Here is a 56,402-nt window from a genome sequence, read left to right as displayed (position 1 = left end):
GTGGGCACGCGCAACTCCCGTACGCCCTCCTCGAGATCGAGCTCCGCGAGGACGTGGCCCCAGGCGACCCGGGGTATGCGGGGGCAGGCGTGCACGATGCGGGCGCAGGTGTCGACCCGGTCGGGGGCCGAACCGGCGCCCATCGTCCCGTACTTCAGTATCCGTCGTGAAACCGGTGTAACCGGCCCAAGGGGGGCGCGCGCGCCGAGGATGGCGCGGGTGAGGCGGGTGCGTACGGCTCCGGCGCGCATCGGGACGACCAGCGACTCGGCGAGGAGCCGGGAGCTGCCGGTGCTGCACAGCAGGACGGCGACGGCGTGCTCGCGCAGCTTGGGGCGGCGGGAGGCGGACATGATCGTCATACCGCCCATGGAGTGCCCTGCCAGGACTGCCTTCTCGCCGGGGGCGAGGGTCGCGGCGAGGACGGCTTCGAGGTCGTCGGCGAGCGCGTCGGTGGTGTAGCCGTCGCGGGCGGCGGCGGGCGAGGTGCCGTGGCCGCGCTGGTCGTAGGCGATGACGCGGTGGTCGACGGCGAGGTCCCGTATCTGGGCGTCCCAGAAGCTGGTGTTGCAGGTCCAGCCGTGGGAGAGGACGACGGCTGGCGCGCCCTCCTGGCCGTGGATCTCGACGTGTATCCGGGAGCCGTCGGCGGAGACGGCGAGGAGTTCGCGGGCCGCGACGGGGCGGCGGCCCGCGACGGGCAGGGGTCGGCTCATCGGACGGCCTCCTCGGAGACGGTGTCGCCGGACGTGCGCTGGGCGGGGACGGGTGGACGCAGGACCTGGTATTCGGCCAGGTCGACGGTCCGGGTGGCCTTGCGGAACTCGGCGGTGGTGCCGGGCCAGACGGTGGTGTTGCGGCCGTTGGCGTCCAGGTACCAGCTGTTGCAGCCGCCGGTGTTCCAGACGGTGCGCTTCATGCGGTCCTGGACGCGGCGGTTCCAGGTGTTGACGGCGGAGGGGCGGGCGTCGAGGGCCGCCTTGCCGCCGAGGAGGTTCAACTGGCGCAGGTAGTCGGCCATGTAGTTCAGCTGGGACTCGATCATGAGGATCATCGAGGAGTTCCCGAGCCCGGTGTTGGGGCCGATGATCGTCATCCAGTTGGGGAAGCCGGCCGCGCTGGCGCCGCGCAGCGCCTGCATGCCGTCCTTCCAGGACTCGGTGAGCGTGATCCCGTCGGCGCCGACGACGCGTTCGGCGATCGGCATGTCGGTCACGTGGAAGCCGGTGCCGAAGATGATCGCGTCGACCTCGGCCTCCGTACCGTCGGAGGCGACGACCGTGGAGCCGCGGACCTCGGCGAGGCCGGAGGCGACGACGTCGACATTGGGCTGGGCCAGGGCGGGGTAGTACGTGCTCGACAGCAGGATGCGCTTGCAGCCGATGCGGTACGAGGGGGTCAGCTTGGCGCGGAGGGCCGGGTCCTTGATGGCGCGGGCCATGTTGGACTTCGCTATGCGCTCCACCAGGCCGAGCTGGTCGGGGTGCTTGGTGAAGGCGCTGACCTGCAACTCCCTGATGCCCCAGAGGAGTCCGCGGCGGGCGGCGCCGGTGGCGGGCAGGGTGCGGTGGAGCCACTGCTCGGCGCCGCTGATCTTCCGGTCCATGCGGGGCATGACCCAGGGCGGGGTGCGCTGGAAGAGCGTCAGCTTGCCGGCCTTCGGCTGGATCGCGGGGACGATCTGGATGGCGGAGGCGCCGGTGCCGATCATCGCGACGCGCTTGCCGGTGAGGTCGGCGTCGTGGTCCCAGCGGGCGGAGTGGAAGACCGTGCCGGGGAAGTCGGCGAGCCCCGGGATGTCGGGCATCTTCGGGTCGGAGAGCGGCCCGGTCGCGGAGACGACGACGTCCGCGACGACGGTGTTGCCGTTGGCGCTGTCGATGACCCAGTGCAGCTCGTCGTTGTCCCAGCGCATCTGCTTCACCTCGTGGTCGAGGCGCAGGTGGGCGCGGAGCCCGAAGGTGTCGGCGACGTGCTCCAGGTAGGCGCGGATGTGCTCCTGCCCGGAGAAGGTGCGCGGCCACTCGGGGTTGGGGGCGAACGAGAAGGAGTAGAGGTGGGACGGTACGTCGCAGGCGCATCCGGGGTAGCTGTTGTCGCGCCAGGTGCCGCCGACGGAACCGGCCCGTTCCAGGATCACGAAATCGGTGATGCCTTCGCGCCGCAGCCGGACCGCGGCGCCGAGGCCCCCGAATCCGGATCCGATCACCGCCACGCGTACATGCTCGTGCTGGGCCATGCTGCCGCCTCCCGCGGTACGTCACACGACTCTGCCAGCAATCACTGGCATGGTTGGGAGGGTAGAGCAGCGGAGTACCGATGGGTAGGGGGCGGACGGAGGAAAGTTACCGGCGGTACAACTTGCGGCTCGCACGCGTTCTTCTCGCCGGGGAGGCGGATAAGGTGCGGGGGTGGCAGATGGACCCGGGCACCGCGAGTACCGCATGGAGGAGCTGGCCAAGGAGGCCGGCATCCCCGTGCGGACCGTGCGCTTCTACCGTGAGCGCGGCCTGATCTCGCCACCCCGCCGCGAGGGCCGCATCGCCTGGTACGACGACCACCACCTGGCCCGCCTGCGCACCATCACGGGCCTTCTGGAGCGCGGCCACACCCTGACCGGCATCGCCGATCTCGCCCGTACGTTCGAGAGCGGACGCGATGTCGCGGAGGTGCTGGGCCTGGGCGAACCGTCCGAGGAGACCCCGGTCCGCCTGACGCCCGAGCAGCTGGCGGACTACTTCGAGGGCGAGTCCACGCCGGAGAACCTGGCGCTGGCGATGGAGCTGGGCTACCTGGGGACGGACGGCGAGGAGATCGTCCACATCAGCCGCCGCCTGCTGGACGTCTCGGCCGAGCTGGTCCGGGAGGGCGTGCCGCTGTCCGCGGTGCTGTCGACGGGCCGCCAGGTCCGCGCGCACGCGGAGGCGCTGGCGGACCTGTTCGTCTCGGTGCTCCAGGAGCACGGCGCGGAGACGGACCCGGAACCGCCCCAACTGCGGCCCCTGGCACGCGCGGTGATAGACGCGGAGCTGTCCATGGCGCTGGACCGGAGGCTGCGGCGGAAGCCGGAGGAACCGGAGGCGTAGGGGGGGGCGCCGACGGGCCGCCCCCGCCCCGCTCCTACTGCTCGTACACCACCGTCACCGGCGCGTGGTCGCTCCACCGTTCGCCGTGCGTGGCCGCCCGCTCGACCCACGCCTTCACCGCGCGGCCGGCGAGGCCGGGGGTCGCGACCTGGTAGTCGATGCGCCAGCCGGTGTCGTTGTCGAACGCGCGCCCCCGGTACGACCACCACGAGTACGGGCCCTCGACGTCCGGGTGCAGGGCGCGTACGACATCGACGTACGCGGCCTCCGCGAAGACCCGGGTCAGCCACGCGCGCTCCTCGGGGAGGAAGCCGGAGCTCTTGCGGTTGGCGCGCCAGTTCTTGAGGTCGGCTTCCTGGTGGGCGATGTTCCAGTCACCGCAGACGACGACCTCGCGGCCCTCGGCGGCGGCACGCGCCTTCAGCCCGACGAGGTAGGGCAGGAAGGCGGCCATGAAGCGCTCCTTCTCGTCCTGCCGTTCGGTGCCGACCTCACCGGAGGGCAGGTAGAGGCTCGCGACCGTGACGCCGGGCAGGTCGATCTCGACGTACCGCCCGCTCGTGTCGAACTCCTCGCACCCGGCGTGCCCGTGACCGCCGAAGCCGATCTGCACCCGCTCGGGGGCGCGCCGCGAGTAGAGGGAGACCCCGGCCCGGCCCTTGGCGGCGGCCGGCGCGTGGACGGTGTGCCAGCCCTCGGGGTCACGCACGTCCGCGGGCAGCTGCTCGGGCTCGGCGCGCACCTCCTGGAGGCAGATCACGTCGGCGTCGGTCTGCGCCAGCCACTCGACGAAGCCCTTCTTGGCGGCGGCGCGGAGTCCGTTTACATTCACGGAGGTCACGGTGAGCATTCCGGCACGATACCGGTCAATGATGCCGCATACATGTACGATGCATCGCATGAATATCCACACTCGGGCCTTCGACCACCCCGATGCCGTCAAACTCAACGACCGCGTGCAACTGGAGTACGCCGAGCGCTACGGCGATGGGGGCGATGTCACACCGCTGGACCCCACGATGTTCGACCCGCCTCACGGCCTGTACCTGATCGCGTACGACGCGTCGGAGCAGCCCGTCGCCACGGGCGGCTGGCGCTCCCAGGAGCGCAACGACGAGGGGTACTCGGACGGCGACGCCGAGCTGAAGCGGATGTACGTCATACCGGAGGGCCGCGGCCAGGGCCTCGCCCGCCGCATCCTGGCCGCCCTGGAGGCGGACGCCCGCGCCGCCGGCCGCACCCGCATGGTCCTGGAGACCGGCGACCGTCAGCCGGAGGCCATCGCCCTGTACCTCTCCAGCGGCTACACCCCGTGCGAGAAGTTCGGCCACTACCGCACGTACGACAGCAGCCGCTGCTTCGCGAAGCCGCTGCGGGGGAACGGCGCCGCCTGAGGCGGCGTCCCCCTCACCCCGCCTTCGGAAACGCCGTCTTCAGGGCCGTCCCCCGGGTGAGGAACGCGACGCGGATCACCGGCAGCATGCACAGCGTCTGCGTGACCGCGTACCAGGGCGGGCACACGCCCGGGACCAGGTCGACGCCGATGATGGCGATGGGCATGATCACCGCCAGGGTGCTCAGGCGCTCGAAGGCGCGGCGGGACCCCCCGGCGGCCGAGGCCGTGATGCGGAGCAGTACGTACGCGATCACCGGGAGCAGGACCGCGCGGACCCACATGAAGGTGTTCACCGTGTGACCGGTGGCGGCCACCACGACGACCGCGCCGAGGGCGGCGGCGGTGAGCGCGCCGTAGAGCGTGATGCTCCGGCGCGCCGAGGTGAGGGCCCGCAGGGCGTCGGACTGGAGATTCGTGTTCGAGGTCATGGTGACGACGCTAGGAAGCGCCGGTCCGGCACGGTATGCGTCTGGGCGCACAAGGGGGTGGGTCCAGACCCACTCCTCGCCCGGACCGGGCCTCCGCGCACTCCGCGCGGTGCAGAGTGGGTGCATCGGGACGGACGCGGGGAGGCAGCAGGCGATGAGAGTGCTGGGGTCGTGGGCGGCCGGGGCGGGTATCGGGTTCGTACGGGCGTGCGCCGTCGCCGCCGTCACGCTGCTGGTCCCCGCCGTGTGGGCGGGCGCGGTGGCGTGGGGCGTGGGGTGGGGCGCGACGAACCCCTGGTCGTGGGTCGGCCCGTCGGTGCTGGTGTGCGTGGGAACGCTCGCCCTGACGCGCCCCGTGTGCCGGGCGGTCCGCGCGCTGGTCGCCCGCTGGTCCGGGACCGGGATCCCGTCCGGCTACCGGAGCGCCCCGCCGGTGACGCGCATGGCCACGGGCTTCTGGTGGAACGGCTTCGACTACCACCGCACCCGCCGGGACGCCCTCATGGACCAGCGGTGGCGGCTGCGCTGGAAGGACCCGGCCAACTGGCGCGATCTGCGGTTCACGCTGCTCGCCCCGTTCACGGCGGGGATCGTGGCGTGCGTGCCGCTCGCGGGAGTGGTGTGGGGCGCCGTCGGACTGGGTACGGGCAGGCCGGCCCGGCTCCTCGGCCTCCTCGTGGCCGTCGCCTCCTCCCCGTACGCCTGGCGGCCGGTCACCCCGGTCGCGGTCCGTTTCCTGCGGCCGTCCGCGCGGATGGCGCTCGCGGACCGGGTGGACGAACTCACGGGGCAGCGGGCCGATGCGACGGTGGCCCAGGCCGCCGAGATCCGCCGGATCGAACGGGATCTGCACGACGGGGCGCAGGCCCGGCTCGTCGCGCTCGGGATGTCCCTGGCGACGGTGGAGAAACTGATGGAGACCGACCCGGACAGGGCCAGGGCGCTGATGCGCGAGGCGCGGGCGGGCGCCACCGCCTCGCTGACCGAGCTGCGCGACCTGGTGCACGGGATCAACCCGCCCGTGCTCAACGACCGGGGTCTCGTCGACGCCGTACGCGCTCTCGCCCTCGACAGCCCGCTCGAAACGGAGGTCGTCGCGGACGTGCCGGAACGGCTGGACGCGCCCGTCGAGTCGGCCGTCTACTTCGGCATCGCCGAGCTGCTGACCAACGCGGTCAAGCACGCCCGCGCGACGCGGATGCGGATCACCCTCGCCCAGGACGGCACGGGCCTCGTCGTGGAGGCGGAGGACGACGGGCGCGGCGGCGCGGTCGTCCGGGACGGCGGCGGGCTCGCGGGGCTGCGGCGGCGCCTCGCCGTGTTCGACGGCCGCCTCGACCTCACGAGTCCGGCCGGCGGACCGACTCTCGCGAGGATCATGGTGCCATGCGAATCGTTGTAGCGGAGGACCTGTATCTCCTGCGTGACGGCATGGTCCGTCTCATCGAGGCCTACGGCCACGAGGTGGTGGGCACGGCCGCGACCGGGCCGGAGACGCTGGCCGCCCTGCGCGAGTTCCGCCCGGACGTGGCGGTGTTGGACGTCCGCATGCCGCCGACGCAGACGGACGAGGGCCTGCGCGCGGCCCTCGCCGCCCGCGCCGAGATGCCGGGGCTGCCGGTGCTGGTCCTGTCCCAGTACGTGGAGCAGCTGTACGCCCGCGAGTTGCTGGCCGACGGGTCGGGCGGCGTCGGCTACTTCCTGAAGGAGAGCGTGTTCGACGCGGACCAGTTCATCGACGCGCTGGAACGGGTCGCGGCCGGCGGCACGGCCATGGACCCGGCGGTCATCGCGAAGCTCCTGTCCAGCGGCTCGTCCCACCGCCGACTCGACGGACTCACCGAGCGCGAGCACGCCGTCCTGGCACTGATGGCCGAGGGCCTCTCCAACCAGGCCATCGCGGGCCGCCTGTTCCTCAGCGACAGCGCGATCAGCAAGTACACGACCTCGCTGTTCGGCAAGCTGGGCATCACGGACGACGGCTCGAACAACCGCCGGGTGCTGGCGGTGCTGGCGTTCCTGCACCGGGCGTGAGAGGGGCCGTTCCCCGGCGTGCGCGCCCGTACGCCGGCTACCGGCCGTCCTCGCGGGCCAGGAACCCGGTTCCGGTCCACATCGCCGGGTCCGACGGCTCCAGGGGCAGCGGGGGGTGAGGGTAGGCGGTATGGCCGTCGGTGGGGGAACAGGCGGAGAAGGGGCCGGTGTCCGCGTCGAGGAGAGCGCTGAGGTGCGGGTCGCAGTGGTAGAGCCACCAGGTGGACATGCCGAGGTTCTCGTCCAGTCGCAGGTGCTCCCAGGCCCGCCACACGGCGTCCAGGCGCGAGATCGCCTCCGCGTGCTTCCACCAGGCGGGGCACCACGTCAGTGTGGTGCCGTTGATGCGGCGGCGGATCATCTGCGCGAGGTGATCGGTGACGAATGCGTCGAGGGAGGCGAAGACCGGCTCATCGCCGTCCGGCTCCGCGCTCTCCGGCACGTCGGCGTCCATCCAGATGTCGGTCACGGGCGGGCTCCGGGGTCGTATGCGTCGAGCGAGGCGCGTACGTCCTGGGCGTACCGCCCCTCCCACCACGGGATGGTCGCGACCAGGACGGGTGGTGCGCCGGAGGCCAGCACCAGGGCGCGGCCGGGCGGCATCGCACCGAGGTCGGCCACGTCCAGAACGCGTTCCCGGCGCGGGGAGTGGTTGGTCGAGCGGTTGGAGAACAGCCCCGCGCCCGACTGCGCGGGCTGGTAGGAGACCGCCACGGTCTCGGCTTCGAACTCCCCGGCCAGCTGCGAGAGGTCGCCGAGGAAGCGGGTGTCGGAGACACCGCCCCCGTACAGCCGGATGTTCGCCGCCGACCAGAGCTTCTCCATGCCCTTCTCGCCCCAGACCTCGATCCCCTGGGCCCAGGACTGCAGGATCGTCATGAGGATGATGCCGCGTGAGCCGTAGTGGGAGTACAGGTCGGGCAGGTCCGCCCATCGGCAGACGTTGGCCGCCTCGTCGAGCACACCGAGCAGGGGAACGGTCAGCCGGCCGCCGGGCTGCACCGTCGCGGCCTCCTCGGCCGCCTCCACGACGGCGACGGTCAGGGCGGTCACCAGGGGGCCCGCCGAGTCCTTGCCCTCCCGGGAGAGGGAATACAGCGTGCCGGTGCCCTCGGCGACGAAGTCCGCCGGCACGAACTCACGGCGTTTGGCCATGGACCGGCCCTGCGTGATCCAGGGATGGACGGCCGGGTTCACCAGGCAGGAGGCCATCTGCATGGCGGTGCCGTAGATACCGCCGCGCTGCTTCTCCGGCGCGGTCACGACGCCTTCGACGGAATCGGCGGGCAGTTCGTGGCCGTGGGTGCGCAGGATCCGGACGGGGGTGTCGTCCTTCGGCCTGGTCAGCCATTGGTAGACCTGGGTGATGGGGGCCCCGGACTCGGCGGCGGCCAGGAGCAGGTTCGCCAGGAGGTCCTGTCCGGCCGGTTCGAAGAACGCGTCGGTGCTGGCCCCCTGCTCGCGCGAGCCCAGTGCGAAGTGGCCGGCCAGCTTCCGGGCGCGCGAGACGTCCGTGACGTACCCCAAGGGGTTCCACCACCACGAAGGAGGCTCCCCGGCCCGGCCCTGCGGGTCGAAGACCCAGACCTCCCCCTTCGCGCCCCGGGGGCCGCGGGTGGCGTCGACGACGTCGCGCTTGTTGGAGGTGACGAGTACGGAGCCGGGCGCGTCGAGGATCGCGGGGATCGCCCGCCGGGTGGTCTTGCCGGTGCGGGGGCCCCAGATGTCGATGTGCATGTCCTCGAAGGACCCGTACAGCGGGCGGGCGCCGTTCACGGTCCTCCCGATGAACACACCGGGGGTCGCGGACTTCGTTCCCAGGCGGGCCGCGGTGGCGGCGGCGCCCTTCGCGCTGAGCTTGTCGAGGTCCTTCCCCCGGGCCAGGTGGCGGGCCGCGCGGTCGATGGCGGGCCGGGAGTCGCTCTTCAGGCGGGCGCGGAGGACGAGCGCGGCGGCCACGAGGACCGCGACGCCCTCCCCCACCGCGACGATCGTGGCCGACGTCCCGGGCCATCGCGACGTACCGCCGGGCAGCCCGATGACGTAGACGAACGGATTGGCGGCGGGCGCGGGCCCGCCGTCGACCGCGGCCCCCGCCTGGGCGGCGCCCCAGCACCCCAGCACGGCGAGGGCGGCGGTGAACACCACTCCCAGGAAGAGGAAGGGGCCCACCTCCGAGCCGGCCCCCCGCTTCCCCTCGGTGGCCGTCATGTGGAGGCCCACCTGCGGTTCGTGTCGTTGACGGCGAGTTCGGCACGGGTCAGCTCCACCTGGAGCGGGATGCCCGGCCGGCCACCGACCTTGATGAGGAACTTGCCGCGCCCCGGCGGGGGCGCCTCACGGCCGGCGCCCGCGTCCCAGGCGGGCGGCGTCGACCAGCCACTGATCATTTCCTGCTCGACGCCCGACATGGCGACCACCTGGTTCAGCTGGGGCATCTCGGCGCCGGGAAGCCCTCCGCAGATCACCATGCCGGCGCGTTCCACGAAGCCCTTGGCCTTCATCCGGTCCTCCTCCGCGGACAGCGCGAGCAGGTCGGACATGGTGTGGGTGATCATCGCCATGCCGACGCCGCGCTGCCGGTTGAGGCGGGTCAACGCGTCGACCCGGTCGACCAGTCCACGGCCGGCCCGCAGCACCCGCCACAGCTCGTCGAGGATGACGAAGTAGTGGCGCTGGGGTTCGAGACCGGCGTCGGCGAGCGCCTGGGACGCCGCCACGGCACTGAACCCGTACGTCCAGCAGGACAGCAGCGCCGCCGCCTGCAGGAGGACTTCGGAGTCGTCGATGGAGGAGACGTCGAAGCACACGGGCCGGTCCGTGTTCATGGGGACCGAGGTGGGGTGCGCGAACATGTCGCCGAGGCGCCCCTGTCCGAGGAGACCCGTCAGCGAGGACTCCAGCGACTCCGTGATGTCCCGGTAACGCCCGAGGCTGCCCCGGTCCAGGGCGACGGACCTGACGAGCTCCGGCGCCTCGTGCACGACGCGCAGCAGGTCGGCCATGACCGGGCTGCCCTCGTGCCGGTCGTCGAGGACCGTCAGGGCGGCGGCGATGATCGTCTCCTCCCGGTCGCTCGGCGGTTCGCCACGGGAGATCGTCAGCAGCGCGGACACGGCGTTCAGCCGGCGCCCGTGCGCGTCGGCGATGAGCGCGCGCCTCGCCTCGCCGGTCAGCCGGGCGGCGGCGTCCGCGGCGATCGAGGTGTCGAGCGGGTTGAGGTAGCCCCGGCCGCGGCCCATCGTGATGACCTGCCCGCCGAGCGCGTCGACGAGGTCCGCGTAGTCGGGCTTGAGGTCGCCGAAGACCATGGGGTAGGTGCCGTACCCGGCGAGGCCGAGCGCCATGCGGCGTACCACCGTCGACTTGCCCAGCCCCGGCTTCCCGAGCACGAACGCGGACGGGTTGAGCAGCAGATTGGCACGCTGGAACCAGGAGATCGGATCGCAGCACACGGCCGCGCCGGAGATCAGGTCGCGCCCCAGTGGCACGCCGACCATGGGGGTCCCCGACCCGGCCGCGAACGGCCACATGCCGCAGACCTGCACCGTGGTCCCCCGCCACTCGGGGGCGGCCTCCACGTACGCGGCGCTCCCCCCGCCCCTGCCCGGCCAGCCGCGCGAACCGGGGCCCGGGGGCCGTGGCGCGGCCGGGGTCTTCTTCTTTGCCAACGTTCTTCTCCCCTTGCGGCTTACGGCTACATGGCGTCGCGTACGGCTTGGGGTACGCGCAGGTGGTGCGGCACCACGATGCCGATGGGCAGGGCCGCCGCGAACGCGGATGCCTGTGAACCGTGCACCCGGCGCAGTGCGACCCTGGCGGGCGCGGACAGGTTGTCGACGGCCGCCGCCGCGCGCTCCAGGTCCTCCCGGTCCAGGACGGTCGCGGTGACCAGCATCCCGAACCGCACGACGCCGGCGCCGGTCGCCTCCTCCCGGGCCGCCTGCTCGGCGGCGCGGACACCGACGGAGTCCCTGGCGTTCTCGACCTTGGCCTGCTGGGCCTTGAACAGGGCGTCCTTGTGGTCGCGTTCGACCACTCGGGCGGCGGTGGCCGGGTCGTGCGGGCGGTAGAGGAGGGTGACGCGCTTCCGGCTGATGTCGGGGTGGGGCAGCAGCAGCGAGGTCAGTACGGAGGAGAAGACCTCGCCCCGCGGGGCCTCGCTCATCGACCAGGTGATGGAGTGGGCGCCGTCGTGCCGGTAGTGGTCCCAGGACTCCTCCGCCCCGATGGGGCCGGCGTCGTTCCAGGTGATGCCGGTGCCTCCGTTGCCGCGCGCCTCCTCGACCAGGACGGCGACCGAGGGGTCGTACGCCACCCGGACCGCGTCGGTGAGGTCGGCGGCGCTCATCGGGCGTGCCGGTCCTGCCCCGGTCATCGCGAGGTTGGCGGCCAGCCCGGGCAGGCGCAGGCCGATGACCTCGGCCATCCCGGCCGCGTCGCGCCGCTTCTGGCCGGGGCGGGCCGCGCCTGAGTAGGTGAGGGCGATACGGGTGGACAGGGTCGCCGAGCCCGCCGGGTAGGTGCGCATGACCTCGTGCAGGACCTGCTGCGCGAGCGGTGGCGCGGCCGGGTCCATGTTCTCCGTGATCTCGCGTTCGAGGCGGGTGCCCGGGTCGGGGGCGGCCTCGATCGTCACCGAGCAGGCGACGAGACCGGGCTCGTACGCGAGGGAGGCCAGCCACTGGCCCCAGTGCGCCACCCAGGTGTCCACCTGCTCCTCGTCCACGAGGGAGGCGCCGTCGGCGTCGCACTGCAGTACGGCGGTGTGGTGGTTGGTCAGGGGGACGCTCAGCAGGGCGAAGGGGTTCCCGTGGGCGTCGACGCTCTCGGTGAGCGTCGACGTGGCCGCGAGGCCCGGGAGTTGGCACGTTCCGTAGGCGGTGCGGCCCAGCGGGCCCGAGCGGTAGACGTTCTTCCCCGACGACTTCCCGCGCGCGAAAGCGAACCGTGCGGTGACCCGCTGCAGCCCGTTGCGACCGTGCCGGTCGCGCATGAGCAGGGGCGCCAGGGACAGCACGACGACCACCCCGAGCCCGACGGCGAGCCAGACCGAGATGAGCATGGCCAGGACGACCATGATCATGCCGCCGAGCAGCACCATGGTGCCCGCCATGCCGAGGCCGTGGATGCCCGGCGAGGTGGGCTTCCGCCAGTTCCCGTAGGTACGCGGTCCGCTGATCTCACTTGCTGCCATCGGGGCCTCTGTTCGCTGAGTTCTCCACGGCCTTGTTGGCCGCTCCCTTCGCGCTCTTGACCGCGGCCGCGGTGACCGCGACCGCGATGCCGACGGGGCCTCCCGCGGCGGACGCCTTCATGGCCACTCCGCCCGTCGCCTTCGACGCCGTGGTCATGGAGCCGGTCTTGGCGAGGCTGGGCGTGCCCGGCGCGGTGCGCGCCCCCATGGGCGCCTGCGGGCCGTTCGGCGGCGGGGGCCCGGAGGAGGAGTTGCGCATCTGGCCGACCCGCTTGGCGCCACTGGCCACCGCCCGGCCCATGCCCGCCGCGGCCTTGCCCCCGGAGCCACCGGAGCCGGCCGCCTGTACCAGCGGGGTGGTGAAGCGCATCAGGGCGGGCAGGGCGACGAGGGCCAGAATCATCAGCATGATGCCGCAGATCGACATCAGCATGGTGCCGGAGTCTGCCTCGCCGTCGCCGACGATGGCCGTCATCCGGATCGCCGTCGCGTACACGATCGCCGCCGCGGGCTTGTAGAGGATGAAGGCGATCAGCCAGCCCAGCGACTTCCGGAACCACGCCTGCCCGGCAGGGGTCGACGACGCGGCGGCGCTCAGCGGCAGCGTGCCGACGAGCAGCACCAGCATGGCCGTACGCACCATCATGAGGCCCACCTGGGCCACGCAGGCCAGGGTGGCGATCAACGCGAGGATCAGCGCGATGACGGGGCCGTTGAAGCCCACCATCATGGAGAGCCCGAGCCATCCGACGACGGCCTCGCCGAACTCCTTGCCGCCGTACGCCTCCTTGATGATCCACGTGGAGAAGGAGTCCGAAGCCTGGGCGAGGAGATTGAAACCGCCCACGCTCGCCGCTGTGACGACGGTCAGGGTCAGCATCCCCTTGGCCGCTTCGACGGCGGCGTCACCACGCCGGGTGACGGCCATCCTTCCCGCGGCGACGAGCAGGCACAGAACGGCTATCCATGTCGTGATCCACCCCGTATGGAGCCAGATCCATCCGACCGGATCGCCCTTGACGCCGTTCCCGTTGCCTTCGAGGCTGGGCGTGGGGATGCGCACCCACCACGTCATCACGGTCCCGACGAGCTTCCCGAGCCCCTCGGTCAGCCAGTTGACGATGCCCGTGAACGCGCTCGCGCCGACGTCGGACGCCTTGTCGGCGGCGCAGTCCCCCCAGTTCATGGGGTTCCAGCAGCTACCCACGAACGATCACCCCCGGGGAAACATCATGTAGCCGTCGATGGTGTCCTTGGGGGCGGCGAGTTCCGTCTGCCCGCCGTCCGGCGCCATCTTCTGCTTCCAGTCCCCCTGGTGCCAGCGCGCGGTCAGCGGCATCGACAGGACCTTGCCGCCCGGTGTCTGGAAGGCGAGATCCACCACGGCCGTGTCCGCCGAGTAGGAGACCAGCTTGTAGCCGGACAGCTGGGGCAGGCCGAACTCGGGCGGGTAGTCGGAGGTCCAGTCGCTGCGGTTGGCCGCCACCGACTGCTCGTACACCGCCTTGGTCTCGTCCGGGTACACCTGCTGCTCAACGACGTCCCGCCAGCCGGGTCCGTTGGCCGAGCGGACGGAGATGTTCGCGAGTGCGAGCAGTGCTCCGCGCGGGGTGTGGGCGAAGCAGCGGGCGACCTGGCCGTCGGTGACGGCCGGCCCCGACTGCTGCGAGAGGGGGAGGTTGAGCGGGCCGAGCTTCTTCCAGCTCAGCCCGATCGAGCGCAGGTCGGCGATGCCGCCCTCCGAGGTGTCGGTGTCCTTCAGCGCGGGGCAGGACGACGTGGCCGAAGAGGCGGTGGCCTTCGGGGCGGGCGGGGCCGGGGACGCGGGCACGCCGGACGTGGGGGCCGCAGGACGTGCGTCGTCCTCGCTCTTCCCGCCCGGAGTGCTGGTCAGCACGACGACGCCGCCGAGCACCACGATCAGGCCGATTCCCACAGCCGAGGCGATGAAGCCCGGCTTCGCGAATGGGCTCCGCTCCCTCTCCGGTGTCTCCTCGCCCGCCTGCTCGGAACTGCCCACGCCTCTTCCCCCCTGGTCCTGTTGATCACACTCGCGCGAGGCCGCGGGGCCTCAGACCACCAAGGCGTTGACCAGGGCGGACGCGGCGCCGACCAGGATGCACGCGCCCAGGACGTAGGCGAGGCCCGTGGCGTGCTCGCCGCCCTGTCCGCGCTGGTGGGAGATCGCCATCCGGCCCGCGACGACGAGGACGCCCATGACGCACAGTCCCAGGACGATCCAGGCCACCCAGCCCAGGATGGACTTGAGCTTGCTCGCGCCGGGAGGCTCCGCTCCCTGGCCGGGATTGACCACTTCGGCGAGGTGGGCGGGAGCGGCATTCACCGCGTCTCCCGCCGCCATCAAGACGTCATGCAGCATGAAGAGCCCCCGGATTTCCAGCCTCCGCGGATGACATCGCCGAGGCGCGTGCGGCAGAGCGCATCACTCCGCCGGGGCCGATCATAGATGCGAATCGAAAACATGTCCTCCGAACAAAGAACATTCATGAACTAGGCTGCACCCGCACGGCGTTGCCATCGGGAATGTGCTGGGGGGGCTCCGCGAAGGCCGGGCATCCCCCACGGCGCACTCGGTGATCAGGTAGTTCGGACGTACGGGGGCGTCGGTTCGCATGCGGTCGTCGGCAAGTACGGGCATCGGGTGCCTCGCGGGGTTCGTGGCGTGCCTGCTCGGGTCCTTCTTCCTGCTGCCCGTCATCGTGTTCGGCGGCGGGAACCCGAAGGACCAGACGCCGCCCGCTGAGCTCAACTCCGGCGCGGTGCCCGCTCTTTACCTGCAATGGGTGCTCAAGGCGGGTGACATGTGCAAGGAGATCCCCGCGCCCCTGATAGCGGCTCAGATCGAGCAGGAGTCGGGCTGGAACCCGAACGCGGTGAGCCCCGCGGGAGCCCAGGGCATCTCCCAGTTCATGCCCGGCACCTGGCCCTCCTGGGGACGGGACGACGACGGGAACGGCGAGGCCGACCCCTTCGACGCGGGCGACGCGATCATGGCGCAGGGGCGATACGACTGCTCGCACGCCGAACTGATCGCCGGTTACCTGAAGAAGGGCCTGGTCAAGGGGTCGTTGATCGAGCTGGTCCTCGCCGCTTACAACGCGGGGGCGGGGGCGGTGCTGGACGCCGGAGGAGTACCGGACAACGGGGAGACCCCGCACTACGTCGACGTCATCACCGCATTGGTCGCCAAGTACACCAAGGCCCTGAAGGACGGCGGGACCGTACCCGCGGGACAGCGTCTGGCCTCGCCGCTGCGGGAGAAGGCCCTGATCACCTCCCCTTACGGAGGGAAGCGGCCGAGCAGCGCCTACGGCTACCACACCGGGATCGACTTCGGCGTCGGGCTGGGGACCCCCATCCACGCCGCGGGCGACGGCACGGTGACCTTCGCCGGCTGGAACTCCGCCTACGGCAACCGGATCGTCATCCAGCACGCGAAGCGGGGCGGCAAGACCGTGGAGACCACCTACAACCACCTGTTCACGCTGAAGGTCGCCAAGGGCGACACCGTGAGCGTGGGCCAGGTGATCGCGGCATCGGGGAACACCGGCAACTCCACCGGACCGCACCTGCACTTCGAGGTGAAGTACGGCGGAGAATTCACCGACCCCGGCCCCTGGATCGGACTGGACTGACATGCCCCGACTCCGCACGACCGCCGTGGCCCTCGCCCTCGCCGGGACGCTCACCCTGACGCTCGCGGGATGCGCCTCCGGCAAGGACGGCACCCCGGCTCCCACATCGTCGGCCGGCCCTTCGGCACCCGCCGCGAAGGTCCCCGCCGCCTCCTCGCGACCGCTCGACGCGGACGCCCACGTCCCCCGCGTCCGGCGGATCGACGAGCGGGACGCGAGCGCCGTGGCGCTGGCGTGGGCCGAGCTCTCCTACGGATACGACACCGCGTACGACGCGCACCCGCATGCCGCGAGACTGCGCGCCGCCCGGTACCTGACTCCGGAGAAGGCGGCCCTGGCGAAGGCGTACGCCCCCACCTCCGGCCCGGGCGCCCAGTGGAACACCTGGGCCTCCCACCGCGCCTGGACCGAGGCACACGCCGCCCCGGCCGATCCGGACGACGACGCGGAACCGGACACCGGCACCCTGGCGTACCGTGTCGTCTCCGTCGACGGCACGGCGCGCGGACGCGACGGCTGGAAGGGCACGGGCCCCCGTCTGCACGCCTACCTCACGCTCACCCGGACCGGCCCGGAGGCACCTTGGCGCATCCGGGACACCACGGTCGTCGATGCCGTGACCCCGCCGTCGAACCAGTCCTGACGTCCCGCCCGAGACCGACCGAGAAGGAGTTCCCGTGCCCGACACGGACCCACGGCAGATCCCCGGCTGGCCCCTGGTCGACGTCCTGCTCACCCCGGAGGGGACGGCGGCCGTCAGCGGTGCCCCCGTACCGGTTCCGGCCGGACAGGACCCGCGCGCCGCGGCTCTCACCCGGGCCGCCGAGACCGCGGTCCGCCTCGGCCGTCCCGTCCGCACCCGTCTGACGGACGCCGAGGGCGCCGAGTGGCTCCTCGCGGTCTCTCCCGACGGCACCGAGGCGGTCCTGACCGCTCCGCAGCAGAAGCCCCGGTCGCGCAAGGAGAAGCGGCGCGCGAAGGCCGGGCCCCAGGCGGCCCGCGGCGCACCCCGCGCCACCGGGACGGCCCCCGCCCCGCCGACCGCCGTACCGCCCACCGCCGGCCCGCCCATCGCCGTACCACCGACCGCCGGCCCGCCCACCGCCGTACCACCGACCGCCGTAGCGCCCACCGCCGTACCGCCCGCAACCGGGCCGGCGGACGTCCGGAGCCGCATCACCACGGCCGTCGACGCGCTGGACTGGCCCGAGGCGCTGAGGCTGTGCGCCGAACTCGTGCACTCGGCCGCACCGCTGGAGGCCGACTCGGCCCTGGAGATACAGGCGCGGATCACCGGGCTCTCCGGCGACCGCGAGACCTCGTACGCCCGCTTCCGCGACCTTGCCGACCTGCGCCTCGCCGCCCTCGGCCCGACGCACCCGGACACCTCGGCGGCCGCCGAGGCCGCCCAGGAGCAGTGGGCCGGGCTGGCCCCCGACCGGGCCGCCCGCCTAAGCGACGACATCTTCGCCCTGCGGACCCGCGTACCGGGCCCGGACGGCCGGGGAGCGGGACGCGCTCGCCGTCATCTGCTCGGACTCCACGCCCGCCGCACAGGTGGCGGAAGGGGGGCCGGGTGAGGGAGCGACGGCGCCGACGACCTTGCGGGGCAGGCTTGTTCACGCTTAACGATTGGGCGTGATACCGGGCGAAAGGTACGTTGCCGCGAACGATGTTCGAAAAATGGGAACCATCCAGGCCAGTAGGCGTCCTAGGCTGGTGATGGGCGGTCAAGAAGTGTTCAGGATCGGGGGTTTCTGTGCATGAGCAACGAGTCGCACATGCCGCACACGGCGGCGGGCGACCGAGCCGGACCGGTGTCGCCGCCGTCGCGGCGGCGACCGTGGGACTGCTGGGTGCCGGACTGACGGCGTGCTCCGGCTCCGACGGCTCCACCGAGGCCGAGCCGGTCACGAAGTCCCCGGCGCACGCGTCCGCTTCGCCCTCCGCCTCCGCCGAGGACGAGGCGAGGAAACAGGTCACCGAGGTGGTCCGGCGGATGCGCGAGGAGGAGACGAAGGCGCACGCCGACCCGGGCAAGGTCACCGACACGAAGCTCACGGACTACGCCACGGACAAGGCCCTCGCCAGCATCAACAACCAGCTCTTCCAGTACGAGCAGCTCGGCCTGGTCCTCAAGGGGAGCCCCGAGAGCTCCTACACCGTGACGGCGGTCAACCTGGCGGGCAAGCCCAGGAGCGCCACGGTGGAGGAGTGCCTGGACACCACCGGCTGGAAGCCCGTCAAGAAGAGCACCGGCAAGGACGTGTCCACGAAGGGACAGCCCCGGCGGTACGTCATGACGTACCGGGTCGAGATCTTCGGCGCGAAGGCCCGGTGGATGGTCACGGACCTGAGCAGAGACAAGGGGCGGTCATGCTGAACCGATCACGTCTGACACTTCTGTTGTGCGGCACGGCGTTCAGCGGCATGCTCGTCACCGCCGGACCGGCGGCCGCCGATCCCACTCCCGCCCCACGGCCGACCGGCGGCGTCCAGAACTGTGCTCCCGACCTGGACATCTGCGTAGGCGCCGGAACGGGAACGGGTACCGGTGGCGGCCACGAAGGCGGCGGTGGGACCACGGGGGGCTCCCACGGCAACACGAAGCCCACCTGCGAGATCGGCGGCCAGGAAGTCCCGTGTCAGCACCCCGCGTGGGGCACGTTCTCGGGCGGCTGCTACTACAAGCTGGCGGACCCCCAGCCCGAGGCCGGCTCCGAGTACTGGGACGGCCACAAGCCGGGCGACGGCGCCATCTACATGAAGTCGTGCCCGCCCTCGGGCATCGCCAACGGCGCCGCCGGCCCCATCCTCCAGGGACTGGTGTGGATGGAGGACGCGCCGGGCGACCAGGTGGACCCCGCGGTCCTCGCCCAGCAGGCCATGGACCGGATGACCCTGCGCGGCCCCGACATCGGCATCGCGCCCCGGCCGGGCAGCACCGGAGTCGTCGGCATGCCCGTATGGATGTGGACCGAGGTCGGCGCGGAGACCTGGGGGCCGAACAGGGCCAGCGCCTCCGTGCCCGGGCTCACCGTCACCGCCACCGCCCGTGCCGAGAAGATCGTCTGGAACATGGGCGACGGCACGAGCGTGACGTGCACCTCGGCGGGGACCCCGTACACGAAGGCGTACGGCAGGAAGAAGTCGCCGGACTGCGGTCACACGTACCGCACCACCAGCGCACGGCAGAGCGGCCAGAAGTTCGCCGTCACCGCCACCACCACATGGAACGTGCACTGGGAGGGCGGAGGCCAGTCGGGCGATCTCACCGCCACCCGGAGCTCTCGGACGACTGCGCGGATCGGCGAGGTCCAGGTCGTTGGCGACTGACCTCGCGGGCCCTCGTACTTTGCGGAAGGACATATCCACGTGAGCACCACCGGGACCGCACCGGCCGCCGCCCAAGGGGCGTCGTCGGGCCCCACCCCGCCGACGCCACCACGCACGCTGGCGACCCGGCGTCGCAGGCCGGCCCTGATCGGACTGTCCGTCGCGCTGATCGCGGCAGGCGGTCTCGCGGGCGCGTTCACCGTGCTCAACAGCGGTGAGCGCACGCCCGTACTCATGGTCGCCAAGGCAGTCCCCTACGGCACGGTCGTCACCGAGCGGGACCTGACCGTCGTCTCGGTCGGCCTCGACCCGGCACTCAAGCCGGTCAAGGCCGCCGACCGGGACGAGATCATCGGCAAACGGGCCGCCACCGACCTGATCGCGGGCTCCCTCGTGACCGGCGGGTCCGTCACCGACAAACCCCTGCTCACCGAGAACCAGCAGCTGGTGGGGCTCCGCCTGAAGCCCGGGCAGCTCCCCAGCTCCCCGCTCTCGCCCGGCCGCAGTGTCCTCGTCGTCTCCACCCCGGACGCCGCCGCGAACGCGGATCCGGAGGGAAAGAAGGAGGACGAGATACCGAAGACCCTGCCCGCCCAGGTCATCCGGGTCGGTGAGCCGGACACCAACGGCAACCTGACCGTGGACGTCGCCGTCGCGGCGACCGACGGTCCGGTGCTGGCCGCCCGCGCCGCCTCCGGTGACATCGCCGTCGTCGTCCAGCCGAAGAAGGCATCCGACTGATGGCGGTCGTCGCGATAGCCGGGTGCCCCGGGGCACCCGGCGCCACCACCACGGCACTCGCCCTGCTGCTGACCTGGCCGCTCGAACAGGGGCGGCGGGTCATCCTCGCCGAGTGCGATCCCGACGGCGGGGCGGTACTGGCCGGAGCACTGGCCGGGCGCACCCCGGGACCGTACGGACTGCGCAACATCGCCGTGGCCGACCGCCAGGGACAGCTCGGCGAGATGTTCTGGCGGCAGCTGATCGACCTGTCCGACAAGGGCACGGACCGCCTGCTGCTGCCCGGTCTCACGGATCCGGCGCAGGCTCCCAGCCTCGCCTACACCTGGGACCGGCTCGCCGCGATGTTCGCCGGCATCGAGCAGAGCTCGATCTCGCACGACGTCGTGGTCGACCTCGGCCGCAACGGCGCGTTCGGCCCCTCCGCCGTCCTCGCCCGCAAGGCGGACGCGGTCCTCATGGTCGTGCGCCCCACCCTGCGCGGCGTCCACGCGGCGCTGCCGCGGATCACGGCGCTGCGCAACGATCTGCAGGAGTCGGGAACCGGGGCCGACGCGCTCGGCGTCGTCCTCGTCGATTCCGGCCCCTACACCGCGCACGAGGTGTCCAAGCAACTCGGCTCGCCCGTGGTGATGTCACTGCCGCACTCCCCGCAGGCCGCCGCCGTCCTTTCCGACGGACGCGACGGCGGGCGCCGGTTCGCCCGGTCCGACCTGCTGCGGTCCGCGCGCGGCGGGGCGGAACGGATACGGGAGCTGGTCGCCGGGCGGCGTGCCCGCCTGATGCCGGGGGAGCACAGCGATGTACGGTAGACCGCTTCATCCCGACCCGTCGGTCCGCCCCCAGGACCACGCGGTCGCCACGGCCGGCACACCGCCCCGTCAGGTCAGGCCGCCGCAGACCCCGGTGCAACGGCACGGCGTGCCCGTCCCGGGAGCGCCGGAGCCCATGGCGCGGGAGAGCGTCGACTACGCGGTGGCCACGCGGCTGAAGAAGACGGTCGCCGACCGGCTGACCGAGGAGATCAAGCGCTCCCCCGGCATGAGCGTCGCCGCCCAGCAGCAGCGCGGGCGGGCGCTCATCAACGAGACGGTGGCGGTCTGGTCCGACGCCACGGCCGTCGAGCGGGGCATCGCCACCAGCCCCGCCGAGGACCGCAGGCTCGCCGAGGCCGTGTACGACCTGTTGTTCCGTGCGGGACGTCTGCAGAAGTACCTGGACGACCCCAGGATCGAGAACATCCTGGTCAACGGGCACGACCAGGTGTGGGTCGACTACGGCGACGCCCAGCGGGTCGCCGTGCCCCCGGTCGCCGAGTCCGACGAGGACCTGCGCGAGCTGCTGCGCGACCTCGCCCGCCGGAACGGGCAGAGCGAGCGGACCCTGTCCACGTCGAGCCCGTTCCTGGCCCTGCGGCTGGAGGACGGATCGCGGCTCCAGGCGATCACCGAGGTCACGCCGCGCACCTACGTCACCGTGCGGCGCCACCGCGTCCGTGACATCGACCTGATGGGGCTGGTCGGGCTCGGCTCCATCGACACCACCCTCGCGGCGTTCCTCGGTGCGCTGATCCGCGCCAAGAAGAACGTGATGATCGTCGGCACCCAGGGCGTGGGGAAGACCAGTCTGCTGCGGGCGATGGCCCGTGAGATCCCGCCGGACGAGCGCATCGGCACCATGGAGACCGAGTTCGAGCTCTTCCTCCACGAGAACGGGCACCACCGGCAGATCGTGCCGATGGAGTCCCGCGAGGGGAACGGCGAGCGGGTCGACGGGCACAGCGTCGGCGAGATCACCGTCGGCGACCTGATCTACCCCGCCCTGCGCATGACCCTGTCCCGGATGGTCGTCGGAGAGGTCCGCGGCCCCGAAGTCGTCCCCATGCTGCGGGTGATGACCAACGGCGAGGGCGGCTCCCTGTGCACGCTGCACGCGCGCGAACCGCACATGGTCTTCGACCGGATCGCCGAGCTGTACATGGAGTACGGCGGCAACATGACCGAATCGCTCGCCTACAAGCAGGCCGCCAACGGGATCAACTTCATCGTCTTCGTGAAGATGGTCGACGAGACGGCGATCGGCGGCCGGCGCCACCGGTTCGTCTCCCATGTCCAGGAGGTCACGGGCACCGGTGAGAACGGCCGGCCCGCCACCAACACGGTCTTCGGCCCCCGGCCGGAGATGGGCGAACCCCGTGCCGTGCCGCTCATGCACCCCGGCTGCCTGCCCGACCTGATGCGTGTCGGCTTCCCGGCCCAGCTCCTCGACCAGCCGCTCGGTTCGTGGCAGGCGCCGCTGGAACTGAAGGTGATGGCGGTATGACGAACCTGCTGATCGGCCTGTTCGCGGGCCTCGCCCTCAGTGGTGGCCTGGTGGCCCTGATCGCCGGGCTCATCGGCACCTCCGCTCCCCGGACGCCCGGCCCCCTCGGCCGGTGGCGGGCCGCCGCGAACAGCAACCAGGCGGAGGCGCGACTCCGCGCCCGTGCCCGGGCCAGGGCGGCGGTGTCCGCCGCCGTCGGCCTGCTGCTGTGGATCGTCACGGGCTGGTTCGCGCTCTGGCCCCTCACGGTGGCCCTCGTGGTGGGCCTGCCCTGGCTGCTCTCGCCGGCCAAGGCGACCCAGATCCGTATCGAGCAGCTGGACGCGCTGGCGGAGTGGACCCGCAGGCTCTCCGACGTACTGCTCCTGGGGACGGGGCTGGAACAGGCCATCATCACCAGCCGCAAGACCGCTCCGGCCGTGCTGAAGGACGAGATCGCCGAACTGTCCGCGCGGATGCTGTCGGGCTGGCGTCCCGAGGACGCCCTGCGCGCCTTCGCCGACACGCTCGGCGACGCGACCGCCGACAAGATCGCCGCCGCCCTGATCCTCCGCAGCTCGGAACGGGGCCCCGGCCTGGCCGCCTCGCTCACCGACCTCGCCGACTCCGTACGCGAAGAGGTCCGCCAGCGCAGGCAGATCGAGGCGGACCGGGCCAAACCCCGTACGACGGTGCGCTGGATGACGTTCATGACGCTCGGCGTGGCGGGTGTGGGCGCGTTCAGCACCGACTACGTGGCCCCCTACGGCACCTTCCTCGGCCAGATGGTCCTGACGCTGCTGCTGCTCGGATTCGGCGGCACGCTCGCCTGGATGCGCTCCCTGGCCTCGTACCGGCCCACCCCCCGCTTCCTCGAAGCCGACCGGCGCAGCCGGGTTCCCCTGCCGGAGGCGCGATGAACATCTCCCCCCTCGCCGTCATCAGCGGGGCCGCCGTCGGCGGTGGTCTGGCTCTGTTCGTACGGGCCGTGGCCCGCCCTCAGCCCGACCTCGCCGGAACCCTTCAGCGGCTCCACGAGGCGGGGCCGCTGCCCGAGGACCGCGACACGCTGACCCAGGACGAACGCTGGGGCGCCTGGCTGCACCAGAACCTGCTCCGGGTGCCGGGCGTGCGCGTCCCGTACACCGACCTCGCCCTCGTCGGTCAGAGTCCGGCCCGGTTCCTGCTCACCAAGACCGCGCTCGCGATGACCGGGCTGCTGTTGCCCGCCTTCTTCTTCACGGTCTGGGCGGTGCTGGGGCTCACCCCGCCGATTCTCGTTCCCGGCGTGGTGAGCCTGGGGCTGGCCACGCTGTTGTGGTTCGCCCCCGACCTCGCCCTGCGGGACACCGCCCGGCGGGCCCGGGACGAGTTCCGGCAGGCGGTCGCGGCCTACCTGGATCTGGTCGCGCTGGAGCGGGCCGGGGACGCAGGACCGAGCGAGGCGCTGGAGCGGGCGGCGGCGATCGGCCGCGGCTGGGCGTTCCGGCGCCTTCAGGACGCCCTGCTGCAGGCCCGTATCGACAAGGTCGCCCCGTGGGACACCCTCAAGTCGCTCAGTGCGGAACTCCAACTTCCGGTACTTGAGGACGTCGCCGACATCATGCGCCTCTCCGCACACGACGGGGCCGCCGTCTACACCACCCTGCGGGCCAGGGCGAAGTCCCTGCGGACCGAGCTGATGAGCAAGGACGCGGAGGAGGCGAACACCGCCAGCGAGCAGATGACCGCGCCCGGTGCGCTGCTCGCCGTCCTGCTGATGCTGCTCATCGGGTTCCCCGCCGTCATCCGCATCCTTACCGGCTGAACGCCCGGCCGAAGCACCGAAGTCCAAAGAAACGGGAGAAGACCGACATGAAGATACGAGTCCGCGAGATGACGCCGCTGCTGGTGGTGTTCGATGTGCTGGCCGCCCGGCTGAAGGAGGCGCGCGAACGTTCCGACCGGGGTGACGTCAGCATCTCCACCATCATCATCTGGGTCGCCGTCATCGGGGTCGCGGCCGGGATCGCCACCGTCATCGGCGTCACGCTGTACAACAAGTACTCGGCCCAGCTCTCGGGACTGTGAACCCGAGGGCCGCCGGCCCGGCGAGCGGCTTCCCGGCACCGGCAAGCCGCTTCAGGTCATGGGCGAACCGCGGGCCCTTCGCCGAGCGGCAGCGGGACCGGGGTGATGCCTCGATCGAGATGTCGATCATCCTGCCGGTCGTCATCCTTCTCACGATGATGATCGTGCAGGCGTGCGTGGCGTACTACGCCAAGCAGATCGCGCTCACGGCCGCCCGCGAAGGAGTCCAGGCGGCCACCGCGTACGAGTCCACCGACGCGGCGGGGGCCGGGCGCGCGCGGGACGTGCTGACCCGGGTGGCCGGTGATTCGCTGCTCGGGCCCAGCGTCTCGACCGCGGGCAGTACGCGGGAGCGCGCGACGGTCACCGTCACCGGCCGGGCGCCGTCCGTACTGCCCGGATTCGACGGCATCCGGATCACCCAGAGCGCCTCGGCCCCGCGCGAACGCTGGACGGTGAAGCCATGACCGGCCACCGCGCGCGCCGCGTCCGGCGTGTCTGCCGCGACGACCGGGGCAGCACCGCGATCGAGGCGGCCCTCATCACACCGCCGCTGATCCTCTTCCTGCTCCTGGCCATCGCCGCCGGGCGCATCGTGATGGCGGGTCAGGTCGTCGACGCCGCCGCGGAGGACGCGGCCCGCCAGGCGTCGATCTCCCGGGTGCCCGGTGAGGCCCGAGAGAGCGCGCTGTCCGCCGCCCGGGCCACGCTCACCGGCCAGGGCCTGCACTGCTCGTCCACGAGCATCGGCCTGGACACCTCCGGCCTGGGTGCCGGGACCGGAGAGGCGGGCACGGTGACCGCGACGGTGACCTGCCGTGTGAACCTGGCCGACCTCGCCCTGCCCGGGGTGCCGGGCACCCGCACCATGACCTCCAGCTTCACCAGTGCCGTGAACCGTTACGTGGAGCGCTGATGAACCACAGCCGTCACCGCGCGCTCGCGCGGCTGCGTCAGGACACCGGAAGCGTCTCCCTCTACGCCGCCATCGTCGTCGTCGGCATGCTGGTCATGATCGGCATCGCGGTCGACGGCGGCGGCAAGATGCGGGCCACCGAACGTGCCGACGCCATCGCCCAGGAAGCCGCCCGCACCGGCGGTCAGGAGATCGACGCCGGGCAGGCCATCACCGGCGAGGACATCGTCGCCGATCCCGGTGCCGCGCGGGCGGCGGCCCTCGACTACCTCGCCGCCGCCGGCGCACACGGCTCGGTCGCCGTCTCCGAAGACGGCAAGAAGCTCACCGTCACCGTCACCGGCGCCTACCGCACCCGCTTCCTGCCCGTGCTCGGCGTCACCGAGATGCCCGTGACCGGGCACGCCTCCGCCGTCCTCGTCCACGGCGTCCAAGCCCCGGAGGGCTGATGACCGCCCGTCGTACCTCGCTCCCGGCCGACCTGCTGCGCTCGCTGCTCAGCCTCGTCGGCCTCCTCGTCCTGCTGGCCGGGCTCCCCCTCGTCCTGTACGTCGCCGGACGACAGCTCGTCCCGCTCGGCCTGGACGGGCTCGTCTCGCCCGCGGACCTGTTCTCCCGTCAGGACACCGGCGGGGTGGCGCTGCTCGTCCTGACCGGCATCGGGTGGGCGGGGTGGGCGAGCTTCGCCCTCGCCGTCGTGCTCGAAGTCCCCGCGCAGCTGCGCGGTCGCTCGGCTCCCCGCCTCCGGGGGCTGCGGATGAGCCAGCGGATGGCCGGAGCGCTGGTCGGTGGGGTGCTCGTCCTGCTGCCCACCGCGGGCGGCGCGATGGCCGCCCAGGCGGCACCCGACACCGTGGCGTCGACGTCCGTGAGCGCCTCGTCCGTCCCCGGCGGCCAGCGGAGCACGCAGGCGGCGGTGACGCGTACGGACGCGAAGACCTCCCACCCGACGTACACCGTGCGGGACACCCGCCCGGCCGACAGCCTGTGGAGCATCGCCCAGGAGCGGCTGGGTGACGGTGAGCGCTGGACGGAGATCGCCGCGCTCAACGAGGGCCGCACCATGACGGACGGTCGTACGTTCCGTGCCGCCGACCCCATCCAGCCGGGCTGGGTCCTCAACCTCCCCGGCAAGGAGGGCGGTTCCGCCCGGGCGGCCGGAAAGAGCGTCACGGTGCACCCCGGGGACACGCTGTCGCGGATCGCCGAGGAGCAACTGGGGGACGCGGAGCGGTACACCGAGATCGTCAAGGCGAACACCGGCCGCGCGATGGACGAGTCGGGGCACCGGCTCACCGATCCGGACCTGATCATGCCCGGCTGGAAGGTCGCCCTTCCCGCCCAGCGCGCCACGCCTCCGGCCGACGCCGGGCCCGCCGGCCAGGTCCCGGCCGAACCCACGCCGCAGGAGGACCGGCACGCGGGCGGCCACAGCGACGGCAAGCCCTCGGCCGAGCCCACGCACGAGACGTCCACACCGACCCCCGAGGCCAAGCCCACGCACGAGGCGACCACACCGGCCCCGAAGGCCAAGCCCACGCACGAGACGTCCACACCGACCCCCGAGGCCAAGCCCACGCACGAGGCGACCACACCCGCCCCCGAGGCCGAGCCCACACACGACACGTCCACGCCGACCCCCGAGGCCAAGCCCACGGGGGAGGCGTCCGGTGCGGCCGCGTCGCCCTCGCCGAGCGTGTCCGCGACTCCCTCTTCTCCCTCGGCCCCGGAGGGCCCCACCCCGGGCCGGGACGCGCAGCCCTCGGCGGCCGGCTCCGCCGCACAGACCGCGTCCGCGTCCTCCTCCGTCGACGTGGCGGCACTCGCGACCTGGGGCGGACTGCTCGCGGCCGGACTCATCTCCGCGCTCACCGTCAAGCGCCTGCTCCAGCAGCGCAAGCGACGCGGCGGTGAACGGATAGCGCTGCCCCGGGCCGCGTCCCCGTTCCCGGATCCGCGAGCGGACGCGGGGCAGGATCCCCTGCTCCTGCGCCTCGCCGAGGTGGAGCGCCGCATGCGTGCCACCGAAGCGCCCGAGGGCGTCGATCTGGTCGACCGCGCCCTGCGCACCCTCGCCCACCACGCGACGGCCGCGGGACTGAGCCTGCCGGATCTGGCCGCCGTACGCCTGACGCCGACCACCCTCGAACTCTGGCTGAACGCCCCCTCACCGCCCCTGCCCCCGTTCACCGCCACCGGCCCGGCCCACTGGACCCTGGCGGCGGACGGCTCCGGCCTCCTCGCCGCGGACGCCTGCCGCGAGGTGTGCGCCCCCTATCCCGCACTCGTGACGCTCGGCCGTGACGAGGACGGCGCGCTGATCCTCGCGGACCTGGAAGCCCTCGGTGTCCTGCTCCTCCCGTCCGACCCCGAGGCGTCCCGGCCCGTCCTGCGGGCCCTGGCGATCGAGCTGGCCACCGCGTCCTGGAGCGATGACCTCGGCGTCCTGCTGAGTGGCCTCGGGTCCGGGCTCCTGGCCATCGAGGAAGGGCTCGGCCGGCTCACCGAGACGGACGATCCGGCGGCCGCGGTCAGCGAAGTGAGCGCCTGGGGGCGGACCGTGCGCACCGCCCTGGCCGACACCGGGGCCGAATCCGTCCGCGTGGCCCGCAGCCGCCCCACCGGCGCGGAGGCGTGGACCCCTCGCATCGCGCTCTGCGCGGGGCCTCTGCCGGCCGAGGTGCTCGAAGCCGCCCGGGACCTGCTCGACGCCCCGGCGTGTGCCGCGCTGATCACGGCCGCCGACGCGGCCGCGCTGCCCGGGGCCACCGCGCTGCCGGGGCCCGAGGGGGGCACCGTGCGGCTCGCCGGCCGCCCCGTGCGCCTGGTCCCCCAGCACATCGGCGACGCCGACTACGACGCGTTGCTCAGGATCTTCGGGATCGCCGCGGCTCCCGCCTCCGTCCCGCCTCCGCCGCCGGAACCGGTCCGGGAGCACGAGCCCGTGGCCCCGCCCCCGCACACCGCGCCGGCTACGGTTCCGGTTCCGGTTCCGGCCAAGGCCCAGGTTCCGGTTCCGGTTCCGGCCCCGGACGACGCGGCGGCCGTGGAGGTCCCCGGGCCGTACACCGTGGGCGTCGATCTCCTGGGCTCCCCCGCGGTGACCGGGGTGCGGCAGGAGATCGCCCCCACCGCGGCCGGCCGTCTGACGGAGATCGCCGCCTGGATCGCCCTCCACCCCGGCGCCGACACCGCGGCGCTCACCGAGGACATCTGGCCCGGCGGGGTGTCGGCGGCCTTCCGGACCGCCCAGCTGTCCGCCCTCCGCCGCTGGCTGGGTACCGACTTCCAGCGCGGCGACACCTACCGGTTCGGCGAGGACACCGGGACGGACTGGCACCGCTTCCAGGCGCTCGCCCTGCGGGGTCGGCTCAAGGGCGCGGACGGGGCCGGCGACCTGGGCGCGGCGCTGGACCTCGTACGGGGCCGTCCGTTCGACGGGATTCCGCCACGCCGTTACGTCTGGGCCGAGTACCTGCGCCAGGACATGATCACCGCCGTGGTGGACACCGCGGCGCTCCTCGCCGAACTCCTCCTCGCGACCGGGGAGCACGTGGCCGCGCGGGAGGCGGCCGACAAGGGACTGCTCGTCGAGCCGGCGGCGGAGCGGCTTCACCGCCTCGCGATCCGGTCGGCGGACCTCGCCGGCGACGGCGAGGCCGTGGAGCGGTACGCCCGCCGCATCGACGAACTGACCGACCGGCTCGGCACCGCGATGCAGCCGGAGACGGCCGAACTCCTCGACCGGGTGGCCCTGCGCCCCTCCCGCGGATAGCACCGCCACCGGGCGGGGGCGTTCCGGTACCGCGGATAGCACCGCCACCGGGCCGCCCGGCCCGGTACGGCTACCCGCGTCCTTCCCCGCCGTCCCGGCCGGACGGCCCCGCGCCCGGCCGCGTGGGCGGGTGCGGCGGCGTCGCGTCCGCCGTCCCGGGTGACGTCGCGCCGGCCGTGTCACCGCCGGCGGGGCCACGGAGGGCGGTTCCGGCGGCCGCCTGAACCCGCCTCTGCCCCGCCATGGCCTGCCGGACCGCGTCCGCGCCCTCGCCGTCGATCCCCACCGCTCCCTGCGAGCGGTTCTGCTGGACCGGAAGCCTTCCCGCCAGGGCTTCGGCCACGTGCCTGCTCGTGGTGGGCGAACCGTCCGGAGCGACGCTGCCCATCCTGCGGAGGACCTCGTTGGCCCCTGTCACTTCCTTGATGGACGCGGCCAGCTTCCCCTGCTCCTCGGCCGACAGCCGCACCAGCCTCAGGTCGTGCACACAGCGCGCCTTGAAGTCTTCGGCTCCGAGGACGTTCGCGACAACCTCGGTGACGGCCTTGCCCCGGTCCTCGGGGGCGGTCCCGTACGCGGCGGAGATGTCACCCCGCGCGACCACCCCGTCCGCCGCCCGGTCCGCCGGCGGGGGGAGGTCGTAGCCCGCGCTCTCGTACGTGCGCCGGACTTCGCCGTCCGTGGGGTGGACCAGGCCGTTGAGCGCATGGGTGATCGCCCCGTACCTCCGCGACGCGAGCTCCCAGTCCGTCGTCTCGACGTCGGCCCACCGGTTGATCTGGTCCGCGTAGTACTCGCTGGTGCGCCAGGCTTCCTCGCTCCACGCCCGGTCGAACGCCCGGGACATGCCGGTCAGCTCGCCGCTCTCGACGAGCGTGCCGATCCGGTCGACGCCCACCGAGATGTTCCCCGGGTAGTAGACGGTGACCGGCTCCGCCTCCACGTCCTCCGGTTCGGCCAGGGCCGGGCCGAACTCGACGCGCCGCACGGTCATCAGCGGCGGGGGATACACGTCCCCCGACCGCTCGAACAGCTTGACCGGACGCCCGGACTCGTAGAACTTCTTGCCGCCGTCGGCCTCTTCGGCGACACGGCTCTCCCCGAACGACCATTTCGCCCAGTAGAGCTGCCAGCGCGTCCCCTTGTCCGCGACGTGCTCCTGCGCCTGGAAATAGACCGTCGGCACCCCGAGGCAGATCGCGCTCTCCAGCGCCCCGCTCTCGATCCCCACCTGGACGACATCGGCGTCCGTGTTGAGGTAGTGGAGGAAGAGCGCCTGCTCACCATGGGTGAGGGCGGTACCGCCGTTCTTGTCCGCGGCCCAGAAACGGATCAGCGACTCGCTGTCGACACCGTCGAGCACCCCTTCCTGCTGGAAGGCGGCGAGAAGTTCGGGCCGGCCCTTGAAGAGATCGTCGCCGAGGAGAAGGATCTTGCGATCCGGTTCCGTGGCACGCAGCGTCTCGATCGCCTGCTTGAGTATCTCGGGCTTCGTGTCCATGAAGGCGGCGTTGTCACGGTTGTCCCGCACCCACAGCAGAGCGAATTTCGGCAGGGTCCCGGAAGCGGGCTCGAACCGGTCCCCCGACATGACCCGCTCCACCACGGCCCGCGCCCGCGCTTCGCGCCGCGCGCCGAACTCGCCCGTCCCTCTCGTACTGGCGACGATGGACTCCCGGGCGTCGAGCGGGGACTCGCGGATGACGGGGAGTGCGTGGATGTGCGAACGCCTGAATTTCGTCTGCCGGTAATTCACCTCGTACGGCTGGTCGTCGTAGGAGAGGCGGATCCGGTGCGGCTCGATACTGTATTCATCGATGAACCGGCGACGCGTAGCCAGAGCCTCGCGCAGCGAATCGACGTAGATATCGGAAAGGTCATGCAGGAATTCGGTGTCGTTCTCCGCCACCGGGCTCTTCCCGCGCTGAGCGCGCCACACCGCGACAGCGTTTCCCTGATCCCGCGTCACCGCGTCCGGAAGCACGCCCAGATACGTGATGCTCTGGTCCTCCGCTTCCAGCAGCAGGCGCTTGACCCGCCCCTCCGGCTCGTACGTCACTTCGAGGGTGGTCTCGCGGTCCAGGATCAGGGCCGCGGAGTGGATGTACAGCTCCCCCCGCTGCCACTCGTACATGCGGAGGTTCTTGCGGTCCAGCTCCCCGCCCACGTACGACGGCTCGTACGCCATCCCGCGGAACACCTGCTCCCGCAAACGCGTCAGAGCGCCCTGCGGATCGGCGACCACCTGCTCCCGAGTGCGGCGGGAGAAGTCCCCGAACGTCCGCTCCAGGGCGTCCCACTCGGCGATCCTCTCCGCGGGGGCCAGGTACGGCGAGGGAATGCCTCGCCCGGTCGCCGCGATTTCGGAGACCGGCAGGTTCCGGTAAAGGACCTCGTCGGCGCGGAAGGCATGAGGGGGCAGCTCACCCGAGGACTGGTCGTTCGCCATGGCGTCGTACTCCCCCACTCCGCGCCCCGCCGGACCGTGCCGCCCCTGCCGACGCGTAGAAAATGCCGGTCAACTTGCGTCTTTCGCTGCCTTGTTGACGGCTCAATTCCCGAACCCGCCCACCGGTCAGGCAACTTGCCGCATCGTACACCTGACCGATGTATCGTGACGCGGAACGCAAGAAGCATGGCCCGTCGCGCCGTGAACGCCGGACGACGTCACACGCAAGGCGGTTGAGAATGCGCGGCTTCCCCGATGGCGCACCGCCGTCCCGCCGCCGAGAGCCGCCTATATCCTGCCTGGACGGCATGTCACCGCCCGCCTCTCCGGCTCCGGCCCGACAGGCCGGAGGACTCGCCCGTCGTGATTGCCCCAGCCCCTCGCTGACGGAAGGAAGACCGAGAGCATGCCGTCGATTCCAGCTGCCTCGTCCCACGCATCAGCCCGCGGTATCCGGTACGAGGTCGTCGGGCGACAGCCGGCGGAGGGAGACCCGGAGCGCTTCGTCCTCGACCTGTCCGCCGACGGCCACGCCCGGCTCGGCCAGGAACACGGCCCCGTCCGGCGGTCATGGTCCGCGCGTACGGAAGCCGTCGTGTGGACACGCCTGCTCAAGGCCGTCGAGAGCATGCCGGCCGGCGACCCCGCCCAGGAGCCTTCCGACGGGGAACCGGTCCACCGCCGCCTCCAGGTCCTCGGCACCTCGCAGACGCGGACGGTGGCCTGGGACGGGGAGCCCGCTTCGCTGAGGGCCACCGCGCTCCTGGACTCCCTCGTCGCCCAGCTGAGCGGTCAGGTGTCGGATCTCGTCGCCAACACCCTTCCCCCGCTGATCCACCGGCTCACCGGCGAACCCGCCGGCGGTCCGAGCGGTCACGAACCCACTGCCGTCTTCGGCCAGGTCGGCGGACAGGCCGCGTTCGCGATCGCGCGAACCGGGGGCGGCTTCGGCCTGTACGCGGTCGACCCGCTGAAGCTGCTCGGGGAGACGGCCGACCAGGGGCAGCTGCTCCGGGCCCTGGCCCTGGGGTCGGACGGGACGCGCGACCTCCTGGTGACCAGCGGCCAGGACAACGCCCTCTGGGCCTGGGACCTCACGGGCTCCGACGGCCTGGTGCACGCCAGAGTGGGCCACGGCGGGCCCGTCCGGGCAGTGGCCTTCCCGGCGGATCCGGAGGGCGAACTGGTCTACTCGGGCGGCGCGGACGGCAACGTCTGGGCGTGGGGCGCCGGGGACGGCAAGGAGGTCGGTGCGCTGACCGGCCACGAGCACATGGTGAACGCACTCGCCGGCGCCCGGGTGGGCGGCCTCGGCCTGCTCGTCTCCGGCGGCGACGACGGGACCGTCCGCGTCCGGAACACCGGCACCGGTGAGTCGCTGGGATCGTTCACGCCCGGGACCGAGTGGATCAACGCCGTGGCGGTCACCGGCTCGGAGGGGCGGGGCCTGGTCGCGGCCGCCGGCTCCGACCACGTGATCAGGGTGTGGGACCTGGCGGCCGACACGCCGACCCGGAGGCTCAGCGGCCACACCGCCGCGGTGACCGGCCTCGCCTTCCTCGGCATCGAGGGCCGCGCGGTGCTCGCCTCCTGCGCGTACGACGGCACCATCAGGACCTGGGACGCGGAAACCGGAGACGCCCTGGACACGTGGCCCGCCCAGGACGCCTGGCCGGCCGCCCTCGCCGCCGCGTCCACGCCCGGCGGACCGCTGCTCCTGTCCGGCGGCGCGACCGGGACCGTACGGATCTGGGACGCGAACGGCACGGAGGTACGCGCGCTGGCGACGGACCACGGCCCCGTCCAGGCGCTCGCGACGGCCGAGTCCGACGGAGTACCGGTGGCGGCCGTCGGAAGCCTCGACGGTTCCCTCGGGCTCTGGGATCTCGCGACCGGTTCCGTACGCCATGTGCTCGACCCGGACGACGGCCCCCTCACCTCGGTCTGCTTCAGCCCGACGGGCGACAGGATCGTCTGCGGGACCTCGCGGGGGACGGTGCGCGTCCACGACGCCGGCGACGGCGCGCTCCAGCGCGTCCCCACACCCCACACCGACACCGTCGCCGCCCTTGCCTTCCTCCCGGTGGCCGGTGGTCTCGTGGCCTCCGCCGGAGCCGACAGGACCGTACGCACCTGGGAGGCGGCCACCGGAACTCCGCTGCTGCGCCTGCGCGGCCACGAGGCGCCCGTGACCCTGCTGGCGGCCGGGCAGGCCGGAACGGCCCCCGTGCTCGCCTCCGCCGACGCGGACGGGGCCGTCCTGGTGTGGGACGCGCTCTCCGGCCGGCGCCTCCTCGGCCTTCGCACCGCCCGGCCGGTGACCGCTCTCGCCTTCGGCACGGTCGACGGCGCGGACGTCCTGGCCGTCTCGGAGCAGGGCGGTCCGGTCCGGGTCCGGGCACTGGCGTCGGGCGAGGAACTGGTGGCGGTCGACAACGACGGCAGCGACGTCACGGTGCTCACCGTCCACGCGTTCGACGGCACCACGGTGCTCCTGACCGGTACCCGGGACGGCGAGGTCCGCGCCAGGCGGCTGCCGGACGGCGCCGGCATGGGCGCGGTCGACGTGGCCCTGATCCCGCTCGCCCTCTCCTTCGCCCCGCCCGGAACGCTGCTCGTCGCGGGAGCCGACGGCCTCACCACGGTCCCGTTCGCTCCGGAGATCGCGGGGCACGGGGCGGGCTGAGCCGCCGGTGCGGGGACCGATGCCCCCTCGGGGCACCGGTCCCCACCCGCCCGACGTACGGTCAGCCGCGGTCGGCGCCGGCGCTCCGACCACGGTCCACGGCGGGGAGCGGGCGCGGGATCTCGCCCGCGCGCACACGGCTCCGCCTGCGCGCCACGGCCGGGGAAAGGCGAGTCGCCCCGGCGACCGCGACCGCCTCGGCGGCCTCCGCGTCCACGGTCGCGGAGGGCGCCGCGCCCGTCCTTCCCGGCGCCGGACTGCTCACCGCCGGTGACGAGGCGGGCGAAGGGGTCTCGGTCTCCGTGCCGGAGGACGAGCCCGCCGCCAGTTCGCCGAGGCGTGCGTCGGTGAGAGAGGCGGGGGCGTCCCCCCACCTTTCGGCATACGCCTCCCGCAGCCCTTCGGGCACGGGCCGGATGCCCAGCTCCTCCGCCTGCGCGTCCGCCCGCTCCTCCAGCTGCCCGGCCCCCCGGCCGGCCGCCTCGGCCATCGTGTGGTGCAGGTCCGCCCGCCCGTCGAGGACCAGGGCCTCATTGCGCCAGCGTTCGGCCTGGGCGGGATCCGCGCCCGGCAGCTCGTCCCGTTCGTCGGCGAGCCTCCTGAGCCGGGCGGACCCGGTCGCGGCGTCGAAGGCGCGCTCGTAATGGCGGCGGGCCTCCTGGAGCGCCCTGGCCGCCTGCTCGGAGTACGTCGCGGCGGGGGCGACGGACTCGGCGCCGCCCAGCAGTTCCGCCACCGTCTCCGCCGACGTGCCGTGCTCCAGGTCGAGCCCGTGCCTGGCGAACAGCTCGTCCCGCAGGGCCCCGGAGGTCCGCTGCCTGGCCGCACTCTGCGGCCACCTGTCCACCTGGTCCCACACCCCCGCGACCTCGGAGGCGCTCGCCGTGGCCCACCACTCCTCCGTGCTCAGCCTGGCGCGGAGATCCGCTCCCTGGTACACGTGGCGGGGATCCTCGCCGCGCATCTCCGCCGTGACGGCCTGGGCCTGTACGTTCAGCCGCTTCCAGGTCTCGCGCAGCCCGGCCCGCTCGTCGCCGCCGTCCGCGAGCAGCCGGCCCGCCTCCTCCGTACGGATCATCTCCGCGAGAACCGCGTGATGGACCTCTTCGAGGGTCCCCGCTTCCGCCCCCGAGACGAGGCGCCGCTGCCGGCGCGTCTCCGCGTCGATCACCGCGTCCGCCCGGTCACCGGTGACCCGGGCCGTCGCGTCACCCCCCGCGGGGCTCCCGTCGTTGGCGACGGTCTCGATCACGACGCCGCCGTCGGGCGTCCGCCCCTCGCCGTCGCACCACTGCCGCAGTTCCCGCGCGGCGGCCGCCTCCGTCTGCTCCCCGGGCGCCGTACGCAACTCGCCCCGGTGCATGATGTGCTCGGGATCGGCCGGGTCACGGATGACATAGAGGGTGGAGGTCTCGCCCCAGCGTGCGGCGTCCTCGCGCGCCGTGCCGGCCTCATCCCGCAGGCCGGGCGAGCCGAGGGCCAGCGCCTTGGACAGTTCGGGCACGTTCAGCCGCACTTCCGCCGGCCTCAGCCCGTAGCGCTCGTCGAGCTGCCGGCGCAGGTGCTGCAGGGTCGCGGCCGCGGCGGGGTCCGAGGGCGCCCACTCGTGGGCGGCCTGCCAGGCGCGCCCGATGTCACGGGGCTGGGGATCCTTCCAGAACTCCTCGTCCCAGGCGCCCCTCAGCACGGGCTCGGCCCGCTGCCGGTCCTCCCAGACCGACCGGGCCGCCTCCTGCCTCTCGCGCTCCCACGTCCGCTGCCGGTGCCGCGAGACCTCCACCGCGACGATCTCCGCGATGGTCAGGGCCACCCGCACGCCCTCGGACCACAGTTCGCCCGCGGCACCGGTGATCTCGTTCGTGGTGCGCTCGTTCTCCTGCCCGTCCATCTCCCCCGGAGCGAACACCGTGATCCCCGATCATCCAGCCAGCAGAGCCTGTGGCCGCGATCGTCCCACGCCCCGGACGCCCGCAGGCGGCAATCGGACCACTCCGCGCGACGGCACCGGGCCGCCCGGCGGCATCGGCCCGGAACGACGAAATCCCGTCCAGCCAGAGGCTGGACGGGATTTCCTTGTGCAGTGGACCTGTGGGGATTTGAACCCCAGACCCCCTCGATGCGAACGAGGTGCGCTACCAGACTGCGCCACAGGCCCTTGCGACGTGTGAAACTCTAGCACCCTCCAGGGGGTGCTCGGAAATCCGTTCCGCGCTGGTCAGCCGTGACGTGGCCCACGGCCGTCCGGCGCGATGTCACTCGTTGGCCGCGCGGGGGCGGTCGCCGTCCTCGTACTGGTCGAAGAGCGGGGTGCGGCCCCGGTCGCGGGAGCGGCGGGACTGCGGGGAGCGCCGGCGCGGCGCCGGGTCCGCCGGGCGGGCCGCGGGGTCCGGCTGGGCGGGCTCGGCGGCGCTGGAGCGGGCCGCGCTCCAGGTCTCCGGGTCGCCGACCTCGACCCCGCCCGTGGCGCGCGGGGCGACCGGGGCGGTGACGTAGGTGGGCAGGGGCACCGGGACCGGCTCCCAGCTGTCGCCCTGGACCCGGCCGCGCTCGCGCTGCTGGTCCACCCACTCCGCGTGGTCCGTCTGCTCGACCAGGGCGCGGCGGCCGGCCTCCTGCGGGGAGACCGTGGGCGTCGGCTCGGGGACCGGGTGGCGCGGCTCGGAGTCCTCGTCGGCCTCGGCCGGTGCCGTGGCGGCGGGCTGATGGCGGCGGGGGCGGTTCTCGCGGAGCCGCTGGGCCGCCACCTCGGCGCGCCGCTGGTCCATGGTGAAGGCGAACCGGCGCCGCTCGTGCGCCCTCAGGTGCGCGATGTACGCGCTGAGGAGCACCGCCGGGACCGCGGGCGCCCACAGGAAGCGCAGGCCGCCGACCGCGGCGACGATCGCGCCGGACGTGAAGGCGAGGAAGAGGATCACGGTGGTGCGCCGGCGGCGCGCGAGGACCTGGTGGCGCTGGGCGCGCCGGGCGCGTTCCGCGTCGATGCCGCCGGGGCGCGCGCGCCGGGCGGCGGCGGGCTCGGCGCCTCGCTGCTTGCGGGGGGCGCGCTCCGGCGTACCGGCCGGGTCGTGCATCCGGGCCTCGGTGTGCGCCGGGGGCGCGGCGAAGGCCCGGACGTCCACGGGGTCCATTCGGTCCGTGTTCACGTCCGGGTCGGTGTCGGGTGCCGCCTCGTCCTCGGTGCGCTCCTGGAGCCCCTTGGCATAACGGCGCTCCATCGCCGCCCGGCCGGACAGCAGCCGGATGGCGGTGCTGAAGCGCTCCGTCGGACGCTCTTCGTTCAGCTCGTCCTGCCTGCGGAGCCACATCGGCACCAAGTAGGCGGCCCAGGCCCCGACGATGACTGCGTAGATGAGGCCGCTGCTGCTCACATCCCACACCGTAGAGGGGTTTGCGCGGAGGCATCCGCCAATTGGCGCGGTGTGTCGCACGATCCGGCCGATATCACGGACTTTTTTTCTGAGGGGCCGGATCAGCCGATCGAGAGTAATTCGAACAAACTTTTTATTTATGCGGGAGGCTCCGGCTGATCCGTACGGGGAACGGGCCGCGTGCGGTGCCACCTCCGCAGCAGCCCGCCCGGCACTTCCTCCGCCGTGAGCGCGTAGATCAGGTGGTCGCGCCACGCCCCGTCGATGTGCAGATAGCGCGGACGCAGCCCCTCCTCACGGAATCCGAGTTTCTCCACGACCCGTCGGCTGGGCCCGTTCTCGGGCCTGATGCACACCTCGATGCGGTGGAGCCCCACCACCTGGAAGCAATGGTCGACGGCGAGCGCGACGGCGGTGGGCATCACCCCGCGCCCGGCCACTTCCCGGTCCACCCAGTAGCCGACGTGCCCCGAGCACATCGAGCCCCAGGTGATCCCGGCGACGGTCAGCTGCCCGACCAGCCGGCCCCGGTACTCGATGGCGAACGGCAGCATCCGGCCGGCGTTCGCCTCGGAGCGCAGATGGCGGATCATCTGGCGGTACGTGGGCCGCTGGGCGACCGGTCCGCCGGGCGCGGGCGGCGGGACCGTCGCCTCCCAGGGACGCAGCCAGTCCCGGTTGCGCCGGTTGACCTCGCGCCAGTCGCGCTGGTCGCGCAGCTTGATGGGCCGGAGGGCGACATCGCCGTCCGCCAGGATCACCGGCCAGGTCGGGACGTTCAGCTCGGGCTCCCGGGTCGGGGGTGGTCGCCGCCGCGCAGCTGGTCCACGGCGTGCACCAGGAGCCGTTCGAGGACCGCGAGGCCGTCGCGCACCCCGCCGGTCGAACCGGGGAGGTTGACGATCAGGGTGCGGCCGGCCACGCCCGCCAGGCCGCGCGAGAGCGCGGCGGTGGGGACCTTGTCGCGGCCCTCGGCCCGGATCGCCTCGGGGATGCCGGGCACCTCGTGGTCCAGGACGCGGCGGGTGGCCTCGGGGGTGCGGTCGGTGGGCGAGATGCCCGTGCCGCCGGTGGTGACGACCACGTCGTACGCGGCGGCCACGGCGGCCCGCAGCGCCCGCTCGACCGGGTCGCCGTCGGGCACGACCTCCGGCCCGTCGACGGTGAAGCCGAGCCCCGCCAGCGCCTCGGCGATCAGCGGCCCGCCCCTGTCCGCGTAGACCCCGGCGGACGCGCGGTTCGACGCGGTCACGACGAGGGCGCGGTACGGGGCCGGGGCGCCGGGGGCGCTCACGCGCCGGTCCCGGGCGCCTGGGCGCGTACGTAGTCGCCGGACTTGCCGCCCGACTTGGCCTCGACCCGGATGTCCGTGATGACCGCGGCCTTGTCGACCGCCTTGACCATGTCGACGACGGTGAGCGCGGCGACCGACACCGCGGTCAGGGCCTCCATCTCGACGCCCGTGCGGTCGGTGGTCTTCACCGTTGCGGTGATCTCCACGGCGTCGTCGGCCACGCTCAGCTCGACGCCGACCCCGGAGACGGCCAGCGGGTGGCAGAGCGGGATCAGGTCCGGGGTGCGCTTGGCACCCATGATCCCGGCGATCCTCGCGGTGGCGAGGGCGTCGCCCTTGGGGACTCCCTCGCCCCGGAGCAGCTCGATCACACGCGGCGACACGAGGACCCGGCCGCTGGCGCGGGCGACGCGCGCGGTGACGTCCTTCCCGGAGACGTCGACCATGCGGGCGGCCCCCGCCTCGTCGATGTGCGTCAGCCTGTTCTGCGTACTCAACTCACTCCGCCTAGCGGTAGGGCGCCGGATTCCCCGGGCCGCACCGGGGCGCGGGTCCGGGAGCCGGGGGGTGTCCCCCGGACGGCACAGCGCCAGATACCGTACCGCCACCGGGGTGCGGTCAGCGGAGCAGGATCACCTCGGTGTCGGAGCCGGGTTCGGCGGAGGTGACGTCCTCGCGGAGCACGATCAGGGCGTCCGCCTGGGCGAGCGCGGCGATCAGATGCGAGCCGGAGCCGCCGACGGGCGTGACGGTGCCGGCCTCGGCGTCGTACGTCCCGCGCAGGAACTGGCGCTTCCCGGCGGGTGAAGACAGGGCCTTCTCCGCGACGAGCACGGCCTGCGCCGTCGGGCGGTCGAGGGCGGGCAGGCCCATCAGGGCGCGGATCGCGGGGCGGACGAACAGCTCGAAGGAGACGTAGCTGGAGACCGGGTTCCCGGGGAGGGCGAGCAGCGGGGTGTGCTCGGGGCCGATGGCGCCGAAGCCCTGCGGTTTGCCCGGCTGCATGGCGAGCTTGCGGAAGTCCACGCCGCCGCCCGGCCCGTCCTCGTCGCCCACGGAGGACAGGGCCTCCTTCACCACGTCGTACGCGCCGACGCTGACGCCGCCAGTGGTGACGACGAGGTCGGCGCGGATCAGCTGGTCCTCGATGGTGGCGCGCAGGGTGTCGGCGTCGTCGGCGACGGCACCGACGCGGTAGGCGATGGCCCCGGCGTCCCGGGCGGCGGCGGTGAGCGCGAAGCTGTTGGAGTCGTAGATCCGGCCGCCCGTCAGCTCGCCGCCGGGCTGCACGAGTTCGCTGCCGGTGGACAGCACGACGACGCGGGGGCGGGGCCGCACTTTGACGGTGGAGCGGCCGATCGCGGCGAGCAGCCCGATCTGGGGCGGCCCGATCACCGTGCCCGCCTTGAGCGCGAGGTCGCCGGGGCGCACATCGCTGCCCCGCTCCCGGACGTGGGCGCGGGCTCCGGCGGGGCGGTGGACGCGGACCTCGCCGCCGGCGCCCTCCGGGGCGTCGCTGTGGGCGCGCATCGCGTCGGCGGGGCCCTCGCCCGTACCGCCGTCGGTCCACTCGACGGGGACGACGGCCTCGGCGCCCTCCGGGAGCGGGGCGCCGGTCATGATGCGGGCGGCTTCCCCCGCGCCGACGCGCCGGCCGGGGCCGAGCCCGTCGTCACCGGCCGCGACGTCCCCGATGACGGTGAGGACGGCGGGGAACTCCTCGGTGGCGCCCTCGACATCGGCGACGCGGACCGCGTAACCGTCCATCGAGCTGTTGTCGAAGGGCGGCAGGGCGACCTCCACCACGACGTCCTCGACCAGGACGCAGCCCTGGGCCTCGGGCAGTTGCAGCTCGATGGGTTCGAGCGGCTTCACCGCGGCGAGGATGTCTTCCAGGTGCTCGTCCACCGTCCAGATCGTGCTGCTCAACGTGCTACATCTCCTCGGTGACGTACCGGCGGAGCCAGCTGCGGAACTCCGGCCCCAGATCCTCACGTTCGCACGCGAGTCTGACAATGGCACGCAGATAGTCGCTGCGGTCGCCGGTGTCGTAGCGGCGGCCCTTGAAGACGACGCCGTGCACGGGCCCGCCGGCCTTCTCGTCCTCGGCGAGCAGTTGCAGGGCGTCGGTCAGCTGGATCTCGTTGCCCCGGCCCGGCTCGGTCCGGCGCAGTATCCCGAACACGGCGGGGTCCAGGACATAGCGGCCGATGACCGCGAGGTTGCTGGGCGCGTCGGCGGGTTCCGGCTTCTCGACCAGGCCGGTGACGCGTACGACGTCCGACTCGGCGGTGGGCTCCACGGCCGCGCAGCCGTACTGGTGGATCATCGTGGGCGGGACCTCCATGAGCGCGATGACGCTGCCGCCCTCGCGCTCCTGGATCTCGGTCATCCGGGACAGCAGCGGGTCGCGGGGGTCGATCAGGTCGTCGCCCAGGAGCACCGCGAACGGCTCGTTGCCGACGTGCGGCGCGGCGCACAGAACGGCGTGGCCCAGGCCGCGGGGGTCGCCCTGGCGGACGTAGTGCATGGTGGCGAGGTCGGTGGACTCGCGGACCTTGCGCAGCCGGTCGGCGTCGCCCTTGCGGGTCAGGGCGCCCTCCAGCTCGTAGTTCCGGTCGAAGTGGTCCTCCAGGGGACGCTTGTTGCGGCCGGTGATCATCAGTACGTCGTGCAGTCCGGCGGCCACCGCTTCCTCGACGACGTACTGGATGGCAGGCTTGTCGACGACAGGCAGCATCTCCTTGGGAGTGGCCTTCGTGGCCGGAAGGAAGCGGGTCCCGAGGCCCGCCGCCGGGATGACGGCCTTGCTGATCCTGGAGTTCGACTGGGTCATGCGCTGAACCTTAACGGGGCCACGTGGGCGGAAGATGAGGCTCCGGTTAACTTTGTCCTCATATAGACCTGTCCGAGAGGCCGGTGGGTGTCCGTTGAACACCGACATGTCCGCAAAGGCCGTACTGCGGCGCGATCTGCTGGCCGCACGCCGCCTCCTGACGGACCGGGACGTCGAACGGGCCGCCACGGTTCTCGCCGCCCATGCGCTCGGACTGCCGGAGCTGAGCGGGGCCCGTACCGTCGCCGCGTACGTCTCGGTGGGGCGCGAGCCGGGAACCCGCGCGCTGCTGGACGCGCTGCGCGCGCGGGGCGTCCGGGTGCTGCTGCCGGTCCTCCTCGCCGACAACGACCTGGACTGGGCGGCGTACGAGGGCGCCGAAGGGCTCGCCAAGGCGGGGCGCGGGCTGCTCGAACCCACCGGTGAGCGGCTGGGCCCCGACGCCGTCCTGGAGGCGGACGCGGTGCTGCTGCCCGGGCTCGCGGTGGACGCGCGCGGCATGCGCCTGGGGCGCGGCGGCGGCAGCTACGACCGGGTGCTGGCCCGCCTGACGGCCGCCGGAGCCGTACCCGCGCTCATCGTCCTGCTGTACGCGAACGAGGTGACCGCACGGGTGCCCGCGGAGCCGCACGACTTCCCCGTGAACGCGGTGGTCACACCACAGGGCCCCCGGCGCTTCAGCGCGAGCTGAGGCACCGGGGGCCCTGAGGGGCGCACTCACGGTTTGAGGGTCAGCGTGTCCGTCGTCGTCCCGGCCACGGCGTTCGTGCCGTAGGCCCAGGGCAGCAGTTCACCGTTGACCCACTTGTCGGTCTGGTCGGTGTAGTGCGCGCTGAACGCGTGCCCGGAGGCGCCGGTGAGGTTGATCCAGCGGGACTTGTCCCAGTCGGCCACGTTGACGACCATCCGCATCGACGGCACCCAGACCACCTCGTAGCCGCCGGCCGCGTTCCAGCCGGTGGCGTCCACGGCGGCCTCGCCGCCGCCGAGGTTCCAGGGGCCCCGGTTCAGGACCCGCTGGAGGAGTCCGGGGCCCTCGGTGCCCAGGGTCTGGTTCTTCAGGGTCAGCTGGTGGAGCCGGCCCCAGTTCCAGGTGGTGATGTCCTTGCCCAGCTTGGCCGTCAGCTCCCAGCGGGCGTCCTCCATGGCGCGGGCGAACAGCTCGTCGCGGGTCACGGTCGCCTTGTCCTTGCGGCTCTTGGGCGACTTCCACCACGTGCTGTCCGGCTTGTCCATGAGGTTCGCGACGACCTGGTACCAGCGGTCACCGCCGTCCGGCTGCGCGGAGTCCGGGGAGCGCTGGCCGCACTCGCGTACCAGCCGGTCCTGCTCGTCGGCCGGGCCCGAGTTCTTGGCCGGGGGCACGTTCAGGCACTCGCCCTCGACGCGCATCTCCTTGGGCAGCTTGTCGCCGAAGGCGAGCTTGAGGATGTTGCGCCAGACGCCGTTGAAGTACGCGGCGGCGGCCGAGTCGGCCTCCTGGGTGTAGTCCCAGCCCTCCAGCAGCTTCTGCGCCTGGCGGACGTCCTTGTCGGCGACGTTGATCTTCAGCAGTTCGGGCACCAGCAGCGCGGCGATCTCGCTGGTGTTGTCCATCTGCATCTTCTGCATGTCCTCGGTCGAGATCTTGCCGCCGCCCTTGATCTTCGACTGGATGAGGTCGTTGATCCGCTGGCTGCGGCTGCCGTAGCCCCAGTCCTTGGTCAGCAGGTACGGGTACGTGTCCTCGTCGATCACGGCCTGGTTGGCGGTGACGATGTAGCCGCGCTTCGGGTTGTACTCGTAGGGCAGCTCGTCGAACGGGATCGGGTCCTTCTTCCAGCCGTACGCCGAGGACCAGCCGGGGCTGGGCGTCGTGCCGTCGCCCTTCTTGCGGACCGGGATCGTGCCGGGGGCCTGGTAGCCGATGTTGCCCTTGGTGTCGGCGTAGATGAGGTTCTGCGAGGGGACCTCGAAGTGCTCGGACGCCTTGCGGAAGCTCGTGAAGTCCTTGGCGCGGTTCAGCTCGAACACGGCGTCCATGGAGTGGCCGGGCTGCAGCGCGGTCCACTTCAGGGCGACGGCGTAACCGTCGGCGCGGTCCGGGGCGGAGTTGGTGACGGGGGCCTTCTGGCCGACCTTCTCCAGCTCGCTGCTGCGGTCGGAGACCAGCGGGCCGTTGTTGGTCTCGCGGACCGTGATGTGCCGGTCCTTGCCGCCCGCGACCTTGATGGTCTCCTCGCGGGTGGTGAAGGGCTTGGTCCTGCCGTCGTACAGGTAGCCGTCGGAGGTGACCTTCTCCAGGAAGAGGTCGGTGACGTCCGCGCCGAGGTTGGTGAAGCCCCAGGCGATGTCCTGGTTGTGGCCGATGATCACACCGGGCATGCCGGAGAAGGTGTAGCCGGCGGTGTCGTACTTGCAGGTTTCGGAGACCTGCCGGCAGTGGAGGCCCATCTGGTACCAGAGGGACGGCAGCATCGGCGCGAGGTGCGGGTCGTTGGCGAGCAGCGGCTTGTTGGTCGTCGTGTACCGCCCGGAGACCACCCAGGAGTTCGAGCCGATGCCGGTGCCGTTCGGGCCGAGCAGGGCGGGGATCTCGTCCAGGGTGTCGGAGAGCGCGCCGAGCTGCGTGTTCAGGCCCTGGGTCGCGCCCGCCACGGTGCCGGCGCCGGTGCCCTCGGAGTCCGTGGCCTTCGGGTCGAACGTGCCGGTGACCGAGGAGATACCGCCCTCGGTGACGATCGGCTGGTGCTTGTCGTACGGGTACTCCGGGTAGAGCTGATCGATCTCGTCGGCGTCGAGCCGGCTCGTCATCAGCGAGCGGTCGATCTCGTCCTGCATGTTGCCGCGCAGGTCCCAGGCCATCGCCTTCAGCCAGGCGACCGAGTCGACCGGGGTCCACTTCGTCGGCTTGTAGTCGTTGGTGAGGCCGAGCGCCGCGTACTCGACGGAGATGTCCTTGCCGTCGCGCCCCTTCAGGTAGGCGTTCACGCCGTCCGCGTACGCCTGGAGGTTCTTCTTGGTCTCGTCGGACAGGACGGTGTCGTACTCCTCCTGCGCGACCTTGCGCCAGCCCAGCGTCCGCAGGAAGGAGTCCGTCTCGACCTGTCCGGAGCCGAACATCTCGGAGAGCCGGCCGGCCGTCAGGTGGCGGCGTACGTCCATCTCCCAGAAGCGGTCCTGCGCCTGCACGAAGCCCTGGGCGCGGAACAGGTCGGCGTCCGAGTCCGCGTAGATCTGCGGGATCCCGTAGCCGTCGCGCTTGACGTCGACGTTGCCGGAGAGCCCGTCGAGGTGGATGGTCCCGCTGGTCTGCGGGTAGGAGGCCCGCACGGTGGACACGGACCAGTACGTTCCGTAACCGATGCCCGCGACCAGCGCCAGCACCAGGACGATCAAGAGCAGGCGGGCGCGGCGTCCCTTCTTCCTCTTCTTGCGCGGCCCGCCACCGGCGGTACCGGTGGATCCGGAGGAGACGGTTGTTGTGGCGGGCATCGCTGTCCTTCGAGGGCAGGGCGGTCCTGGGAGTGCAGGAGCAACCATAGGCGCAGCGCGTCACCCGCTCGGACGCGGTATCAGGATGGCTCGAATTGCGTAGCGATCGTACGAATACTCGAACGCATCAAGAAAACGTTAAAGATTAGGTAAGGTAACGAAGTACCGGCCGCCGGAAGACGATCCGGCAGGCGTACGCAGGGAAAGGACCGGCCACTGACTGTCCACTCGCTCAACGAACTCCTGCTCGCCTGCTCACTCGTCCTGCTCGTCGCCGTCGTGGCGGTACGCATCTCGTCCCGCAGCGGGCTCCCCAGCCTGCTCCTGTACCTGGGCATCGGCATCGCCCTGGGCCAGGACGGCTTCTTCGACGTCAAGTTCGACAACGCGGAGCTGACGCAGGTCATCGGCTACGCGGCACTCGTCGTGATCCTCGCCGAGGGCGGCCTCGGCACGAAGTGGAAAGAGGTCAGACCCGCGCTTCCGGCGGCCGCGATGCTGTCGCTGGTCGGCGTGGCGATCAGCGTGGGCGTGACCGCGGCCGGGGCGCACTACCTGGTCGGCCTGGAGTGGCGGCAGGCGCTCATCATCGGCGCGGTCGTCTCCTCCACGGACGCCGCAGCCGTCTTCTCCGTGCTGCGCAAGGTCCCGCTGCCCGCCCGCGTCACCGGCGTCCTGGAAGCCGAATCCGGCTTCAACGACGCCCCCGTGGTCATTCTCGTCGTCGCCTTCTCCACCATCGGCGAGGTCGACAGCTGGTACGTACTGATCGGCGAGATAGCCCTGGAGCTGGCCATCGGCGCCGCCGTCGGCATCGCCGTGGGCTGGCTCGGCTCGTACGGGCTGCGCCATGTGGCGCTCCCCGCCTCCGGCCTCTACCCGATCGCCGTCATGGCCATCGCGGTGTCCGCGTACGCGGCCGGTGCCATGCTCCACGGCAGCGGGTTCCTCGCCGTCTACCTGGCATCGATGATCCTCGGCAACGCCAAGCTGCCGCACTGGCCGGCGACCCGGGGCTTCGCTGACGGGCTCGGCTGGCTCGCCCAGATCGGCATGTTCGTCCTGCTCGGCCTGCTGGTCACCCCGCACGACCTGCTGGACGACTTCTGGCCCGCCGTCGTCGTGGGACTGGTGCTGACCGTGGTGGCACGGCCGCTGGAGGTCTTCATCTCGCTGGTGCCGTTCCGGTTGCCCTGGCAGGAGAAGGCCCTCATGTCGTGGGCCGGGCTGCGCGGCGCCGTACCGATCATCCTGGCGACCATTCCCATGGTGTCCGGAATCGAAGGCTCCACCCGGGTCTTCAACATCGTCTTCGTGCTGGTCATCGTCTACACCCTCATCCAGGGCCCGACCCTCCCCTGGCTCGCCAAGGCCCTCGACATCAAGGACGACCCGTCCGAGGCGTCCGACCTGGGCATCGAATCGGCGCCCCTGGAACGGCTGCGCGGGCACCTGCTGTCCGTGGCCATCCCCGCGAAGTCGAAGATGCACGGCGTCGAGGTCGGAGAACTCCGCATGCCCGCGGGCGCCGCGGTCACCCTCGTGGTGCGCGACGACAAGAGCTTCGTACCCGCCCCGTCCACGGTGCTCAGACGCGGCGACGAACTGCTCGTCGTGGCCACCGACCCGGTGCGCGACGCCGCCGAGGCACGGCTGCGCGCGGTCGCCGAGGGCGGCAAGCTGGCCGGCTGGCTCAAGCAGGGCACCGCCGAGCAGGAGGGGCACAAGCGCAACGCGAAGGCACACCACTGAACCCGCACCGCGTTCACAGGCGGCGAGGGGCGGAGCGCCCACAATCACAGGGTCCCCGCCCTTCCTGCCTGTAGCATGAAGGAAACCCAGAACCACCGATTGATCGACCAACTCTGCCTGACGCAGAGCTGGCGCGACCGTATGGCGGTCGTGGCGTCCTCCGTACCGGCTGTGCCCCGCACACCGGCCGCGAGCGCCCGGCATCTACCGCAGTTCCGCGCGAAGAGGACAGCTCTCGGCATCCCCACCCGGGCCCGCACCCCTGTGTCGGCCGCCCCGGGGGCACGGCCACCAGGCGGCAGAAAGGCAAGGACCGTGGCGTCCACGGTCTCCGAACGCCCCGGATACGGGCAGTTGCTGCGCACCCCCGGGGCGTGGACCTTCCTCCTTCCCGGCTTCGCCGCACGGCAGCCCTTCGCGATGCTGACCATCGGCATCGTGCTGCTGGTCCAGCACACCACCGGCTCGTACGGCAGCGCCGGCGCCGTCGCGGCCGTCACCGGGGTCTCCATGGCCCTGTTCGCGCCGCAGACGGGCAAGCTCGCCGACCGGTTCGGCCAGCGGGCCGTGCTGCTGCCCGGCGTCCTGGTCCACGCCGCCTCCGTCTCGCTCCTGGTGACGCTCGCCCTGGCGGACGCGCCCCTCTGGGCCCTGTTCGCCGCGGCCGTCCCGACCGGCGCATCCGTCCCGCAGATCGGCCCCATGGTGCGGGCCCGCTGGGCGGCCGTGCTCGGCGCGGCACCGGGCCGCGAGGCGTCCCCGCTGCTGGCGACGGCCGCCGCGTTCGAGTCGGTGACGGACGAGTTCACCTTCGTCATCGGCCCGGTCGTCGCCACCGCGCTCTGCACCGGCGTGCACCCGGCGGCCGGCCTGGTCGCGGAGGCCGCGCTCACCCTGGTCGGCGGTCTGCTCTTCGCCGCGCGGCGCGCCACCCAGCCGCCGGTCCGCGACCGCTCCCTGCCCGGCACCGGGCGGCACGCCTCGGCCCTGTCCATCCCCGGCGTACGCGTGCTGACGGTCGCCTTCCTCGGCATCGGCTCGGTCTTCGGCGGCATGCAGGTCTCGCTGACCGCGTTCGCCGAGGAGATCGGCAACCCGGGCGCCAACGGCGTGCTGTACGGGATCTTCGCCGCCGGCAACATGCTCGCCGGGATCGCCTGCGGGGCCGTCGCCTGGAAGTCCGGCCCCCGCCGCCGCCTGCTCGTCGGCTACACGGCGCTCGCGCTGACCGCGTCGGGCCTGTGGGCCGTGCACTCCGCGCCGCTGCTCGCCGGGCTCGGCCTCCTGGTCGGGCTCTGCATCGCTCCGGCCCTGATCAGCGGCTACACGCTGGTCGAAGCGCTGGTGCCGGGCTCGGCGCGGACGGAGGCGTTCACCTGGCTGACGGGCGCGGTCGCGCTCGGCCAGGCGGCGGCGGTGACGGTGGCCGGCCGACTCGCGGACGGACACGGCGCGAGCGCCGGTTTCCTGGTCCCGCTGGTGGGTACGGTGCTCGCCCTGGCGACCCTGCTGACGCTGCGGTCGAGGCTCCTGCCGGCCGGTGCGGGGCGGACCGTCGCGCGTGGTATCGGTCACCGCGGGCCGGTCACGGTGGACTGATCCAGCGGAATACGTCACTATGGAGCGTCGTTAGCACTCATCGAGTCAGAGTGCCAGGAGGAACAAAGTGCCGACCTACCAGTACCAGTGCACCGAGTGTGGCGAGGGCCTCGAAGCGGTGCAGAAGTTCACCGATGACGCCCTCACGGTGTGCCCGAACTGCGACGGACGCCTGAAGAAGGTGTTCTCGGCGGTCGGCATCGTCTTCAAGGGTTCCGGCTTCTACCGGAACGACAGCCGCGGCTCCTCGTCGAGCAGTACGCCGGCTTCCTCCGCCGCGAAGACCTCCGGTTCCGGATCGTCGTCCACCTCTTCGACGTCCTCGGACTCGAAGTCCTCGGCCGCCCCGGCGTCCACGTCGTCGGCCTCCTCGTCCTCTTCATCGACGAGCGGTTCGTCGGCCGCCTGAGCGCCCGGCTCCACAGCTTTCGCGTGGACCCCGCCGGACTGCCCGGCGGGGTCTTCGCGCGCCCGCGCCCGCCGGACGGGGCTTCGCGGACACGGCCTAGGGTGACCGCATGGCGAACGCAGAGATCGGCGTGATCGGCGGCTCGGGGCTGTACTCCTTCCTGGAGGACGTCACCGAGGTCCGCGTGGAAACCCCTTACGGAGACCCCAGCGACTCCGTCTTCATCGGCGAGACGGGCGGCCGCCGGGTCGCCTTCCTCCCCCGGCACGGCCGGGGCCACCACATGCCCCCGCACCGCATCAACTACCGCGCCAACCTGTGGGCGCTGCGCTCGGTCGGGGTCCGCCAGGTGCTGGGCCCGTGCGCGGTGGGCGGCCTGCGCCCGGAGTACGGGCCGGGCACCCTGATCGTGCCGGACCAGCTGGTGGACCGCACCAAGACCCGGGTGCAGACCTATTACGACGGTGTCACCCGGGCCGACGGGGTCCTGCCGAACGTGGTGCACCTGGGCTTCGCCGACCCGTACTGCCCCGAGGGCCGCAAGGCGGCGCTGGCCGCCGCGCGGGGCCGGGACTGGGATGCGGTGGACGGCGGCACGCTCGTGGTGGTCGAGGGGCCGCGCTTCTCGACCCGCGCCGAATCGCGCTGGCACGCGGCGATGGGCTGGTCCGTGGTCGGCATGACCGGCCACCCCGAGGCGGTGCTCGCCCGCGAACTGGGCCTCTGCTACACCACGATGACCCTGGTCACGGACCTCGACGCGGGCGCCGAGGCCGGTGAGGGCGTCTCCCACGAGGAGGTGCTGAAGGTCTTCGCCGCCAATGTGGACCGGCTGCGCTCGGTCCTCTTCGACGCGGTGGCGGCGCTGCCGGCGGCGGACGAGCGGGACTGCCCGTGCGGGCACGCGCTGGACGGGATCGAGACGGGGATCGCACTGCCGTAGCGAGCCCGTGGTACGTGCGACGGGGCCTCGGCCTGCCCGTGTTCCGGCCTGCCGGTCTTCCGGTCTTCCGGTCTTCCGGCCTGCCCGTTGGTTGGCGGCTGTCGTGTTCCCGCCCGCCGTGTTCCGGCTTGCCCGTGTTCCGGCGGCCTGCCGGTGGTCCCGCCTGCCGGTGGTCCCGCCTGCGGGTGACGGAGTTTTCCACATGCGGTGGACGGTCCACAGGCTCCGGCGGGAATCGGGCGACTGGTGGATCGTGGGGGCTGTCCAGCGGCCGGAACCTCGGGGGTTCCGGCCGCCGGGCCCAACCCATCGGCCCCTGACGCAGGCGGTGTTCGCGATGCGCTCGTCCGGTTCCCCCTCCTTCCCCCAGACCGCTTCCGCCGCTCCGTACACCGGCGCGCCGCCGGGGCCGTTGCCCGCGCCGCCGCCGTGCGGGGTGCCCGCGTTCCCGCCCCTGCGGGTGCGTGGGGGTGCCGGTCAGCGGCTGCGCCGTGCGACGTGGCGGCAGCGGCGGTCGTTGGCCGCGGGGCTGGCGCTGACGGCGGCCGCGCTGGCCGTCTCCGGGCCGGCCGGGGGCGGCACCGGCGGGCACGGCGGTGATACGGCGCGGGCGGCGTCCCGGGAGCGGGCTTCCCCTCCGGTGCGTCTGGTGTCGGCGCCGGTGCGGATCGCGGACGCGGAGACCGTGCGGCTGCTGCGGCCGGGCGACCGGGTGGACGTCGTCGCGTCGGGAGGTCCCGGGGCGGCGGAGGCCCGGGTGGTGGCCAGGGGTGCGCGCGTGGAGCGGGTGCCGCGGGCGGGCGCCGGGGGCCCGTCGGGCGAGGGGGCGCTGGTCGTGCTCGCGGTGCCCAGGGCGACGGCGGCCGGACTCGCCGGGGCGGGGATCTCCGGCGGATTCGCGGTGGTCCTGTGCTGAGGCGTGCTGCCCGGACCGTACGGCGCCGGCTCGCCGCCCCGCGGGGGGCGTGGCGTCAGATGTGGTGCGGCGGCTTCTCGTCGAGGAAGCGCGCCAGGTCCGCGGCACTGCCGCCGGACGGGGCCCGCTCGCCCCACCCCTGGTCCGTGTCGTCCGCGGACTGCTGGTCCAGCGGATCGTCGAAGATCAGCGCCGGCCTGGGCCTGGGCCGGTCCGGCGTGGTGGGCTCCGCGTCGCGCGGGCCGGGGGCGGGGGCGGTACTCATGCCTCCAGGGTACGGCCGTGCCGCCCCGGCCGGCCGGTCAGCGGTCCTTGGGGTCGAGCATCCAGAGTCCGAGGACGACGAGGAACGACAGGCAGAGGAAGCCGGCCCCCCACCACGCGGTGCCGGAGTTGCCCTCCATCCACTCGTCCACGATGACCGTCAGGCCCCACAGCTGCCCGATGACGACGGACATGGCCAGCACGAGGCGGGCGGTGAGCTTGGAGGACCGCTCGGGTTCCTGGTCGGTCCCGGCACCGGGCCCGGGCCCGGTGTGGCGGACGCGGGGGTCGCCGTAGCCGCTGGTGGGCCGGATCTGCGGGTAGCGCTCGTGGACGGGCCGGTTGAGCTCTGCCCGCGCGCTGCCGGGGTGGTACGCCGGGTAGTGCGGGCCGGGGTGCTGCGGGGGCCCGGGGCTCTGCGGGTCGGGGGCGGGCTGCGGGCCCGGGGCCCCGGGGGCCGTGCGGTCGTCGTCGCTCATGACGGGCTCCCGGGGGTGTCGGACGCACCTGCTCCGGTACGCGTGCGGGACGGGCCGGGGGCGACCGGTCCGGGGGCCACGGTGCGGGCGGTTCCGCCGGGGGCGGCGGGTGCCTCGGCGCCGTCGCGGACGCCGGGGCAGCCGAGGCGGGAGGCCAGGTCCGGGCGTTCCTCGCCGAACTGGCGGCACAGCCCGTGCTCGATGCTCTCGCCGGAGCGGGTGGTGCCGACGGCCCAGACGCTGCCGTCGGTCTCCTCGGTGAGCACGACCTTGGGCAGCCCCCGGGGTGGCGGCCCGGCGGTGACCTCGCCGCTGCGGGCGTCGAAGACGCCTTCGTGGCAGGGGCAGTACAGCTCGCCCTCGGTGCCCCGGTCCTTGCGCCAGAGCACGCCGCAGGCGAGGTGGGTGCAGATGGCGGAGTAGCCGACGAGGGTGCCGTCGTTGAGCCGGACGGCGACCGCCCGGTCCTCCTCGTCGGGGTAGTCGAAGGCGATGGACTCGCCGGGAAGGAGTTGGGCGGCGATCTTCTTCGGGGCGGGGGCCTTGCCGTCGTCGGGGTCGCCGTGGCGGGGCAGGATGCCGCCGGCGACACCGAGCCCGCCGATGGCGAGCCCGCCGGACACGGTGGCGACGATGCGCAGGTAGTCGCGCCGGGTGGTGAGGGCGTCGGCGGCGATCCGGTCGTGCAGGGCCTCGCGGGGGTCGCCGGAGGCCGGCTGCCCGGGGGCGGCGGGGGGCGTGCTGCCGGCGTCGCGGGGCGGGGGCTGCTTCGGGTCGCCGGGGGGTGGGTAGTCGGTCTCGGTCACCGTCGGACGTCCTTCCCGTTGATCTCCACGACGGGCAGGCCGCCGGGGACCGGCCACTGGACCCGGTCGGCGGGCACGACCATCGCGACGCCGGTGCGGACCTCGCTCTCGCCGAAGACGAAGGAGTCGGCGACCTGGACACCGGGCCGTTCGGCCTGGAGCTCCTCGACGGTGCCGTAGAAGAGCGCTCCGGTCGGACAGACGGTGGCGCACATGGGGGCGAGGCCGTAGGCGGTGCGGTCGTAGCAGAGGTTGCACTTCATCTGCAGCTTCGCCTGGAGGTCGATCTTCGGTACGCCGAAGGGGCAGGCGTTGACGCAGTTGGCGCAGCCGATGCAGCGGGTGGTGTCGGCCTGCTGCACGACGCCGTCGGCGGTCACCAGGATCGCGTCGGCGGGGCACACCTCGGCGCACGGGGCGACGGGGTCCTCGCAGTGCATGCAGACGGTGGGAAGGGAGGCGACGGACTGGCCCTCGTCGGTGTAGTCCAGGTGGATCATGGACTTGCCGCGGTGCGAGTCGCACTCGCGGCAGGCGGAGACGCACGCCTGGCAGCCGATGCAACGGCCCGGGTCGATGAAGATCGTTCGGCCCATCATGCGGGCATCAGCTCCTCTCCGAGGTGCCGCGGCCCTGCGGGGACGTGGGCGGCAGCGGGTCGGTGCGGGAGACCTGGGCCTCCGGATAGGCGACGTGCCCGGGGGCGACCGGGGGCGCGGGGACCTCGTCGATCCGCTCGGCGTGCTCGATGCGGCAGGCGCACACCTTGTACTCGGGGATCTTGGAGCGGGGGTCGAGGGCGTCGATGGTGAGCGCGTTGGCGGCGGTGGGGACCGGCCAGTGGTACGGGATGAAGACGGTGTCGGGGCGGATCGCCTCGGTGACCAGGGCGGGGAAGACCTCGCTGCCGCGCCGGGTGACGACGCGGACCGGTTCACCGTTGCGGAAGCCGTGGGAGGGATGGACCTCGGCCCAGGGGCGGGGGGTCTGTTCGACCAGGCCGCCGAGCCTGCGGGTCTGGTTGCCGGAGAGGAAGTGGGCGACGGTGCGTCCGGTGGTGAGCGTCATGGGGTGCTCGTCGTCGTAGGGGTCCATCGGCGGGTGCCACTCGACCACTTGGAGGTGGATCTTGCCGTCGGGGTGGTAGGTCCTGCCGTCCTCGAAGAGCCGGGGGGTTCCGGGGTGGTCGGTGGACGGGCAGGGCCAGGAGATGCCGCCGGTCTCCTCCAGCCGTTCGTAGGTGATGCCGTAGTAGTCGTTGACGGTGCCGGCGGAGGCGATCCGCAGCTCGTCGAAGACCTGGCGCGAGTTGTCGAAGGCGAACTTGTCGCCGGCGCCGAGCCGGCGGGCGAGTTCACACATGACCCAGGTGTCCGTGCGGACTCCCGGGGGCGGGTCCTGGGCCTTGTTGTGCTTGACCACCCGGGCCTCGGCGTTGGCCATGACGCCGTCGTCCTCGGCCCAGGTGGTGACGGGGAAGACGACGTGCGCGTTGGCGGCGGTCTCGGAAAGGAAGAAGTCGAATTGGGCGTGGAACTCGGTGGCGTCGTAACCCTCCTTGACCACCCGGTAGTTGGGCAGGGAGACGAAGGGGTTGTTGCAGATGCCGATCAGGCCGCGGATCTCGCGGCGCTGCATCTGCCAGACCATTTCCATCATCGAGGTACCGGCGGGCGGGAGCTCGGACTCCTCGATGCCCCAGATCTCGCAGATCTGCCGGCGGTGCTCCGCGTTGTTGATGGAGCGCCCGCCGGGGAGGAGGTCGGACTTCTGGCCGTGCTCGCGGCCGCCCTGCCCGTTGCCCTGGCCGGTGATGGTGCCGTAGCCGGCGCCGGGCTTGCCGATGTGTCCGGTGGCGGTGCAGAGGTTGATCACGGTGAGGCAGTTCTCGACGCCCTGCGAGTGGTGTTCGATGCCCCGGGCGTGCCAGGCCATGGCCTTGGGGGCGCGGGCGAAGGTGCGGGCGACCTGCACGATCTGTTCGGCGGGGATGCCGCAGATCTCGGCGGCGCGGGACGGCGGGTATTCGGCGACCTTGGCCTTGACCTCCTCCCAGCCGGTGGCGTGGGCGGCGAGGTACGCCTCGTCGGTGAGGCCCTCCTCGATGACGACGTTCAGTACGGAGTTGAAGAACGCCGAGTCGGTGCCGGGCTTGAGGGCGACGTGGATGTCAGCGGTCCGGGCGATGGCGGTCTCGCGGGGGTCGACCACGATGAGGCTGGCGCCCCGGTCCCGGGCGCCCCACACGTACTGGGTCATGACGGGGAAGCACTCGCCGACGTTGGAGCCGGCGATGAGCAGGCAGTCGGTGAGGAGGATGTCGGAGAAGGGGTTGCCGGCCCGGTCGATGTTGAAGGCGAGTTTGTTGGCGCCGGCCGCGCTGACCATGCAGAGCCTGCCGTTGTAGTCCACGTGCCGGGTCTTGAGGGCGACCCGGGCGAACTTGCCTACCAGGTAGGTCTTCTCGGAGAACAGGCTCGCTCCGCCGAGCAGCCCGAAGGCGTCGTTCCCGTACGTCTGCTGGATGCGCCGGATCTCGGCGACGGTGAAGTCGAGCGCCTCGTCCCAGGAGACCTCGCGGAAGTCCTCGTCCCGGGAGCGGCGCATCAGGGGGGCGGTGAGCCGGTCGGGGTGGTTGATCTGCTGGTAGGCGTTGATCCCCTTGGGACACAGGCGCATGCGGTTGATGTCGTGGTTGCGGGGCTCGACGCCGAAGACCTTGCCGCCGCGGTCGACGCGCAGATACATGCCGCACTGGACGCCGCAGAAGCAGCAGTGGGTGGGGACGAGGGTCTCGCCGTTCTGGTCGGCGTGCCAGCGGTCGGCGGGGATACCGCCCGCGTCACGGAAGGCGCGGGTGCCCGGCGGGGCGAGGGAGGGATCGATGGGAACGACCGCATGCGGTTCGGGCGTTCGCGAGTCCGCGGTCACTTGTAGCCCTTCTTCACCTGGGAGAGGTAGGCGCTGCCTCGCAGCACCCGCTTGCAGCGCGGGCAGTATTCGGCCCACTCGTCGAAGCCGAGGCTGAGATCGCGCATGGTGCCGCGCAGGTTGTCGACGTACGGGGTGGTGTCGATGGGTTCCTCGCAACGGCGGCAGGCGAAGACCTCTTCGTCCTGCCGGCCGGTGTACTTGAACAGCTGCATGCCGACGGCGGCGGGCCGCTGGACGATGTGGAAGAACTTCCCGAACGGGATGTAGATGAGGGTGAAGACCACCGCGACCATGTGGAGGATCGCCAGGAACTCGTAGCCGCCGCCGTGCAGGAAGATCGAGGAGAACGTGAGCAGCAGCCCGGTCACGGAGATGACGATGAGCGCGATCAGCGGCACCAGGTCGTAGGCGAACCGCTGCCCCGTGACGGCCGCCCGGTCCTTCATCCGCCGCCACAGGAAGTAGGAGGCGCCGGGAATGACGAGGACGGCGGCGATGTCCAGGCCGTGGAACATCAGCCAGCCGAGGAAGTCGAGGGAGTCGAACCCGAGGATCTTGAAGCCCCAGATACGCATCTCGTAGCCGGGACCGGAGCCGGTGCCCGAGGTGAAGGTGAACCAGCCCCAGGTGAGCGGGAAGGTGATCAGCGCGGCGAGGACACAGCCCCAGAAGATCAGCTGGTGGGCGGCCCAGCGGGCGTGCGAGCGGGCGCCGAGGAACTTCTGGAAGCCGAGGTAGGTGGCGATCATCTTCGGCAGCGCGGTGGGTGCGCGGCGGAAGTTGTCCACCGAGAAGAGACTCCCCCAGCCCTTCTTGAACAGCCGCTTGGCGCCGGGGGCGGAGACCCACACGGTGTACCGGTACGCGACGCCGAAGGCCAGGAACACCGTGGCGACGGCGTACGGCAGCAGCGCGGAGTCGAAGTGCTCCAGGAACCGGCTGCCGAGCACGATGGCGACGACGAGCAGGAGGGAGACGATGACGCCGGCCGCGGTCGCCCGCGCGGTGACGGACCTGGGAACGAGCCCCCCGGCCCGCCGGGACCCACGCGGCGCCGGCGCGCCGCCGGCTTCGTCGACGGCTCCGGTACGGCCCCCGGGGGCGGGCTGCGCGGCTGCGCCTGCGGCTTCAGGTGGCTCTGTCACGGTGCCACGGTAGGGCGGTGTGGGTCGGTTGGTCCTGTTTTGCGGGCCCAGGGGAGTGGGCGAGTCGCGGGTGGGGGCGGGGGCGGGGGCGGGGGCGGAGATCGGAAGAGCA

52 protein-coding genes and 1 tRNA gene (1 of these 53 running past the window's edge) are annotated in these 56,402 nt (G+C 72.5%); 26 read left to right on the top strand and 27 right to left on the bottom strand.

The genetic code is table 11. The features are described from left to right. Window positions 1-716, bottom strand: the 5' portion of a protein-coding gene (locus tag ACN6LM_RS18675) for an alpha/beta fold hydrolase (protein WP_445066517.1). Its footprint begins 244 nt before the window's first position; only the first 716 of its 960 coding nucleotides appear in the window; the start codon lies at window positions 714-716; its stop codon lies off the left edge, out of view. Next, window positions 713-2,239: a flavin-containing monooxygenase gene (locus ACN6LM_RS18670; RefSeq protein ID WP_445066516.1), complete on the bottom strand. Its 1,527-nt coding sequence runs from the start codon at window positions 2,237-2,239 to the stop codon at window positions 713-715. Before ACN6LM_RS18670 ends, ACN6LM_RS18675 begins: the two co-directional genes overlap by 4 nt. 205 nt (window positions 2,240-2,444) lie before the next feature. On the opposite strand from ACN6LM_RS18670, the gene ACN6LM_RS18665 reads away from it, so the two are divergent. Next, entirely contained in the window at window positions 2,445-3,086 is a 642-nt protein-coding gene (locus tag ACN6LM_RS18665) for a MerR family transcriptional regulator (protein ID WP_445066523.1), read from the top strand. Between the two features lie 34 nt (window positions 3,087-3,120). Here ACN6LM_RS18665 and ACN6LM_RS18660 read toward each other — a convergent pair whose 3' ends face one another. Further along, entirely contained in the window at window positions 3,121-3,936 is an 816-nt protein-coding gene (locus tag ACN6LM_RS18660) for an exodeoxyribonuclease III (RefSeq protein ID WP_445066514.1), read from the bottom strand. Between the two features lie 49 nt (window positions 3,937-3,985). Here ACN6LM_RS18660 and ACN6LM_RS18655 point away from each other — a divergent pair, with 49 nt between their 5' ends. After that, window positions 3,986-4,480: a GNAT family N-acetyltransferase gene (locus tag ACN6LM_RS18655; protein WP_445066512.1), complete on the top strand. Its 495-nt coding sequence runs from the start codon at window positions 3,986-3,988 to the stop codon at window positions 4,478-4,480. 13 nt (window positions 4,481-4,493) lie between these two features. On the opposite strand, the gene ACN6LM_RS18650 is transcribed toward ACN6LM_RS18655, so the two are convergent. Beyond that, window positions 4,494-4,910 (bottom strand): hypothetical protein, encoded by a 417-nt coding sequence (locus tag ACN6LM_RS18650; RefSeq protein ID WP_445066511.1) that lies wholly within the window; start codon window positions 4,908-4,910, stop codon window positions 4,494-4,496. Window positions 4,911-5,064: 154 nt separating this feature from the next. Here ACN6LM_RS18650 and ACN6LM_RS18645 point away from each other — a divergent pair, with 154 nt between their 5' ends. Next, window positions 5,065-6,312 (top strand): histidine kinase, encoded by a 1,248-nt coding sequence (locus ACN6LM_RS18645; protein WP_445066509.1) that lies wholly within the window; start codon window positions 5,065-5,067, stop codon window positions 6,310-6,312. Continuing rightward, window positions 6,297-6,944 carry a response regulator transcription factor gene (locus ACN6LM_RS18640; RefSeq protein WP_445066508.1) on the top strand — a complete coding sequence of 216 codons (648 nt, stop codon included), beginning with the start codon at window positions 6,297-6,299 and terminating at the stop codon, window positions 6,942-6,944. Before ACN6LM_RS18645 ends, ACN6LM_RS18640 begins: the two co-directional genes overlap by 16 nt. 37 nt (window positions 6,945-6,981) lie before the next feature. On the opposite strand, the gene ACN6LM_RS18635 is transcribed toward ACN6LM_RS18640, so the two are convergent. Genes ACN6LM_RS18635 through ACN6LM_RS18605 form a run of 7 tightly spaced genes read right to left on the bottom strand, consistent with a single transcriptional unit; the run spans window position 6,982 to window position 14,521 of the window. After that, window positions 6,982-7,413: a DUF4913 domain-containing protein gene (locus ACN6LM_RS18635; RefSeq protein WP_445066507.1), complete on the bottom strand. Its 432-nt coding sequence runs from the start codon at window positions 7,411-7,413 to the stop codon at window positions 6,982-6,984. Then, entirely contained in the window at window positions 7,410-9,155 is a 1,746-nt protein-coding gene (locus ACN6LM_RS18630; RefSeq protein ID WP_445066506.1) for a type IV secretory system conjugative DNA transfer family protein, read from the bottom strand. Before ACN6LM_RS18630 ends, ACN6LM_RS18635 begins: the two co-directional genes overlap by 4 nt. Next, a complete protein-coding gene (locus ACN6LM_RS18625; RefSeq protein WP_445066505.1) occupies window positions 9,152-10,615 on the bottom strand; it encodes an ATP/GTP-binding protein in 1,464 nt (487 codons plus the stop codon). Before ACN6LM_RS18625 ends, ACN6LM_RS18630 begins: the two co-directional genes overlap by 4 nt. Window positions 10,616-10,641: 26 nt before the next feature. Further along, window positions 10,642-12,141, bottom strand: a complete 1,500-nt coding sequence (locus ACN6LM_RS18620; RefSeq protein ID WP_445066504.1) for an SCO6880 family protein — start codon at window positions 12,139-12,141, stop codon at window positions 10,642-10,644. Next, entirely contained in the window at window positions 12,128-13,327 is a 1,200-nt protein-coding gene (locus tag ACN6LM_RS18615) for a hypothetical protein (protein WP_445066502.1), read from the bottom strand. Before ACN6LM_RS18615 ends, ACN6LM_RS18620 begins: the two co-directional genes overlap by 14 nt. 27 nt (window positions 13,328-13,354) lie before the next feature. Beyond that, complete coding sequence (locus tag ACN6LM_RS18610; RefSeq protein ID WP_445066501.1) at window positions 13,355-14,161, bottom strand: hypothetical protein; 807 nt, start codon at window positions 14,159-14,161, stop codon at window positions 13,355-13,357. 51 nt (window positions 14,162-14,212) lie between these two features. Next, window positions 14,213-14,521 carry a hypothetical protein gene (locus ACN6LM_RS18605; RefSeq protein ID WP_445066499.1) on the bottom strand — a complete coding sequence of 103 codons (309 nt, stop codon included), beginning with the start codon at window positions 14,519-14,521 and terminating at the stop codon, window positions 14,213-14,215. Between the two features lie 253 nt (window positions 14,522-14,774). On the opposite strand from ACN6LM_RS18605, the gene ACN6LM_RS18600 reads away from it, so the two are divergent. The 15 genes from ACN6LM_RS18600 (at window position 14,775) to ACN6LM_RS18530 (ending at window position 28,936) form a co-directional block, all read left to right on the top strand. Continuing rightward, entirely contained in the window at window positions 14,775-15,797 is a 1,023-nt protein-coding gene (locus tag ACN6LM_RS18600) for a peptidoglycan DD-metalloendopeptidase family protein (RefSeq protein ID WP_445066497.1), read from the top strand. A gap of 1 nt (window position 15,798) precedes the next feature. Then, a complete protein-coding gene (locus ACN6LM_RS18595; RefSeq protein WP_445066496.1) occupies window positions 15,799-16,440 on the top strand; it encodes a hypothetical protein in 642 nt (213 codons plus the stop codon). 34 nt (window positions 16,441-16,474) lie between these two features. Continuing rightward, window positions 16,475-17,377: a hypothetical protein gene (locus ACN6LM_RS18590; RefSeq protein ID WP_445066495.1), complete on the top strand. Its 903-nt coding sequence runs from the start codon at window positions 16,475-16,477 to the stop codon at window positions 17,375-17,377. Window positions 17,378-17,556: 179 nt separating this feature from the next. Beyond that, window positions 17,557-18,180 carry a hypothetical protein gene (locus tag ACN6LM_RS18585; RefSeq protein WP_445066494.1) on the top strand — a complete coding sequence of 208 codons (624 nt, stop codon included), beginning with the start codon at window positions 17,557-17,559 and terminating at the stop codon, window positions 18,178-18,180. Further along, the gene (locus tag ACN6LM_RS18580) at window positions 18,174-19,133 is read left to right on the top strand and encodes an ATP/GTP-binding protein (RefSeq protein WP_445066492.1); all 960 of its coding nucleotides are present in this window, start codon (window positions 18,174-18,176) and stop codon (window positions 19,131-19,133) included. The genes ACN6LM_RS18585 and ACN6LM_RS18580 overlap by 7 nt, the downstream gene beginning before the upstream one ends. 39 nt (window positions 19,134-19,172) lie before the next feature. Then, entirely contained in the window at window positions 19,173-19,874 is a 702-nt protein-coding gene (locus tag ACN6LM_RS18575) for an SAF domain-containing protein (RefSeq protein ID WP_445066490.1), read from the top strand. Next, entirely contained in the window at window positions 19,874-20,686 is an 813-nt protein-coding gene (locus tag ACN6LM_RS18570) for a hypothetical protein (protein WP_445066489.1), read from the top strand. The genes ACN6LM_RS18575 and ACN6LM_RS18570 overlap by 1 nt, the downstream gene beginning before the upstream one ends. Further along, entirely contained in the window at window positions 20,676-22,196 is a 1,521-nt protein-coding gene (locus ACN6LM_RS18565) for a CpaF family protein (RefSeq protein ID WP_445066487.1), read from the top strand. Before ACN6LM_RS18570 ends, ACN6LM_RS18565 begins: the two co-directional genes overlap by 11 nt. Further along, window positions 22,193-23,095 (top strand): type II secretion system F family protein, encoded by a 903-nt coding sequence (locus tag ACN6LM_RS18560; RefSeq protein WP_445066486.1) that lies wholly within the window; start codon window positions 22,193-22,195, stop codon window positions 23,093-23,095. The genes ACN6LM_RS18565 and ACN6LM_RS18560 overlap by 4 nt, the downstream gene beginning before the upstream one ends. Beyond that, the gene (locus ACN6LM_RS18555) at window positions 23,092-23,982 is read left to right on the top strand and encodes a type II secretion system F family protein (protein ID WP_445066484.1); all 891 of its coding nucleotides are present in this window, start codon (window positions 23,092-23,094) and stop codon (window positions 23,980-23,982) included. Before ACN6LM_RS18560 ends, ACN6LM_RS18555 begins: the two co-directional genes overlap by 4 nt. Window positions 23,983-24,029: 47 nt before the next feature. Further along, window positions 24,030-24,245 (top strand): hypothetical protein, encoded by a 216-nt coding sequence (locus tag ACN6LM_RS18550; RefSeq protein ID WP_445066483.1) that lies wholly within the window; start codon window positions 24,030-24,032, stop codon window positions 24,243-24,245. Continuing rightward, window positions 24,242-24,712, top strand: coding sequence for a TadE family protein (locus ACN6LM_RS18545; RefSeq protein ID WP_445066482.1), 471 nt, complete (start codon window positions 24,242-24,244; stop codon window positions 24,710-24,712). Before ACN6LM_RS18550 ends, ACN6LM_RS18545 begins: the two co-directional genes overlap by 4 nt. Further along, a complete protein-coding gene (locus ACN6LM_RS18540) occupies window positions 24,709-25,161 on the top strand; it encodes a TadE/TadG family type IV pilus assembly protein (RefSeq protein ID WP_445066481.1) in 453 nt (150 codons plus the stop codon). The genes ACN6LM_RS18545 and ACN6LM_RS18540 overlap by 4 nt, the downstream gene beginning before the upstream one ends. Continuing rightward, window positions 25,161-25,610: a TadE/TadG family type IV pilus assembly protein gene (locus ACN6LM_RS18535; RefSeq protein ID WP_445066480.1), complete on the top strand. Its 450-nt coding sequence runs from the start codon at window positions 25,161-25,163 to the stop codon at window positions 25,608-25,610. The genes ACN6LM_RS18540 and ACN6LM_RS18535 overlap by 1 nt, the downstream gene beginning before the upstream one ends. Beyond that, window positions 25,610-28,936, top strand: a complete 3,327-nt coding sequence (locus tag ACN6LM_RS18530) for a BTAD domain-containing putative transcriptional regulator (RefSeq protein WP_445066479.1) — start codon at window positions 25,610-25,612, stop codon at window positions 28,934-28,936. The genes ACN6LM_RS18535 and ACN6LM_RS18530 overlap by 1 nt, the downstream gene beginning before the upstream one ends. A 70-nt stretch (window positions 28,937-29,006) precedes the next feature. Here ACN6LM_RS18530 and ACN6LM_RS18525 read toward each other — a convergent pair whose 3' ends face one another. After that, window positions 29,007-31,385, bottom strand: coding sequence for a hypothetical protein (locus ACN6LM_RS18525; RefSeq protein WP_445066478.1), 2,379 nt, complete (start codon window positions 31,383-31,385; stop codon window positions 29,007-29,009). A 406-nt stretch (window positions 31,386-31,791) separates the two neighbouring features. Between ACN6LM_RS18525 and ACN6LM_RS18520 the strand changes: the two genes are divergently transcribed. Further along, complete coding sequence (locus ACN6LM_RS18520; RefSeq protein WP_445066477.1) at window positions 31,792-34,071, top strand: hypothetical protein; 2,280 nt, start codon at window positions 31,792-31,794, stop codon at window positions 34,069-34,071. A gap of 61 nt (window positions 34,072-34,132) precedes the next feature. On the opposite strand, the gene ACN6LM_RS18515 is transcribed toward ACN6LM_RS18520, so the two are convergent. The 8 genes from ACN6LM_RS18515 to galU all read right to left on the bottom strand — a co-directional run bounded on the left by ACN6LM_RS18515 (window position 34,133) and on the right by galU (window position 41,569). Beyond that, window positions 34,133-35,977 carry a hypothetical protein gene (locus tag ACN6LM_RS18515; protein ID WP_445066476.1) on the bottom strand — a complete coding sequence of 615 codons (1,845 nt, stop codon included), beginning with the start codon at window positions 35,975-35,977 and terminating at the stop codon, window positions 34,133-34,135. A 175-nt stretch (window positions 35,978-36,152) separates the two neighbouring features. Next, window positions 36,153-36,226 (bottom strand) — tRNA-Ala (locus tag ACN6LM_RS18510). Between the two features lie 97 nt (window positions 36,227-36,323). Further along, window positions 36,324-37,439 carry a divisome protein SepX/GlpR gene (gene sepX, locus ACN6LM_RS18505; protein WP_445066474.1) on the bottom strand — a complete coding sequence of 372 codons (1,116 nt, stop codon included), beginning with the start codon at window positions 37,437-37,439 and terminating at the stop codon, window positions 36,324-36,326. Window positions 37,440-37,576: 137 nt separating this feature from the next. After that, window positions 37,577-38,200, bottom strand: coding sequence for a GNAT family N-acetyltransferase (locus ACN6LM_RS18500; RefSeq protein ID WP_445066473.1), 624 nt, complete (start codon window positions 38,198-38,200; stop codon window positions 37,577-37,579). A gap of 17 nt (window positions 38,201-38,217) precedes the next feature. Next, window positions 38,218-38,733 (bottom strand): MogA/MoaB family molybdenum cofactor biosynthesis protein, encoded by a 516-nt coding sequence (locus ACN6LM_RS18495; RefSeq protein ID WP_445066472.1) that lies wholly within the window; start codon window positions 38,731-38,733, stop codon window positions 38,218-38,220. Further along, on the bottom strand, window positions 38,730-39,230 hold the full coding sequence (gene moaC, locus ACN6LM_RS18490) for a cyclic pyranopterin monophosphate synthase MoaC (protein ID WP_425813936.1): 501 nt from the start codon (window positions 39,228-39,230) through the stop codon (window positions 38,730-38,732). Before moaC ends, ACN6LM_RS18495 begins: the two co-directional genes overlap by 4 nt. A 121-nt stretch (window positions 39,231-39,351) precedes the next feature. Beyond that, window positions 39,352-40,662, bottom strand: coding sequence for a molybdotransferase-like divisome protein Glp (gene glp, locus ACN6LM_RS18485; RefSeq protein ID WP_445066470.1), 1,311 nt, complete (start codon window positions 40,660-40,662; stop codon window positions 39,352-39,354). Between the two features lie 4 nt (window positions 40,663-40,666). Further along, entirely contained in the window at window positions 40,667-41,569 is a 903-nt protein-coding gene (galU, locus tag ACN6LM_RS18480) for a UTP--glucose-1-phosphate uridylyltransferase GalU (protein ID WP_445066469.1), read from the bottom strand. 106 nt (window positions 41,570-41,675) lie between these two features. Here galU and ACN6LM_RS18475 point away from each other — a divergent pair, with 106 nt between their 5' ends. Then, window positions 41,676-42,260, top strand: a complete 585-nt coding sequence (locus ACN6LM_RS18475) for a 5-formyltetrahydrofolate cyclo-ligase (protein ID WP_445066468.1) — start codon at window positions 41,676-41,678, stop codon at window positions 42,258-42,260. Between the two features lie 26 nt (window positions 42,261-42,286). Here the strand turns inward: ACN6LM_RS18475 and ACN6LM_RS18470 are convergent, their stop codons facing one another. Beyond that, complete coding sequence (locus tag ACN6LM_RS18470; RefSeq protein WP_445066467.1) at window positions 42,287-45,043, bottom strand: penicillin acylase family protein; 2,757 nt, start codon at window positions 45,041-45,043, stop codon at window positions 42,287-42,289. Window positions 45,044-45,286: 243 nt separating this feature from the next. Between ACN6LM_RS18470 and ACN6LM_RS18465 the strand changes: the two genes are divergently transcribed. The 5 genes from ACN6LM_RS18465 (at window position 45,287) to ACN6LM_RS18445 (ending at window position 50,662) form a co-directional block, all read left to right on the top strand. Then, window positions 45,287-46,795, top strand: a complete 1,509-nt coding sequence (locus ACN6LM_RS18465) for a potassium/proton antiporter (protein WP_445066522.1) — start codon at window positions 45,287-45,289, stop codon at window positions 46,793-46,795. Between the two features lie 315 nt (window positions 46,796-47,110). Continuing rightward, window positions 47,111-48,394 (top strand): MFS transporter, encoded by a 1,284-nt coding sequence (locus ACN6LM_RS18460; RefSeq protein WP_445066465.1) that lies wholly within the window; start codon window positions 47,111-47,113, stop codon window positions 48,392-48,394. Between the two features lie 67 nt (window positions 48,395-48,461). Further along, complete coding sequence (locus ACN6LM_RS18455) at window positions 48,462-48,803, top strand: FmdB family zinc ribbon protein (RefSeq protein WP_445066464.1); 342 nt, start codon at window positions 48,462-48,464, stop codon at window positions 48,801-48,803. A 109-nt stretch (window positions 48,804-48,912) separates the two neighbouring features. After that, a complete protein-coding gene (locus tag ACN6LM_RS18450) occupies window positions 48,913-49,746 on the top strand; it encodes an S-methyl-5'-thioadenosine phosphorylase (protein WP_445066463.1) in 834 nt (277 codons plus the stop codon). Window positions 49,747-50,083: 337 nt separating this feature from the next. After that, the gene (locus ACN6LM_RS18445) at window positions 50,084-50,662 is read left to right on the top strand and encodes a hypothetical protein (RefSeq protein WP_445066462.1); all 579 of its coding nucleotides are present in this window, start codon (window positions 50,084-50,086) and stop codon (window positions 50,660-50,662) included. A 55-nt stretch (window positions 50,663-50,717) separates the two neighbouring features. On the opposite strand, the gene ACN6LM_RS18440 is transcribed toward ACN6LM_RS18445, so the two are convergent. The 6 genes from ACN6LM_RS18440 to ACN6LM_RS18415 are packed head-to-tail and all read right to left on the bottom strand — an operon-like array spanning window position 50,718 to window position 56,290. Continuing rightward, entirely contained in the window at window positions 50,718-50,927 is a 210-nt protein-coding gene (locus ACN6LM_RS18440; protein WP_445066461.1) for a hypothetical protein, read from the bottom strand. 37 nt (window positions 50,928-50,964) lie between these two features. Continuing rightward, window positions 50,965-51,405, bottom strand: coding sequence for a hypothetical protein (locus ACN6LM_RS18435; RefSeq protein ID WP_445066460.1), 441 nt, complete (start codon window positions 51,403-51,405; stop codon window positions 50,965-50,967). Then, window positions 51,402-52,211, bottom strand: coding sequence for a QcrA and Rieske domain-containing protein (locus ACN6LM_RS18430; RefSeq protein WP_445066458.1), 810 nt, complete (start codon window positions 52,209-52,211; stop codon window positions 51,402-51,404). The genes ACN6LM_RS18435 and ACN6LM_RS18430 overlap by 4 nt, the downstream gene beginning before the upstream one ends. Beyond that, a complete protein-coding gene (locus ACN6LM_RS18425) occupies window positions 52,208-52,810 on the bottom strand; it encodes a 4Fe-4S dicluster domain-containing protein (RefSeq protein ID WP_360861213.1) in 603 nt (200 codons plus the stop codon). The genes ACN6LM_RS18430 and ACN6LM_RS18425 overlap by 4 nt, the downstream gene beginning before the upstream one ends. A gap of 7 nt (window positions 52,811-52,817) precedes the next feature. After that, window positions 52,818-55,142, bottom strand: a complete 2,325-nt coding sequence (locus tag ACN6LM_RS18420; RefSeq protein WP_445066457.1) for a molybdopterin oxidoreductase family protein — start codon at window positions 55,140-55,142, stop codon at window positions 52,818-52,820. Continuing rightward, window positions 55,139-56,290: an MFS transporter gene (locus ACN6LM_RS18415; protein ID WP_445066456.1), complete on the bottom strand. Its 1,152-nt coding sequence runs from the start codon at window positions 56,288-56,290 to the stop codon at window positions 55,139-55,141. The genes ACN6LM_RS18420 and ACN6LM_RS18415 overlap by 4 nt, the downstream gene beginning before the upstream one ends. Window positions 56,291-56,402 lie beyond the last annotated feature (112 nt).

Source organism: Streptomyces sp. SAS_281, assembly GCF_052542855.1.
Note: the sequence above shows the minus strand (reverse complement) of the source record. Positions and strands in the feature narration are given on the sequence as shown.

What these genes read in the sequence shown, in the direction of transcription:
- ACN6LM_RS18670 (WP_445066516.1), bottom strand. Translation starts at nt 2,239, where the DNA reads ATGGCCCAGCACGAGCATGTACGCGTGGCGGTGATCGGATCCGGATTC.
- ACN6LM_RS18665 (WP_445066523.1), top strand. Translation starts at nt 2,445, where the DNA reads ATGGAGGAGCTGGCCAAGGAGGCCGGCATCCCCGTGCGGACCGTGCGC.
- ACN6LM_RS18660 (WP_445066514.1), bottom strand. Translation starts at nt 3,936, where the DNA reads ATGCTCACCGTGACCTCCGTGAATGTAAACGGACTCCGCGCCGCCGCC.
- ACN6LM_RS18655 (WP_445066512.1), top strand. Translation starts at nt 3,986, where the DNA reads ATGAATATCCACACTCGGGCCTTCGACCACCCCGATGCCGTCAAACTC.
- ACN6LM_RS18650 (WP_445066511.1), bottom strand. Translation starts at nt 4,910, where the DNA reads ATGACCTCGAACACGAATCTCCAGTCCGACGCCCTGCGGGCCCTCACC.
- ACN6LM_RS18645 (WP_445066509.1), top strand. Translation starts at nt 5,065, where the DNA reads ATGAGAGTGCTGGGGTCGTGGGCGGCCGGGGCGGGTATCGGGTTCGTA.
- ACN6LM_RS18640 (WP_445066508.1), top strand. Translation starts at nt 6,297, where the DNA reads ATGCGAATCGTTGTAGCGGAGGACCTGTATCTCCTGCGTGACGGCATG.
- ACN6LM_RS18630 (WP_445066506.1), bottom strand. Translation starts at nt 9,155, where the DNA reads ATGACGGCCACCGAGGGGAAGCGGGGGGCCGGCTCGGAGGTGGGCCCC.
- ACN6LM_RS18620 (WP_445066504.1), bottom strand. Translation starts at nt 12,141, where the DNA reads ATGGCAGCAAGTGAGATCAGCGGACCGCGTACCTACGGGAACTGGCGG.
- ACN6LM_RS18615 (WP_445066502.1), bottom strand. Translation starts at nt 13,327, where the DNA reads ATGAACTGGGGGGACTGCGCCGCCGACAAGGCGTCCGACGTCGGCGCG.
- ACN6LM_RS18605 (WP_445066499.1), bottom strand. Translation starts at nt 14,521, where the DNA reads ATGCTGCATGACGTCTTGATGGCGGCGGGAGACGCGGTGAATGCCGCT.
- ACN6LM_RS18600 (WP_445066497.1), top strand. Translation starts at nt 14,775, where the DNA reads ATGCGGTCGTCGGCAAGTACGGGCATCGGGTGCCTCGCGGGGTTCGTG.
- ACN6LM_RS18595 (WP_445066496.1), top strand. Translation starts at nt 15,799, where the DNA reads ATGCCCCGACTCCGCACGACCGCCGTGGCCCTCGCCCTCGCCGGGACG.
- ACN6LM_RS18580 (WP_445066492.1), top strand. Translation starts at nt 18,174, where the DNA reads ATGCTGAACCGATCACGTCTGACACTTCTGTTGTGCGGCACGGCGTTC.
- ACN6LM_RS18570 (WP_445066489.1), top strand. Translation starts at nt 19,874, where the DNA reads ATGGCGGTCGTCGCGATAGCCGGGTGCCCCGGGGCACCCGGCGCCACC.
- ACN6LM_RS18565 (WP_445066487.1), top strand. Translation starts at nt 20,676, where the DNA reads ATGTACGGTAGACCGCTTCATCCCGACCCGTCGGTCCGCCCCCAGGAC.
- ACN6LM_RS18560 (WP_445066486.1), top strand. Translation starts at nt 22,193, where the DNA reads ATGACGAACCTGCTGATCGGCCTGTTCGCGGGCCTCGCCCTCAGTGGT.
- ACN6LM_RS18555 (WP_445066484.1), top strand. Translation starts at nt 23,092, where the DNA reads ATGAACATCTCCCCCCTCGCCGTCATCAGCGGGGCCGCCGTCGGCGGT.
- ACN6LM_RS18550 (WP_445066483.1), top strand. Translation starts at nt 24,030, where the DNA reads ATGAAGATACGAGTCCGCGAGATGACGCCGCTGCTGGTGGTGTTCGAT.
- ACN6LM_RS18540 (WP_445066481.1), top strand. Translation starts at nt 24,709, where the DNA reads ATGACCGGCCACCGCGCGCGCCGCGTCCGGCGTGTCTGCCGCGACGAC.
- ACN6LM_RS18535 (WP_445066480.1), top strand. Translation starts at nt 25,161, where the DNA reads ATGAACCACAGCCGTCACCGCGCGCTCGCGCGGCTGCGTCAGGACACC.
- ACN6LM_RS18530 (WP_445066479.1), top strand. Translation starts at nt 25,610, where the DNA reads ATGACCGCCCGTCGTACCTCGCTCCCGGCCGACCTGCTGCGCTCGCTG.
- ACN6LM_RS18525 (WP_445066478.1), bottom strand. Translation starts at nt 31,385, where the DNA reads ATGGCGAACGACCAGTCCTCGGGTGAGCTGCCCCCTCATGCCTTCCGC.
- ACN6LM_RS18520 (WP_445066477.1), top strand. Translation starts at nt 31,792, where the DNA reads ATGCCGTCGATTCCAGCTGCCTCGTCCCACGCATCAGCCCGCGGTATC.
- galU (WP_445066469.1), bottom strand. Translation starts at nt 41,569, where the DNA reads ATGACCCAGTCGAACTCCAGGATCAGCAAGGCCGTCATCCCGGCGGCG.
- ACN6LM_RS18475 (WP_445066468.1), top strand. Translation starts at nt 41,676, where the DNA reads ATGTCCGCAAAGGCCGTACTGCGGCGCGATCTGCTGGCCGCACGCCGC.
- ACN6LM_RS18470 (WP_445066467.1), bottom strand. Translation starts at nt 45,043, where the DNA reads ATGCCCGCCACAACAACCGTCTCCTCCGGATCCACCGGTACCGCCGGT.
- ACN6LM_RS18450 (WP_445066463.1), top strand. Translation starts at nt 48,913, where the DNA reads ATGGCGAACGCAGAGATCGGCGTGATCGGCGGCTCGGGGCTGTACTCC.
- ACN6LM_RS18445 (WP_445066462.1), top strand. Translation starts at nt 50,084, where the DNA reads ATGCGCTCGTCCGGTTCCCCCTCCTTCCCCCAGACCGCTTCCGCCGCT.
- ACN6LM_RS18440 (WP_445066461.1), bottom strand. Translation starts at nt 50,927, where the DNA reads ATGAGTACCGCCCCCGCCCCCGGCCCGCGCGACGCGGAGCCCACCACG.
- ACN6LM_RS18435 (WP_445066460.1), bottom strand. Translation starts at nt 51,405, where the DNA reads ATGAGCGACGACGACCGCACGGCCCCCGGGGCCCCGGGCCCGCAGCCC.
- ACN6LM_RS18425 (WP_360861213.1), bottom strand. Translation starts at nt 52,810, where the DNA reads ATGATGGGCCGAACGATCTTCATCGACCCGGGCCGTTGCATCGGCTGC.